The 45,205-nt window shown below is 68.5% G+C and carries 38 protein-coding genes and 1 pseudogene (1 of these 39 running past the window's edge); 22 read left to right on the top strand and 17 right to left on the bottom strand.

The window, feature by feature from the left end:
* The coding region (locus tag N800_RS16290) for a hypothetical protein (RefSeq protein ID WP_232227571.1) at nt 1–193 on the bottom strand (193 nt) is incomplete at its 3' end.
* Here N800_RS16290 and N800_RS07705 point away from each other — a divergent pair.
* Nucleotides 147–599, top strand: a complete 453-nt coding sequence (locus N800_RS07705; RefSeq protein WP_052108026.1) for a DUF192 domain-containing protein — start codon at nt 147–149, stop codon at nt 597–599. The two genes, N800_RS16290 and N800_RS07705, sit on opposite strands and share 47 nt — an antisense overlap.
* A 66-nt stretch (nt 600–665) precedes the next feature.
* Here the strand turns inward: N800_RS07705 and N800_RS07700 are convergent, their stop codons facing one another.
* On the bottom strand, nt 666–857 hold the full coding sequence (locus N800_RS07700; protein WP_036136672.1) for a rubredoxin: 192 nt from the start codon (nt 855–857) through the stop codon (nt 666–668).
* A 66-nt stretch (nt 858–923) separates the two neighbouring features.
* On the opposite strand from N800_RS07700, the gene thiE reads away from it, so the two are divergent.
* Complete coding sequence (thiE, locus tag N800_RS07695; RefSeq protein ID WP_036136671.1) at nt 924–1,571, top strand: thiamine phosphate synthase; 648 nt, start codon at nt 924–926, stop codon at nt 1,569–1,571.
* A 69-nt stretch (nt 1,572–1,640) separates the two neighbouring features.
* Nucleotides 1,641–2,933 (top strand): glutamate-1-semialdehyde 2,1-aminomutase, encoded by a 1,293-nt coding sequence (gene hemL / locus N800_RS07690; protein WP_036136669.1) that lies wholly within the window; start codon nt 1,641–1,643, stop codon nt 2,931–2,933.
* A gap of 25 nt (nt 2,934–2,958) precedes the next feature.
* Here the strand turns inward: hemL and N800_RS07685 are convergent, their stop codons facing one another.
* Complete coding sequence (locus tag N800_RS07685; RefSeq protein WP_036136667.1) at nt 2,959–3,447, bottom strand: P-loop NTPase family protein; 489 nt, start codon at nt 3,445–3,447, stop codon at nt 2,959–2,961.
* Between the two features lie 38 nt (nt 3,448–3,485).
* Nucleotides 3,486–4,712 (bottom strand): acetylornithine/succinyldiaminopimelate transaminase, encoded by a 1,227-nt coding sequence (locus N800_RS07680; RefSeq protein WP_036136714.1) that lies wholly within the window; start codon nt 4,710–4,712, stop codon nt 3,486–3,488.
* A gap of 118 nt (nt 4,713–4,830) precedes the next feature.
* On the opposite strand from N800_RS07680, the gene N800_RS07675 reads away from it, so the two are divergent.
* Entirely contained in the window at nt 4,831–5,703 is an 873-nt protein-coding gene (locus N800_RS07675) for an ion transporter (RefSeq protein WP_036136665.1), read from the top strand.
* 42 nt (nt 5,704–5,745) lie between these two features.
* Here N800_RS07675 and N800_RS07670 read toward each other — a convergent pair whose 3' ends face one another.
* The 3 genes from N800_RS07670 to N800_RS07660 form a co-directional block, all read right to left on the bottom strand.
* On the bottom strand, nt 5,746–6,165 hold the full coding sequence (locus N800_RS07670; RefSeq protein WP_036136663.1) for a VOC family protein: 420 nt from the start codon (nt 6,163–6,165) through the stop codon (nt 5,746–5,748).
* Nucleotides 6,166–6,279: 114 nt separating this feature from the next.
* A complete protein-coding gene (locus N800_RS07665; protein WP_036136661.1) occupies nt 6,280–7,095 on the bottom strand; it encodes an SDR family oxidoreductase in 816 nt (271 codons plus the stop codon).
* 30 nt (nt 7,096–7,125) lie between these two features.
* Nucleotides 7,126–7,785, bottom strand: a complete 660-nt coding sequence (locus N800_RS07660; protein ID WP_036136659.1) for a protein kinase family protein — start codon at nt 7,783–7,785, stop codon at nt 7,126–7,128.
* Between the two features lie 75 nt (nt 7,786–7,860).
* On the opposite strand from N800_RS07660, the gene N800_RS07655 reads away from it, so the two are divergent.
* Nucleotides 7,861–9,867, top strand: a complete 2,007-nt coding sequence (locus N800_RS07655; RefSeq protein ID WP_036136657.1) for a bifunctional DedA family/phosphatase PAP2 family protein — start codon at nt 7,861–7,863, stop codon at nt 9,865–9,867.
* Here N800_RS07655 and N800_RS07650 read toward each other — a convergent pair.
* Both N800_RS07650 and N800_RS07645 read right to left on the bottom strand, forming a co-directional pair.
* Entirely contained in the window at nt 9,857–11,251 is a 1,395-nt protein-coding gene (locus N800_RS07650; protein WP_052108037.1) for a Mur ligase family protein, read from the bottom strand. The genes N800_RS07655 and N800_RS07650 overlap by 11 nt on opposite strands.
* A 43-nt stretch (nt 11,252–11,294) precedes the next feature.
* Nucleotides 11,295–11,873, bottom strand: coding sequence for an adenylate kinase (locus N800_RS07645; RefSeq protein WP_036136654.1), 579 nt, complete (start codon nt 11,871–11,873; stop codon nt 11,295–11,297).
* 170 nt (nt 11,874–12,043) lie between these two features.
* Between N800_RS07645 and N800_RS07640 the strand changes: the two genes are divergently transcribed.
* Both N800_RS07640 and N800_RS07635 read left to right on the top strand, forming a co-directional pair.
* Complete coding sequence (locus tag N800_RS07640) at nt 12,044–13,300, top strand: 6-phosphofructokinase (protein ID WP_036136652.1); 1,257 nt, start codon at nt 12,044–12,046, stop codon at nt 13,298–13,300.
* A 64-nt stretch (nt 13,301–13,364) separates the two neighbouring features.
* Complete coding sequence (locus N800_RS07635) at nt 13,365–13,799, top strand: hypothetical protein (protein ID WP_156962906.1); 435 nt, start codon at nt 13,365–13,367, stop codon at nt 13,797–13,799.
* A gap of 27 nt (nt 13,800–13,826) precedes the next feature.
* Here N800_RS07635 and N800_RS07630 read toward each other — a convergent pair whose 3' ends face one another.
* Nucleotides 13,827–14,345 carry a hypothetical protein gene (locus N800_RS07630; protein ID WP_036136649.1) on the bottom strand — a complete coding sequence of 173 codons (519 nt, stop codon included), beginning with the start codon at nt 14,343–14,345 and terminating at the stop codon, nt 13,827–13,829.
* Nucleotides 14,346–14,534: 189 nt separating this feature from the next.
* Here N800_RS07630 and N800_RS07625 point away from each other — a divergent pair, with 189 nt between their 5' ends.
* On the top strand, nt 14,535–16,592 hold the full coding sequence (locus N800_RS07625; RefSeq protein WP_036136648.1) for a sodium-translocating pyrophosphatase: 2,058 nt from the start codon (nt 14,535–14,537) through the stop codon (nt 16,590–16,592).
* Between the two features lie 311 nt (nt 16,593–16,903).
* Nucleotides 16,904–17,452: an inorganic diphosphatase gene (ppa, locus tag N800_RS07620; protein WP_036136646.1), complete on the top strand. Its 549-nt coding sequence runs from the start codon at nt 16,904–16,906 to the stop codon at nt 17,450–17,452.
* 3 nt (nt 17,453–17,455) lie between these two features.
* Here ppa and N800_RS07615 read toward each other — a convergent pair whose 3' ends face one another.
* The 7 genes from N800_RS07615 to thiC form a co-directional block, all read right to left on the bottom strand.
* Nucleotides 17,456–18,325 (bottom strand): sulfotransferase family protein, encoded by an 870-nt coding sequence (locus tag N800_RS07615; protein WP_052108024.1) that lies wholly within the window; start codon nt 18,323–18,325, stop codon nt 17,456–17,458.
* Nucleotides 18,322–19,332, bottom strand: coding sequence for an aspartyl/asparaginyl beta-hydroxylase domain-containing protein (locus tag N800_RS15300; protein ID WP_052108018.1), 1,011 nt, complete (start codon nt 19,330–19,332; stop codon nt 18,322–18,324). Before N800_RS15300 ends, N800_RS07615 begins: the two co-directional genes overlap by 4 nt.
* Nucleotides 19,333–19,453: 121 nt before the next feature.
* Nucleotides 19,454–22,339, bottom strand: a complete 2,886-nt coding sequence (locus tag N800_RS07605; RefSeq protein WP_036136644.1) for a TonB-dependent receptor plug domain-containing protein — start codon at nt 22,337–22,339, stop codon at nt 19,454–19,456.
* 50 nt (nt 22,340–22,389) lie between these two features.
* Nucleotides 22,390–23,298 carry a helix-turn-helix domain-containing protein gene (locus N800_RS07600; RefSeq protein WP_036136642.1) on the bottom strand — a complete coding sequence of 303 codons (909 nt, stop codon included), beginning with the start codon at nt 23,296–23,298 and terminating at the stop codon, nt 22,390–22,392.
* Between the two features lie 146 nt (nt 23,299–23,444).
* Nucleotides 23,445–25,814 (bottom strand): winged helix-turn-helix domain-containing protein, encoded by a 2,370-nt coding sequence (locus tag N800_RS07595; protein WP_084087338.1) that lies wholly within the window; start codon nt 25,812–25,814, stop codon nt 23,445–23,447.
* A gap of 37 nt (nt 25,815–25,851) precedes the next feature.
* On the bottom strand, nt 25,852–26,082 hold the full coding sequence (locus N800_RS07590) for a hypothetical protein (protein WP_036136640.1): 231 nt from the start codon (nt 26,080–26,082) through the stop codon (nt 25,852–25,854).
* Between the two features lie 3 nt (nt 26,083–26,085).
* Nucleotides 26,086–27,963 carry a phosphomethylpyrimidine synthase ThiC gene (thiC, locus tag N800_RS07585; RefSeq protein ID WP_036136638.1) on the bottom strand — a complete coding sequence of 626 codons (1,878 nt, stop codon included), beginning with the start codon at nt 27,961–27,963 and terminating at the stop codon, nt 26,086–26,088.
* A 608-nt stretch (nt 27,964–28,571) separates the two neighbouring features.
* Between thiC and thrA the strand changes: the two genes are divergently transcribed.
* From thrA to leuB, 13 genes and pseudogenes are all read left to right on the top strand, one after another.
* Nucleotides 28,572–31,097, top strand: a complete 2,526-nt coding sequence (gene thrA, locus N800_RS07580) for a bifunctional aspartate kinase/homoserine dehydrogenase I (protein WP_036136636.1) — start codon at nt 28,572–28,574, stop codon at nt 31,095–31,097.
* A complete protein-coding gene (locus N800_RS07575; RefSeq protein WP_052108016.1) occupies nt 31,094–32,035 on the top strand; it encodes a homoserine kinase in 942 nt (313 codons plus the stop codon). The genes thrA and N800_RS07575 overlap by 4 nt, the downstream gene beginning before the upstream one ends.
* Nucleotides 32,032–33,369 carry a threonine synthase gene (thrC, locus tag N800_RS07570; protein WP_232227568.1) on the top strand — a complete coding sequence of 446 codons (1,338 nt, stop codon included), beginning with the start codon at nt 32,032–32,034 and terminating at the stop codon, nt 33,367–33,369. Before N800_RS07575 ends, thrC begins: the two co-directional genes overlap by 4 nt.
* Before the next feature lie 457 nt (nt 33,370–33,826).
* Nucleotides 33,827–35,563, top strand: coding sequence for a dihydroxy-acid dehydratase (ilvD, locus tag N800_RS07565; protein WP_036136631.1), 1,737 nt, complete (start codon nt 33,827–33,829; stop codon nt 35,561–35,563).
* Nucleotides 35,564–35,618: 55 nt separating this feature from the next.
* A complete protein-coding gene (ilvC, locus tag N800_RS07560; RefSeq protein ID WP_052108015.1) occupies nt 35,619–36,656 on the top strand; it encodes a ketol-acid reductoisomerase in 1,038 nt (345 codons plus the stop codon).
* Entirely contained in the window at nt 36,653–38,344 is a 1,692-nt protein-coding gene (gene ilvG / locus N800_RS07555; RefSeq protein WP_052108014.1) for an acetolactate synthase 2 catalytic subunit, read from the top strand. Before ilvC ends, ilvG begins: the two co-directional genes overlap by 4 nt.
* Nucleotides 38,325–38,564, top strand: coding sequence for an ACT domain-containing protein (locus N800_RS07550; protein ID WP_036136630.1), 240 nt, complete (start codon nt 38,325–38,327; stop codon nt 38,562–38,564). Before ilvG ends, N800_RS07550 begins: the two co-directional genes overlap by 20 nt.
* Complete coding sequence (locus N800_RS07545; RefSeq protein WP_052108013.1) at nt 38,555–39,481, top strand: aminotransferase class IV; 927 nt, start codon at nt 38,555–38,557, stop codon at nt 39,479–39,481. The genes N800_RS07550 and N800_RS07545 overlap by 10 nt, the downstream gene beginning before the upstream one ends.
* The gene (locus tag N800_RS07540) at nt 39,474–40,682 is read left to right on the top strand and encodes a threonine dehydratase (RefSeq protein ID WP_084087336.1); all 1,209 of its coding nucleotides are present in this window, start codon (nt 39,474–39,476) and stop codon (nt 40,680–40,682) included. Before N800_RS07545 ends, N800_RS07540 begins: the two co-directional genes overlap by 8 nt.
* 93 nt (nt 40,683–40,775) lie before the next feature.
* Nucleotides 40,776–42,347: a 2-isopropylmalate synthase gene (locus tag N800_RS07535; RefSeq protein WP_036136629.1), complete on the top strand. Its 1,572-nt coding sequence runs from the start codon at nt 40,776–40,778 to the stop codon at nt 42,345–42,347.
* 35 nt (nt 42,348–42,382) lie between these two features.
* Nucleotides 42,383–43,816: a 3-isopropylmalate dehydratase large subunit gene (leuC, locus tag N800_RS07530; protein WP_036136627.1), complete on the top strand. Its 1,434-nt coding sequence runs from the start codon at nt 42,383–42,385 to the stop codon at nt 43,814–43,816.
* 39 nt (nt 43,817–43,855) lie between these two features.
* Nucleotides 43,856–44,425 (top strand): annotated as a pseudogene (gene leuD / locus N800_RS07525) (3-isopropylmalate dehydratase small subunit); the annotation flags it as partial.
* A gap of 133 nt (nt 44,426–44,558) precedes the next feature.
* Nucleotides 44,559–45,205: the 5' portion of a 3-isopropylmalate dehydrogenase gene (gene leuB / locus N800_RS07520; protein WP_036136626.1), read on the top strand. Its footprint extends 442 nt past the window's final position; only the first 647 of its 1,089 coding nucleotides appear in the window; its start codon is at nt 44,559–44,561; its stop codon lies off the right edge, out of view.

Here is a 45,205-nt window from a genome sequence, read left to right as displayed (position 1 = left end):
ACATGCACATCGCGTTTGGGAAGGGGTAATCGCGGGATTGTTGCCGGCCGGCGACTCGCGCATCGAACCAGCAGTACGCGTTCCATGCTTGACGCATCACGCGGGCGGCTGCGAACAATGCAGTTCCTTCCGTCCCGAGGTCTGCCATGCGCTTCCACTTGCTTGCCGCCTGCGCCGCGCTTTCCGCTGCCATGAGTGGCTGCGCCACAGCGCCACGGGGCGCCTGGGTGGAACTGGGCGGCGCGCGATACGCGGTGGAGATTGCCGATGACGACGCCGAGCGCGCGCGCGGCCTGATGTTCCGGGACTCGCTGGGCGGCGAACAGGGGATGCTGTTCATCCACGAGCGCGAGGAGATGCAGGCGTACTGGATGAAAAACACCCGGATTCCGCTGGACATCCTGTATTTCGACGACGCGCGGCGGCTGGTGTCCCAGCAACGGGACGTGCCGCCGTGCACGCTCGGAAACGCTTGCCCGCCCTACCCCAGTTCGGCGCCCGCCCGGTTCGTACTGGAATTGAATGCCGGCGAGGCCAAGAAACTGGGACTCCAGGATGGCGCGGAGCTGACGTTCGGGCCGGGCATCCACGTGCCCTGAGGGCGACGGGGGGCTCGCCCGCGGGCGAGCAACTGCCGGTAACGCAGGGCAGAGTGCGGCACCCGCTCAGACCTCGGTCATCTCGAAATCGTCCTTGCCAACGCCGCAATCCGGACACGTCCACGTGTCGGGAACATCAACCCAGCGGGTGCCCGCGGGAATCCCCTCTTCCGGCAGACCGGCGGCCTCGTCGTAGATGAAACCGCAGACAACGCACATCCAGGTGCGGAAGGGGGCGGTCGCGGACGGGTTGGTCATGGGCGGATAATGGGCTGATTGCGGGCGGGCATTGTCCCATTGGCCCCGCGACCACGGAAGCTGCCCATGTCGCCCCGCTGGCCCCGCCACGGCCTGTATGCCATCACCCCCGACGAAACTGACACCTCACGCCTACTGGCGCGGGTGGATGCCGTGCTGACGGAGGGCGTGGCGATGCTGCAGTACCGGAACAAGTGCATCGACGGGACCGCACGCCGCTCGCAAGCAGAGGGCTTGCTGGCGCTATGCGCACGACATGGCGTGCCGCTGATCATCAATGATGATTGGCGGCTGGCTGGGGATGTCGGCGCAGCTGGCGCCCACCTGGGCGAGCACGATGGTGAACTGCGGGCTGCACGAGCGGCCTTGGGCCCGGCCGCAATCTTGGGCGCGTCCTGTTACGACTCACTGGACCTCGCGCGCGACGCCGTCGACGCGGGCGCCAGCTATGTCGCGTTCGGGGCGTTTTTTCCGTCGCCGACCAAACCCCAAGCGCGCCGCGCATCGCTTGGCCTGTTGCACGACAGCGACGCGTTGGGCGTGCCGCGGGTGGCCATCGGTGGCATCACGCCGGACAATGGGCGCGCGCTGGCAGAGGCCGGCTGCGAGCTGCTGGCGGTGATCTCTGGGGTGTTTGACGCGCCGGATCCTTCTGCAGCGGTGCGTGCCTACCAACGCTGCTTCGACCCCATACGCCGCCTGCCTGAGCCTTGACGCGTTGCGCAGGCGCCACTTTCTCGACGGACACCGGCCCAAGCCGGCCCTTCCCCACCAAGGCTGACCATGAACACCGAACGCTCCCACGCCCTTTTCACCCGCGCCCAGGAACTGCTGCCTGGTGGCGTCAATTCCCCGGTGCGCGCCTTCCGTTCGGTGGGCGGCGAGCCGTTCTTCGCGCAGCGCGCCGAGGCGGCGTACCTGTATGACGTGGATGGCAACCGCTATGTCGACTACGTCGGCTCTTGGGGACCGATGATTGCCGGCCACGCGCACCCGCAGGTGCTGGACGCGGTGGCGAAGACCATGCGCGATGGCCTGAGCTTCGGCGTGCCCAACGCACTGGAAGTGACGATGGCCGAGGCGATCACCCGCATCGTGCCGAGTTGCGAGATGGTCCGCATGGTCAACTCCGGCACCGAGGCCACGCTGTCGGCGATCCGACTGGCACGCGGCGCGACAGGGCGTTCGCGCATCGTCAAGTTCGAAGGCTGCTACCACGGCCACGGCGACAGTTTCCTGGTGAAGGCCGGCAGCGGGGTGATGACGCTGGGCCTGCCAAATTCGCCGGGCGTGCCGTCGGCGCTGGCCGACCTGACGCTGACCCTGCCGTACAACGATTTCGAGGCGGCGACCAAGCTGTTCGACGAGGTCGGCAGCGAGATCGCGTGCCTGATCATCGAACCGATCGTCGGCAACGCCAATTGCATCCTGCCCCGCGACGGCTACCTGCAGCACCTGCGCGCGCTGTGCACGCAGCACGGTGCACTGCTGATCTTCGACGAGGTGATGACCGGCTTCCGCGTGGCGCTGGGCGGCGCACAGCAGCGCTATGGCATCACCCCGGACTTGAGCACCTTCGGCAAGATCATCGGCGGCGGCATGCCGGTGGGCGCCTACGGCGGCCGTCGCGACCTCATGTCGCAGATCGCGCCGGCGGGCCCGATCTACCAGGCCGGCACGCTGAGCGGCAATCCCGTGGCGATGGCGGCGGGTCTGGCCACGCTGGAGCTGATCCAGGCGCCGGGCTTCCACGACGCGCTGGAGCGCAGCACGCACGCGTTGTGCGATGGCCTGGAAGCTGCTGCGCACGAAGCGGGCGTGGCGTTCACGACCACGCGCGCGCCGGGCATGTTCGGCCTGTACTTCCGCGAAGGGCCGGTGGAAACATTCGAGGATGCGAAGGCGTCTGACACCGCCCGTTTCAACCGCTTCTTCCACGCGATGCTGGAGCGCGGCGTGTACCTGGCGCCGTCGGCGTTCGAGGCTGGCTTCGTGTCCAGCGCGCACGGCGAGGCCGAGATTGCCCATACCGTGGCGGCGGCGCGCGAGGCGTTCGCGGTGGCCAAGGCCGGCTGAGCGCGGTCCAGCAGGGCTCGCGTCCCTAGGCCAGCGGCGGTAACCGGACGAGTTCGTCTTTATCGCCGCTGAAGCCATCGAACAGCTCGCGATGGCGCCGCAGCGAGAATTCATCGTCGCGCGTGGCGTAACCGCGCACCCACGCGATCAACATCGCCAGGTTGCGGTCTTGCGCTGCGGGGCTCGAATACTTGTGCGGCTCCCATGGCCGCGCGCGACAGTTGGCGACGCACGCCTCAATGCCAGGGTTGAGGAACACCAGCCGGGTGGCGCGCGCCAGTGCGAGTGCGGCCAGGTCGGCGTAACAGCCCTCCATGACCCAGCCCGGGTGCTGGGCCTGGAAATCCGCGATGGCCACGGCGCTTTCCGCCAACGCCCGCCGGGCAGGCGGGGTGGATGACGCCCAGGCGATGGAGTCCAGGTCGAGGTGCGCGAGGCCATGACGGGCGGCCAGCGCCTTCGCGTGCGTTGACTTGCCCGAGCCCGAGTTTCCGATGATGACGATCCGCTGCATGGCCGCATTCCTTCGCGATGTGGGGCGAGGCGTGGCGCTCAGCCGGCGACGACGTGGGCCAACGCTGCGCGCAGCCGCTTGAGTCCCTCCGCCACGTCCTCGTCGCCAATGTTCAGCGCCGGCACGAAGCGCAGCACGTCGGGGCCAGCCTGCAGGGTCAGCAGGCCGTGCTCGACGCAGCGGTCGAGGATCTCGCCCGCCTTGCCGGCATGCTCCGGGCGCAATTGCGCCCCCAGCATCAGGCCGCGGCCGCGGATCTCGCTGAAGAGGTGGAACTCGGCGTCGAGCGCGGCGAGGCCATCACGGAGCGCCTGCGACTGGCGCGCGACGTTGGCCAGCAACGCCGGCGACGACAGCTCGCGCAACGCGGCGCCGGCCACCGCGGTGGCCAGCGGATTGCCGCCAAAGGTTGTGCCGTGCGCGCCGAACTGCATGGTTTCTGCAGCCTTGGCACCTACCAGCATCGCGCCGATGGGGAAGCCGCTGCCCAAGGCCTTGGCCAGGGTGACGACATCCGGGGTGACGCCATAACCGTGGCAGGCGAACAGTTGGCCGGTGCGACCCATGCCGCACTGGATCTCGTCGAGCACCAGCAGTGCGCCATGGCGATCGCACAGGGCGCGCAGACCACTCAGGAAGGCGTCCGTCGCGGGGGTTACGCCGCCTTCGCCCTGTACCGGCTCGACCAGCACGGCGCAGACGTCGCCGGCGGCCATCGCCGCTTCGGCCGCAGCCAGATCATTGAAATCGCTATAGCGGAAACCCGGCGGCAGCGGTTCGTAACCTTCCTGGTACTTAGGCTGGGCGGTGGCAGTGACGGCGGCCAGGGTGCGGCCGTGGAAGCTGCCGCGGAAGCTGAGGATGACACGACGCTCGGGCGGGCGACCCTGCGCGCTGGCCCACTTGCGCGCCAGCTTGATCGCGGCCTCGTTGGCCTCTGCGCCGGAGTTGCAGAAGAACACACGCTCGGCGAAGCCCGAAGCGGCAACAAGGGCCTCGGCCAAGCGCAACGGCGGCTCGCTGACGAAGACGTTGCTGGTGTGCCAGAGCTTGCCGGCCTGCTCGGTCAGGGCCGCGAGCAGGGCCGGATGGGCGTGCCCCAGGGCGTTGACCGCGATGCCGGCGCCGAAATCGACGTACTCGCGGCCGTCGCGATCCCATACGCGGGAGCCCTGGCCGCGATCGAGCACGATGCGACGCGGGCGGTAGACCGGCAGGTAGTAGCGTTCGGCGAGGGCGTAAAGGTCGGAAGTCTGGGAGGTCATGGACATGGGGCCAAGGGGTGCCGCGGCATTTTCGCGCATTGTGGCCACCTCTGCCTGTCGGAGCCGGGCAGGTCGCGGCGGCCGCGGCGGTAGGCGAGAATGCGCGGAGGAGGACCCCATGCGCCTGTTGTTCGATCCCCAGCTCAATCCGGCCACCGAATCGGGGTGGCGTCGCACGTGGTTCGACATCATCTATCGCCACGATACGCCGCCATCGCGCAACTTCGACCTGGTGCTGATCGGTGCGATCGTGGCCAGCGTGCTGGTGGTGATCGCCGACAGCACGCCCACGTTCCATGCACGCCATGCCAACTGGCTGTATCCGTTGGAATGGGTGTTCACCCTGCTTTTCACCGTGGAATACGCGGTGCGGTTGATGGTGGTGCGCCGCCCGTTGCGCTATGCGCTGAGCTTGTGGGGCATCATCGACCTGCTGTCGATCCTGCCCAGCTACCTGTCGGTGCTGCTGCCCGGCAGCCAGAGCCTCCTGGTGGTGCGCGTACTGCGCATGCTGCGGCTGTTCCGCATCCTGAAGCTGACTCAGTACGTGGAGGAAGGCGGTGTGCTGGCCGGCGCGCTGTGGCGCAGCCGGCGCAAGATCTTCGTGTTCCTGAGCGCAATCATCACCGTGGTGGTGATCTTCGCGGCCCTGATGTACGTGGTGGAGGGTCCGGCGCATGGCTTCACCAGCATCCCAAGCAGCATGTACTGGGCGGTGGTGACGATGGCCACCGTCGGCTACGGCGACATCGCGCCGCAGACGGGGCTGGGACGGTTCATCGCCTCGGTGCTGATCCTGATCGGCTACAGCGTGATCGCCGTGCCGACGGGGATCTACACCGCCGAGTTGGCCAGCAGCCTGCGCGAGGCGTCGCACGAGACGGGCCACCTGGACCGGCGCGGCTGCCCCGAATGCGGGCTGGAGGGACATGACCCGACCGCGCATTACTGCCGCTGCTGCGGCCACCCGTTGCCCGCGCCGATGGGCTGACGCGGCGCCGGCGGCCGGAGCGGCCGCCAGCCCGGGGAAAAGTCACCAGACGCCGGTATTGGGCATCGACGCCCAAGGCTCCTGCGGCGGCAGGCGCCCACCCTTCTGCAGCAGTTCGACCGAAATCAGGTCGGGTGAGCGGACGAACGCCATGTGGCCGTCGCGCGGCGGGCGATTGATGGTGATGCCCATCGCCTGCAAGTGCGCGCAAGCGGCGTAGATGTCATCCACTTCAAAGGCAAGGTGGCCGAAGTTGCGGGCGCTGCCGTAGTCCTCGTCGTCGTAGTTGTAGGTGAGTTCAACCTCTGATTCGGGATTGGCCGGTGCACCGAGGTACACGAGGGTGAAGCGGCCTTCGGGGTAATCCTTGCGACGGGTTTCGTGCAGGCCGAGGCCTTCGCAGAAAAAACGCAGCGAGGCGTCGAGGTCGCGGACGCGGACCATGGCGTGGAGGTATTTCACGTGGAACTCCTGGGGGAGGAAACGGGAAAGCCTAGCGGGCGGGCGACGGAGTGCAACGCCGTGGACATGGTCCTTTGGTCGCGCCTGTCTGGCGTCGCCGCCTTGAAGAGGCGCTTACAGGAACAGGTCCGGCAGCAGCGGCCGCGACGGGTCGACGGCATAACCGGCGAAGTCCGTGACCCCGGCCTCGCGCAGTACCTCGTCATCGATGAGGAACTGACCATGGAAGCCGGCGGCCGGGCGCACCAGCACGGCATGCGCGGCGTCGGCCATGATCTCCGGCTTGCGGCAGCCCTGGAGGTCCATGCCGGGGATCATGTTGAGCGCGTCGGTGGCGATGACGGTGCGTGGCCACAGGGCATTGACCGCCACGCCTTGCGGGCCGAACTCCGCCGCCAGCCCGAGCGTCACGAAGCTCATCCCCATCTTGGCCAGGGTGTAACCGGTGTGCGGCCCCCACCACTTGGGATCGAGGTTGGGCGGCGGCGCCAGGGTGAGGATGTGCGGACTGGGCGACTGCAACAGGTACGGCAGGCAGGCCTGCGCGCACAGGAAGCTGCCGCGCGAATTGACCTGCTGCATCAGGTCGAAGCGCTTCATCGGCGTGTCGAGCGTGCCACGCAACCAGATCGCACTGGCGTTGTTGACCAGGATGTCGACGCCCCCGAAGGCGTCGACGGTGGCGGCAACCGCCGCGCGTACTTCGTCTTCCTCGCGGATGTCGCAGCGCAGGGCGATGGCCTGCCCGCCCGCGGCTTCGACTTCGGCAGCGACGCTGTGGATCGTGCCGGGCAGCTTGGGGTTGGGCACCGATGATTTGGCGGCGATGGCGATGTTGGCGCCGTCACGCGCGGCGCGCAGGGCGATGGCGCGACCGATGCCGCGCGAAGCGCCGGTAATGAACAGGGTCTTGCCGGACAGGGTGGTCATGGGGAGTTCTCGGTGCAGGAGCGGCCAGGCTCAGGGCTTGGGGCCCTGGCCTTCATTGTCCTCCCATTTCAGGAGGCGGCGGGTTACGAAGCGGTACAGCGGCTTGCCGGTGGCGAACCAGACTTCGCGCACCCACGAGTGGCGCTTGAGCACGCGGCGCTCCACCGGGGTGAGCGCCTCGGGGCAGTAGGTGCGCTTGTGCTTGAGCAGGTGGCGCAGGTCCTCGCGCGCCAGCAGGCGCATCCAGCGCGCGCGCGGGTGGCCGCGCGTGGCGAGCTGGAAATCGATGATGGCGGGCGCGCCGTCGGGCAGCACCAGCCAGTTGGCTTCCTTGGCCAGGTCGTTGTGCGCCAGCCCGCGACGGTGCAACTGCTGCAGCAGGCGCCGGGCACGGTGGAAATAGGCGACGTCGCCGCGCGGCGGGCGCTGGTACATCGCGTGGCCCTCCATGTAGCTGCGGTCGAGCCGGCGCCCGTCCCAGGCCAACAGGCGCGGCATGGCGGGAAGGCCCTCTACGCAACGCAGAGCCAGGGCTTCGCGCCGGGCCAGCCACCATGCCGGCAGGCGCAGCCAGAGGGGTACGAAACCGAGGTCGCGACGGACGAACAGGCCGTCCGCGCCCCGCATGAGGGCGATGCGACCAAAACTGTCGGCCTTGAGCGCGGCGACTTCGCTTGGAGTTACGGACATGGCATCAGTGTACGGAATCGGCCCGTCAAACCCGCTGACACGGGCATTGCGTGATCGGCTGCCTATAATCCGGCGATGGAACCTGCCTGGCTCGAAACCGCGACCGCATGGATCAGCGCACACCCGGTCGCCGCCGGGGCCATCGCGTTCCTGATTGCCTTCTGTGATGCGCTGGTGATCCTGGGGATCGTGGTGCCGGCGCTGCCGCTGCTGTTCGCGGTGGGGGCGCTGGTCGGACTTGGGCACATCAACGGGCCGTATGCGGTGACCTGTGCCGCACTGGGCGCGTTCGCCGGCGACCTGCTGAGCTACTGGGTGGGCCGCCGCTGGGGACCCGGGTTGCGTCAGGCGTGGCCATTCTCGCGCTATCCGCAATGGCTGACCCGGTCAGAGGCGATGTTCCGGCGCCACGGGATCAAGAGCATCTTCATCGCCCGCTTCGTGGGTGCGGTGCGGCCGTTCGTGCCGGCCATCGCGGGCATGCTGCACATGCCGGCGCGGCGCTACGTGCCGCCAAGCCTGGCCGCGTCGTTCCTGTGGGCCGCGCTGTTCCTGGCGCCGGGCTGGGTGCTGGGCGCTTCGTACGACGCAGTGGCGGCGGTGGCCGACCGGCTGGCGCTGGTGCTGGCCTCGCTCGTGGTGGCGGTGGCGCTGGTATGGGCCTGCGTGCTCTACACCTGGCGCTGGTTCGCCGAGCACGCCGACGCGCTGCTGGCGAAGGCCCTGGCCTGGACCCGCGCGCACCCACGGCTGGGGCGCTACGCGGCGGCGGTGATGGACCCCAACCGACCTGAATCGCCCTCTCTGGTGATCCTGGGCGTATGCCTGCTGGGCATCGGCTGGGCCTGGTTCACGCTCGCGGCGATGCTGCTCGCCAACGGCGGGCCGCTGGCGATCGACCACCAGCTCAACAGCTTCATGTGGACGCTGCGCAATCCGCTGGCAGACCGGCTGATGGCCGCACTGGCCAGCCTGGGCGACCCCGCGACGCTGGGCGCGGCAGCATCGTTGACCATGGGCTACCTGCTGTGGCGGCGGCGCTGGATGGCGGCCGCACACTGGCTGGCTGCAATCGTGTTCGGGCTGGTGCTGACCACGCTGATGGAAGCGGCGATCACCATGCCGCGGCCACCGACGGCACCGGCGGGGTTCGGCTTCCCGTCGGTGGCGGTGACGATGTCCACCATCGTGTTCGGCTTCTTCGCGGTGCTGATCGCGCGCGAGTTGCCGGGGCGCAAGCGGGTGTGGCCGTACCTGCTGGCGGGCGTGGTGACCACAGTGATCGGATTCGCGCGCCTGTACCTGGGCGCGCATTGGCTGTCGGACCTGGTGGGTGGCACGCTGCTGGGCATCCTGTGGCTGCTGGTGCTCGGCATCGCCTACCGCCGGCACGTGGCGCGCTCGTTCTGGATGCGGCCGTTGGCGTGGGTGTTCTACGGCAGCTTCGTGCTGGCGGCGGCATGGCACGCACCCCATGCGGCCGACCCGCTGTTGGCCAAATTCGCCGCGCCACTACCCACGCGCGTCGTGGCGCTTGACGACTGGTGGCAACGCGACTGGGGCAACCTGCCGGAGCGCCGCAGCGAAACGGACGTGCGCCGCCGCTGGCCGCTGGACGTGCAGGTGGCCGGGCCGTTGGCGCCGCTGCAGCAGGCGCTGGAAGCGCGAGGCTGGCGCGTGCAGGCGCAGGCGGACTGGGTGCGCACGATCGGGCTGTTGGACAGCGGGCGGCCGCCGTCAGGGTACCCGGTACTGCCTGCCACGCTGGACGCGCAGGCCGAAGCCCTGCTGATGGTGCGCGACGGAGCGGCCGCCGGCGACCTGCATGCGCTGCGGTTGTGGCATGCGCCGACAGCGCTGGCCGATGGCACACCCCTGTGGATCGGCACGGCGCAGACCCTGCAACTGGGGCGGCCGCTGAATGTGGTGTCGCTGTGGCGCCCCGCTTCCGACAGCCACGCCACCTATGCGTTGATACGCGAAGACCTGCGTGGCTTCGCGCCGTTGGAGCAATTGCACCCCATCGGCGGCATGCCGGTGCTGCGACTGCGCACCGACAACGGAGTCGCGCTCAGCCCTTGAGCGTGGCGAGGAAGCGGCGCGGCGCGCCGTCGAAGCCGCCGTTGGACATGAACACCACGTGGTCGCCGGTCCGCACGCGCTCACGCAACGCGGCGATCAATGCGTCGGAATCGGGCGCGGTCACGGCTTCGCCACGCACCGCGGCGACGACCTTGCCGGCGTCCCACGCCAGTTCGGGACGGTGCAGGAACACGACCACATCGGCACCATCCAGCGATGGCGCCAGTGCGTCGGCATGCGCGCCCAAGCGCATCGAATTGCTGCGCGGCTCCATGGCCACGACGATGCGCGCATCACCCACGCGTGCCCGCAGGCCGGCCAGCGTGGTGGCGATGGCCGTGGGGTGGTGGGCGAAGTCGTCGTAGACGGTGACGCCATCGGCCTCACCTATGACCTCGAGGCGACGCTTGACGCTGCGGAACTGGGCGAGCGCCGGCAGCACGCTGGCAACCTCGACGCCCACGGCATGCGCGGCGGCCAGGGAGGCCAGCGCGTTCATCACGTTGTGACGACCCACCAGCGGCCAATGCACTTCGCCCACGTCGACGCCATCGTGCACGACCACGAACGCACTGCCATCGGCACTGAGCAGGCGTGCGGTCCAGTTGAAGCTTCCGCGCGCGGCGCTGACGATGTCGGCGCGGTCGCCATGGGCTTCGTGGCCCGAGGCCTGCGGGATCAGGCTGGCGTCGAGGCCGAAGGTTTCCACCGGCGTCCAGCAGCCCATCGCCAGCACTTCGGCCAGATACTTGTCCTCGCCGTTGACGATGAGGCGGCCGCGGCGCGGCACGGTGCGCACCAGGTGGTGGAACTGGCGCTGGATCGCGGCCACGTCGGGGAAGATGTCGGCGTGGTCGTACTCAAGGTTGTTGAGGATCGCGACCAGCGGACGGTAGTGGACAAACTTGCTGCGCTTGTCGAAGAACGCGGTGTCGTATTCGTCGGCTTCGACCACGAACTCGCGGCCACCGCCCACGCGCGCGGACACGCCGAAGTCCTCGGCGACGCCGCCGATCAGGAAACCCGGGTTGCGGCCGGCCGCCTCCAGCAACCACGTCAGGATGGTGGTGGTGGTGGTCTTGCCGTGGGTACCGGCGACCGCCAGCGTGTCGCGGCCGGGCAGCACGTGCTCGCTGAGCCACTGCGCGCCGGAGGTGTACTTGCGGCCGTCGTCCAGCACCTGTTCGACAGCGGCGTTGCCGCGCGAGAGGGCGTTGCCGACCACCACCTCGGCGCAATCGGCCGAGATGTGTTCGGGCTGGTAGCCCTGGCTCAGGGTGATGCCCAGCTGCTCCAACTGGGTGGACATCGGCGGATACACCGCCTGGTCACTGCCTTCGACATCGTGCCCGAGTTCGCGCGCGAGGGCGGCGACGCCGCCCATGAAGGTGCCGGCGATGCCGAGGATGTGCAGTTTCAAGCGAGGATTACCCCACGTCGGCGGTTGGCGACAGCGCCTCGACCAGACGATGGAACACCTCGTCCAGCGCGCCCACGCCGTCGACCACGGTCAGCTGGCCGTGCTGGCGGTAGAACTCGATCACCGGCGCGGTCTGGCTGTCGTAGACCTCCAGGCGCTTGCGCACGGATTCGGGGTTGTCGTCGGCGCGACCCTCGGCGGCGGCGCGGCCAGCGATGCGCTCGACCAGCAGCTCGGTCGGCACTTCCAGCTGCACGGCGTATTCCATCGGCTGGCCAATGCGCTTGAGCAGCGCGTCCAGCGCGTCGGCCTGGGCCAGGTTGCGCGGGTAGCCATCGAGGATGAAGCCGTTGGCGGTGTCGGGACGCGAGAGGCGATCCTCGAGCATGCCCAGCAGGATGGCGTCGCTGACCAGCTCGCCGCGGGCCATGACCTCCTTGGCCTCCAGCCCGAGCTTGCTGCCAGCGGCTACTTCGGCGCGCAGCAGGTCACCGGTGGAAATGTGCGGCACCTGCAGGTGCTCCTTCAGGCGGGCGGCCTGGGTGCCCTTGCCGGAACCGGGCGCACCGAGAAGAACCAATCGCATCAACGTGACTCCTGAAACGGAAAATTCGGTATGGGCGCGGGGGGCCCCACCCCGGCCGGACCGGGGTCGCCATCGGCAAGTGCGGCGCTACACTCGGGGAGTGCGGCCCACCTGCCGGGCGTCAACGTTGGTCACTTTACCGCATCCCGGCCTGTACCACTGAAACCACAATGGCCTCCGGAACCCTACTTTATGCGCAGTCCGGCGGGGTCACCGCCGTCATCAACGCCACGGCCTCCGCCGTCATCCAGACCGCGCGGGGCCGCAAGATCAAGGTGCTGGCGGCTCGCAACGGCATCCTGGGCGCCCTGCGCGAGGACCTGATCGACACCTCGAAGGAGTCGCTGGCGGCCATTCGTGCCCTCGCCCACACGCCTGGCGGCGCGTTCGGCTCGTGCCGGGTCAAGCTGAAGTCGCTGGAGCAGGACCGGCCGAAATACGAGCGGTTGCTGGAGGTGTTCCGTGCGCACGACGTGCGGTACTTCCTCTACAACGGCGGCAACGATTCGGCTGACACGGCACTGAAGGTGTCGCAGCTGGCCAGGGAGTTCGGCTACCCGCTGACCTGTGTCGGCGTTCCCAAGACCGTGGACAACGACCTGGCGGTGACGGACTGCTGCCCCGGCTTCGGTTCGGCGGCCAAGTACACCGCCGTGTCGGTGCGCGAGTGTGCGCTGGACGTGGCAGCGATGGCCGACACTTCGACCAAGGTCTTCGTGTACGAGGCGATGGGCCGGCACGCCGGCTGGCTGGCCGCGGCCGCGGGATTGGCGGGCCAAGGCCCGGACGACGCCCCGCACCTGATCCTGTTCCCCGAGCGGCCGTATGACGAGGCGGACTTCTTCGCCAAGGTGAAGGCCACGGTGGAGCGCGTGGGCTACTGCGTGGTGGTGGCCAGCGAAGGCATCCAGACCCCGGATGGGCGCTTCGTGGCCGATGCGGGCGGTGGCAAGGACTCCTTCGGCCATACCCAACTGGGTGGCGTGGCCTCGCACCTGGCCGGGCGGGTGAAGGACGTGCTGGGCTACAAGGTGCACTGGACCCTGCCCGACTACCTGCAGCGCTCGGCACGGCACCTGGCGTCGAAGACCGACCTGGCGCAGGCCGAAGCGGTGGGCAAGGCCGCGGTGGAATTCGCACTCAAGGGCATGAACGCGGTGATGCCGGTGATCGTGCGCACCTCGGATGCGCCGTATCGCTGGAAGATCGAGGCAGCCCCGCTGACGAAGGTCGCCAACCACGAGAAGAAGATGCCGGCGGGCTTCATCCGCAAGGATGGCTATGGCATCACCGACGGCGCGCGACGCTACCTGGAGCCGTTGATCCGCGGCGAGGCACCACCGCCGTATGGGCGTGATGGCATTCCCAAGTATGTGACGCTGAAGAACCTGCCGGTGCGCAAGGCGCTCGATGCGTGGACGGACTGATCAGCACTAGGCAGTCATCCATTGAAACGGTAGTGTCCGTCGTCCCACGGAAGAATTGGCCGTCATGAAGACCCAGCACAGCCGCCTCGCCTCCCTCCCGCTCACTGCCGCGCTTACGATGGCGCTTGCATGGCCCTTGGCCACACTGGCTCGGCCGGCGCAAACCCTGCCCGCCGCAGCGTCGCATGAGGGCACCAAGGTAGCCAAGGACGTTTCCACGAACGAGGTCGCGCTGCCCGCACGGCGCTCGTGCCAACCCACCGACGACTCGGAATACGCGGAGGACGTTGCTGGCGGACCTGCGACGGAAGCGTCCAACGACGGGATCGAGGTGGGCATGGCGGAGCCCGGCGAGGCCAGGATCGAAATGCTCGAAATGTCGCCCGAGGAAGAGGCGGCCTTCGATGCGGCAATAGCCGCGTACGAGAAGTACAACCGCGAGTCCGGCAATTGTGAGGAAGCCGACGCGGACGCCGCCACCGCGGATCAACGCCCCTGACCTGATCGGGTCAACCGGTGGTCCCGATCACCGGCAAGCGGCCCCCTCGACCGTCATGGTGGCGGCAAACAAGGGCGTGGCACCTGCCTTGGCGGGGAGTTCTTTCTGCGCATCCTGCAGGTAGATCCTCGCGCGGCCCTGGGCGTCCAGCGCCGGCGGGCTGGCGCTGCCCGGCTTGCGCCATACCCGCACCACCGCCTGCTGCGACGGGCAGGCCGCGCTGGGCACGCGGACGAGGTCGTTGAGCAGCCAGCCCGATTGCGACCACGGCTGGGCTTTCGCTGCGTCCACGAACCGGGCCCGCGGGTGGCACGTCGCGCTGGTGCGTACCACCGCGAACCGGTAGGGCGCGGCCAACTGGCCGGTAAAGGCGCCCTCAAGGCGAGCACAGGCCTCGGGAATGGTCCTCACCGTGTGCTGTACACCGGTGGCCTGTGGCCGGGCGACGGCGCGGGCGATCTCGGGCCGCTGCTCGGCGGCCCGCGCGGGCGCGGCTATCGACGCCGCCACGGCAAGCGCGGCGAAAACGTGGTGGAACTTCGGCATGGAGGTTCCTGGCATTCGTGAACCAAGTCGCAGGCTGGCACGCCCGGGCTGAACCCGGAGTTCACAAGGTGCGCGCCCACGCACGCCTGTGCCATAGTCAAACCGTTGCCGGGCCCCCCACGCTGCCCGCGCGGCCACATCGCAGATGCAGTATCCGTAGTCCTGGTGTCCACTCTAGGGGAGGGGTTCATGCTGGAGCAGTACGGTTTGACCTTGGCGCTCACTTGCGCCGTCATTGCGATCCTGTACGGGATCATCTCGGCGCGATGGATCAGCGCACAACCCGCCGGCAACGAACGTATGCAACAGATCGCCGGCGCGATCCAGGAAGGCGCGCGCGCTTACCTCAACCGCCAATACACGACCATCGGCATCGCGGGTGCGGTGCTGTTCGTGGTGATCGGCTTCGCGTTGAACTGGGCCACCGCGATCGGATTCCTGATCGGTGCGGTCCTCTCCGGTGCGGCTGGCTACATCGGCATGAACGTGTCGGTGCGCGCCAACGTGCGCACCGCCGAGGCCGCACGCCGGGGCATGGGACCGGCAATGGACGTGGCGTTCCGCGGCGGCGCGATCACCGGCATGCTGGTGGTCGGCCTGGGCCTGCTGGGCGTGGTCGGCTATTTCGCCGTACTGCACCTGCACATGGGCTACGCCGAGGCAGACGCGCTGCACGCGCTGGTCGGCCTGGCGTTCGGTTCGTCGCTGATCTCGATCTTCGCGCGACTGGGCGGCGGCATCTTCACCAAGGGCGCTGACGTGGGCGCGGACCTGGTGGGCAAGGTCGAGGCCGGCATCCCCGAGGATGACCCGCGCAACCCGGCTGTGATCGCCGACAACGTGGGCGACAACGTCGGTGACTGCGCCGGCATGGCGGCGGACCTGTTCGAAACGTACGCGGTCACCATCATTGCGACGATGCTGCTGGGCGGGTTGATGGCCACGCAGATCGGGCCGCACGCGGTGCTTTACCCGCTGGTGCTGGGCGGCGTGTCGATCATCGCGTCGATCATCGGTGCGTACTTCGTCAAGGTGAAGGACGGCGGCTCGATCATGGGTGCGCTGTACAAGGGCGTGATCGTGTCGGCGGTACTGGCGGCGATCGCGTTCTACCCGATCACCACCGCGCTGATGGGCGGCTCGCCGCTGGGTGCGATGAACCTGTTCGGCTGCGCGTTGATCGGCCTGGCGCTGACCGGCGCGATCGTGTGGATCACCGAGTACTACACCGGCACGCAGTTCAAGCCGGTACAGCACGTGGCGGCCGCTTCGACCACGGGGCATGGCACCAACATCATCGCCGGGTTGGGCGTGTCGATGAAGTCGACCGCGCTGCCGGTGATCGCGGTGTGCCTGGCGATCTACTTCGCCCACGCGCTGGCAGGGCTGTACGGCATCGCCATCGCCGCCACGGCCATGCTGTCGATGGCCGGCATGATCGTCGCGCTGGACGCCTACGGGCCGATCACCGACAACGCCGGTGGCATCGCCGAGATGGCGGAGCTGCCGCCGGAGGTGCGCAGCATCACCGACCCGCTGGACGCGGTGGGCAACACCACCAAGGCGGTGACCAAGGGCTACGCGATCGGTTCGGCCGCTCTTGCTGCACTCGTCCTGTTTGCGGACTACACCCACAACCTGGAGACGGCCGCGGCGGCCAAGGCGGCCGCCACCGGCGTGGTGGCCGAGGCACTGCGCTTCGATCTGTCCGACCACATGGTGATCATCGGCCTGCTGATCGGCGGCCTGATCCCGTACCTGTTCGGCGCGATGGCGATGGAGGCAGTCGGTCGCGCGGCCGGCGCGGTGGTCGAGGAAGTGCGGCGCCAGTTCCGTACCATCCCGGGGATCATGGACGGCAGCGGCAAGCCGGAGTACGACAAGGCCGTCGACATGCTGACCAAGTCGGCGATCAAGGAAATGGTCGTGCCGTCGCTGCTGCCGGTGGTGGTGCCGGTGCTTGTGGGCCTGCTGTTGGGGCCGAAGGCGCTGGGCGGCTTGCTGATCGGCACGATCGTCACCGGCCTGTTCGTGGCGATCTCGATGACCACCGGCGGCGGTGCGTGGGACAACGCGAAGAAGTACATCGAGGACGGTCACCATGGCGGCAAGGGCAGTGAGGCGCACAAGGCGGCCGTAACGGGCGATACCGTCGGCGACCCGTACAAGGACACCGCCGGCCCGGCCATCAACCCGCTGATCAAGATCATCAACATCGTGGCGCTGCTGCTGGTGCCGCTGCTGTAATTGGATCTCTCCACCCCCGGCGCGGTAGGGCCGGGGGGCTTCAGACAGCCCGGGAACCTCCGGGCCTTCAACGGCGATCCCCCGATCGCCGTTTTTCTTTGGGTGGCGGTCCGCCGGGCCCGCGACTACCGCCCCTGCCCGCGCCGCGTGGGCCAGCCCCAGGCCCGAGGTCCAACGCGTGCGCCCTTGGCCTCGCGCCGACCATGCGGAAAAGCCCATTGCTGCGTCGCAGCAGCGACCCGCGTAAAATGGCGCCCTCTTTCCCCCTCGGGCCTCCTCCGTCAGGCGGCCCCCAGCAGCTGGAGCACGCAATGGGCCTGGACCTCGTCCCCACCGGCAAGAACCCGCCGGATGAGATCAACGTCATCATCGAAATCCCCAAGGACGCCGAGCCGGTCAAGTACGAGGTCGACAAGGCTTCGGGCGCGATCTTCGTTGATCGCATCCTGTCCACCCCGATGCGCTATCCGTGCAACTACGGCTACGTGCCGCACACCGTATGCGGTGACGGCGACCCGGCCGACGTGCTGGTGATCCTGCCGCTGCCGCTGGTGCCGGGTTCGGTGATCCGCTGCGTGCCGGTCGGCGTGCTGAAGATGTCCGACGAGGCCGGCAGCGACGAGAAGCTGATCGCCGTGCCGGTGCCGAAGATCTTCGGCGGCTACGCGCACATCACCGACATCGAACAGGTCTCCAAGCACTGGCTGGAGCGCATCGGCCACTTCTTCGAGCACTACAAGGATCTCGAGAAGGGCAAGTGGGTGAAGATCGAAGGCTGGGGCAACGCCGCCGAGGCCAAGGCCGTGCTGGTCGAGGCGATGAAGCGCTACGAGGATAGTGCGGACAAGCCGAACTTCTGAGTGTCAGGCGATGGCGGTCGCCAATGCGTCCGCCATCGTTTCCGCACGCTCCACGGTAGTGGCCACGCGCTGCAATGCAGGCTCGATTTCCGCGGCCTTCGCCCGCCACTTGTCCGGGTCGGGCTTGCTGACCGTGTGCCGGGCATACGGCAGCGGGCCACTCAGCGGACGGTCCCATTCAAGCCCCAGCCATTCGCACAAGCGCTGCATCTCGTGCTGCGGATCGGCCAGGAAGGCGTCATAGCGAATCGACGTGGCGGCACCCGCCGGCAGGGCCGCCAGGTCATCCAGCAACAGATCCGTGGCGACCTGCCATTGCCGGGCCACGATGTCGATCAGCGGTTTGCCCGCCAGTGACTGCCAACCCGGTGTCAGCAGCAACGCCCAGTAGGGCAGCGGCCAGCCCGGCAGGCCGACATAGGTCTTGAAGCGACCGGATCGCCAGGCCTCCATCATGCTGCCCAGGACCTGGCGCGGATCCCGGTAGAGGAACACCCAACGGGCCTCGGGGAACGCTTCGCGCAGGAACGGAATGCGCAACGAGTTCTTCGGCGTCTTCTCCAGCATGCGGAAACGCGTTGCCCCCGCAGGCAGGGGCTGGCCGTCACGGTCGCGCATGGCCGAATGGAAGCGCTGGCGCAATTCAGCCACGACGTCGGGCGTGGCGTCCTCGGCAAGCAATCGATTGGAGGAATAGCCGCGGTTGCGGATGTTCAGCGCGGGAATCGACTCGATCAGCTGGTGGCTTTCACCGCCGATGGTGTAGAGGCCCTTGGCACGCGACAGGGTCTCGAACAGCAGGGTGGATCCGGAACGCGGGGTGGAAACGATGAAGACCGGCCGATCGAACAAAGGGTCCAAGGAAGCACTCATCGCGGCATCGCCCCCATCGCCGCAGCACCCGAGCGGATCGGTTCGTCGCCGTATTCGGGCGGCGGGGCCTGGCCGGCCACGTTGATCGAGGCCTTGCCGACCATCGCCATCATTGCGCTGAACCAGCGGATCTCATTGCGCAGCCCCAAGGTCTGCGCCGGACCGCGCACGTCGGCGATATAGCGATCCATCGTCGCCTGGTAGTGCGAACGTCCCGCAGGGTCGGTGCCAAACCGGGCCCACAGACCTCGCCAGGCATCCAGCAAGCCCGAGGTCAGCTGCTGCACACGTCCCAACTGCGGATTCGGCAATGCCTCGCTGAACAGCAGCGCGAAATGCGACTGCATCTCCCACGGGCTCATGATGGCGGGAATGTTCATGGTTTCCAGCGCAAACGGCGATAGCAGGTCGCCAGCGGGAGCCACCATCCTGGGAGACCAGCCTTGCACTGGCGCGCTGTGCGGCCGCCCTTGGGCCACCATCCGCCAGAAATCGGCGCCACCCACGGTGTCGATCACCAGATGGATGCGCGAACGCTCCGCGTCGTTGATCACCCGGTGCTGGCGCCAGGTATCGAAGATCCAGCATTCGCCTTCGGCCATGTTGATCGCGGCACCGCCGCACTCGAAGCGGACGGTGGGCTGGGTGACGATCGGGACGTGTACCCGAACCCGCTCGATCCAGTAGTAGCCCTGGTCCACGTGGCGGGTGACCTCCGCGTGGCCTGAGAGGCGCATCAGCCGGCTCCGGCCAACCGTGGCGCCAATGGACGCGAACACCTGCCACAGGTAGGGGCAGCGCTCCAATTCGGGGGTCGGGCGCATCGGACCGCTGAAGGCCTCGTTCGCCGCGTCGCCGCCAGCGGCCACCAACGGCAGCATTGAATTACCGGGAAAACCCTGCGGGTGCGGGCGCCAGACACCTTCGCCGAGTGCGTCGACCTCCGCGGCGAGGCGCGCCGCGTCAAAGCGCAGCGGGAGTTGGATGAATGGCACCTGCAACTTCATGGTCGATCCCCGTGGTCCGGTTCCTATCCTACACACCGCCGGCCGACCGCCCCAAGGCCCCATGAAAAACCGCGGCCCCTTTCGGGGCCGCGGCGGGGTGTCGCACAGAACCTCTGAGGGATCAGAAGCGCTGCTGGTACTTCAGGTAGTAGAAGCGACCGATGTCGAAGCCGCCGTAGTACGGGAACTGGTTGTTCGGAGCCGAGAACATGATCGGACCCTGGTGGTCGGTCACGTTGTTGGCGCCGATGGCAACCGTGGCGTTCCACGGAGCCTTCCAGCTGACCTGCAGGTCGTGGAACGCGTTGCCGCCCACTTCGCGCAGCGGGTACACCTTGCCCGGGGCATTGGTGTCCGGCGAGGAGTACAGCGGATCGGTGCATTCCGCGGCGCGGGTGCAAGCTTCGCTCATGCCCGAGTAGTAGCGCGTCGTCCACTTGGCGGCAAACGCACCCATTTCCCAGTTGACGCCCAGGTTGGACCGCAGGCGGAAGTTCGGGCCACGGCTGGTGTAGTTGGTCCAGTCGGTGTCCGGCGCGTCATCAGCCTTGATGCGGTAGTAGCTGACGTAGCTGTTCTGCCAGTCGAAGCTGAACTTGCCGAACGCGGTTTCCGGCAGGCGGTACTTGACGCCGAAGTCGTAGCCTTCGGTTTCCACCGCACCCTTGTTGGTGAGGCCGTACTGCATGAACTTGATGACACCGCTCGCCGGGTCGCGGACGATGCCTTCGCAACGTGCCGAGATGCCCAGACGGTAGCAATCGCCCAGGATGTCATCAACGCTGTCGGAGCTGATCACGTTCTCGATGGTGACCTTGTACCAGTCGAGGCTGAAGTCCAGGCCCTGCACCCAACGCGGGCTCCACACGATGCCCATGGTCTGGCTCTCGGCGGTTTCCGGGGTCAGGTTCGGGTTGGAGCCCGACAGGAACTGGTAGCCGGTCTGGCACGGGAACGTGGTGCACACCGCGCCACCCTGGCCCAGCTGGACGTAGGTCGGGGACACACCGGCGCTGGTGCAAGCCGCGTTGCCGGCGACGTTGCCCGAGGAGGTGCTGCCGCACGGATCGGTGTAGGACTCGAAGCTGCCGCCCACGCCACCGTACAGGTTGTCGATGGTCGGAGCGCGGAAGCCCTCAGCGTATGTGCCGCGGACCAGCAGCTCATCCAGCGGACGCCAGGTGAAGCCGAACTTGCTGTTGGTGGTGTCGCCGAAGTTGCTGTAGTCCGAGTAGCGGCTGGCGACGTTGAAGGTCAGTTCCTTCGCGAACGGCAGGTCGGACAGGACCGGGATGTTCAGCTCCAGGTACACCTCGTCGAGCGAGTAGGCGCCCTGGGTGGTGGTCGCCGGCAGCCCGGTGCTCATGCCCGACTGGTTGAAGGCGTCCGGCACGAAACGACCGTCTTCCTCGCGGTGCTCCACGCCAACGGCGAAGCCGAGTTCACCGGCCGGCAGTTCAAACAGCGAACCGGCCAGGTTCGCGGTGTAGCTGGTGGTGGTGGTACGGCCGGTGTCGGCGTAGTACGGGAACAGGAACGCCTGCAGCGCCGGGTCGGACAGCGAGCCCGCGCCGTCCACGCCATACGGCAGGAGCGGGTTCCACGGCAAGCATTCCCCGCTACCCAGGTTGGTGCCCAGCGGGATCGGGTTGGCTGCCGTGCCGCACTGCGCTACGCCGTCGGCATTGATGAACGACGGACCCAGGGCCAGCGGGCTGGCCAGCAGGCTCATGTCGCCGTGACCGAACTTGGTCAGGTTGTTGCGATTCATCATCGCGCCCACGTCCCAGTCGAACGTGCGGCCGGCCATCTCGAAGTAGCCGTTGAAGCCACCAGCGAAGCGGTAGGTTTCCAACTCGCTGTTGGTGGTGCGCGGCACTTCCCACAGGCGGCGGCGGAACTCGATGTCGTGGCCGAACGGGTTGAAGGCACTCTCACCGGACAGCGGGGTACCAAACGCCTGCGACTGGTACGGGTAGCCCGCCACCTGCTGCAGCGTGGAGCGATGGTTGTACAGCATGTCAGCGTTGAACGTGACATTGTCGACGATGTCGTAGTTGGCGTTGACGAACACCGAACGACGCTCGATGGCGGTCTGCGCCATCATCTGCTCGTTGCTGTTCGCGCGGTCGCCGGCAGCGTGCGGACGATAGTTGGCCGGATCGGTCGGGTCACCGCTGCCGTCGTAAGTCATCCACACGGCAGAGGACTTCGTGCAGTCATAAACTGCCGGGTTGCAGAACGAACCATTCTGGCTGACCACGCTCCAACCCGAACCCGGGTACTTCGGACCGGCGTTGCCCGAGGCGCTGTACCAGCGGTCCTTGGCCCACACCGGATCTTCCTTCGAGTACTCGACCGAGGCGGTCACGCCACCACGGTCACCCACGGCGCCGATGGTGAAGTCGTAGGTCTGCTTGTCGCCGTCGCCTTCGCCGTACTGGCCGAAGTAGGCATTGGCTTCTGCGCCTTCGAAGCGCTTGCGGGTGATCACGTTGACCACGCCGGCGATGGCGTCGGAGCCGTAGATGGCCGAGGCGCCGTCCTTCAGCACTTCGATGCGGTCGATGGCCGACATCGGGATCTGGCTCAGGTCCTGCAGGCCGCCGGTGGTGGCGCCCAGGCGCTTGCCGTTGACCAGCACCAGGGTGCGCTGGGCGCCCAGGTTACGCAGGTCGACGTAGTAGCCGCCCACGTTCTCGCCCGAGGCCAGCACTTCGCCGCGCGCAATGGCCGGCGAACCCGCCGAGGTCAGGTTCTGCAGCACGTCGGCCACGGAAACGAAGCCCTGCTGCTGCAGCTGCTCGCGGCCGATGGTGATGATCGGCTGCTGGGTTTCCATGTCGGCGCCGCGGATGCGCGAACCGGTGACCTCGATACGGTCAAGGGTGGTTGCACTCTGGTCGGCCTGCTCCTGCGCGCCAGCAAACGCCGGGGCGAGCGCGATCGCGATGCCGGCGGGCAACATGCCCAGCCGCACGGCGGAACGCGGATTGCGATAATTCATGTATCTCTCTCCAAATGATCGTTACGGGCGCGTTAAGGCGCTCTGCAAAATTACGTGCCGGTGCGCAATGCCGCTTTGCCCGCAGCGCCGGGAGACTTTGCCGATCCTGTCGAGGAGGCCGCAGTGCGATACCCGCTGGCGGACATTCCATAGCGGGCGCGGAACGCGCGGGCGAAGCTGCAGCAGTTGTCAAAGCCACTCGCGGCAGCGATCTCGCCGATCATCATCGTGGTGGTTTCCAGCAGGTCCGCGGCGCGCTCCAGGCGCATGCGCGCGGCGGCGGCCTGCGGGCTTTCGCCGTAGACCGCCTGGAACGTCTTGGAGAAGTACCAGCTGGAAAAACTGGTCAGCTCGGCCAGCTCGCCGATGCGGACCACCCGGTCCGCGTTGCCTTCCATGAAGAGGCGCGCCCGCTGCAGGCGGCTGAACACCTGGCGCTTGCGGCTGCGCGAACGCCCCGGGCAGTGCGCGACGCGCGCCGTGATGTCCCGCTGCAGGGCAGCAAGGTGCAGCAGGACGGGGCGCAGCACCTGGATCGCCACGCCCTCCCCGGCTTCGGCCCGGCGGGTGGCCTGGTGCCACAGGTGCAGCAGGACGCGGGACTCGCGCAGATCGAGCTGGCCGCGGCCGGCATACAGACCAAGGTCGGCGAACTGGCCCAGGGCCTTCAATACGTCCGCACCGAGGGTCAGGCCCACGCAGAGGCCATCCCGATCCGTCTGCACCGTGGGCCGGGACTCCCGGTCCAGCGCCACCCAGTCACCGCGACGGAGGCGGAACTTGCCTTCCTTCGCCTCGACCCAGGCGCTGCCGCGGATCTGTACCCAGATCGAGAAGCTGGGGCTTGTCAGCTGCGCGCAGCCCAACCGCGACGCTCCGGCAAAGAGCGCGGGCGCCTCGCTGTCCGAACGCCCGAGCTGGACCTGCTGTCCCCGGTCCGCCCACTGCACGTGCTCCATTCCACCACCCCACCATTTGCCAAGACTGGTCGATGGATTTGCCTGATCCCGGAAGCGGATGCAGGAAATCAGGCGTAGGAATGTGCGAAATTTGGCCGAAGGCCTTCACGAAGAACTTACGAAACTATAAACATCTTCAAAATCAATCAATTGCCTTCTACGCGCTGATTGGGCACTGGTGAACTATCCAATCGCTGCAGCGCGATGTCCGTGCCGTCGTATGCCGCCAAAGCGACGTAGACCACGTTCCTGCGCGGGTCGGCGCTGAAGCCGGCCACCGATGACGGGAGGCTTGAGTGCAGGCAATACTCCGACAAGGCCGTGGCGCTTTCCCCCAGCCGCCGCAGGCGGCTCCGGCAGTCAACCGCCTGATCGAGGTATTCGATGGCGCCGTCCGCGGCGACACTCCAGTTGCGGTACAGCCAGCGACGCGGCACCCCCTCCACCACCTTGCGGACGGAGCCCGGCGCCAGCGCCAGGTCCGCCGACCACAAGCCGTCACCGGAGAACCGGGTAAACAGCACCCGTCCCCGCGCGGAATCGACCTTGGCCTGCGCCACGTCGGGCAAGTAGGCAAGCTGACGCCAAGGCGTGCGGGTCCGGTCGAACAGATACAACCCGATCCGGCCGTCTTCGCCGCTGGCACCCACCAGAAGTCGCCCTGGATCGGGCAGATAGAGCCCCTGGTTAGGGTCCGGCAACGCCACAGGCAGCAGGCTTACCTGCCCACTGGCGGCCGCTACTTCAAACAGCCCGCGCCTCCCGGCATGGTCAGTCCCCACCGCAAGCAGGTGCTGGCTGTCCGGTGACCATTCGGGCATCCGCTGTGCTTCGGGATGGAACCCATCGATCAACCGCAGGCTGTCGGGGTGCTCGACATCGCCCCACCACAGGTGGAAATGACCCGAGCGGTCGGAGGCGAAAACCAGCTGATGCCCGTCAGGCGCGATCGCGGGATGGGTGTCGCGGCCCGTGGAGGCAAAAAGGGCCTTGCCGGCCAAACCCTCCGGGCCTTCGGCCTTGGTGGGGTCGACGCGATAGATCTCGAAACCCGGGCGCCTGCGGACAAAGGCCATGACCGGGGTGCTGGCGGCCACGTCCGGTGATTGGGCGTCCTCAAGGCCGAGGTCTCGAAGCTGCCCAGACGCGATGTCCAGCCGATAGGTGCGCGTCTCGGCGTTGATGCGCCGCCCAAAGACCAGTCCGCTGCCATCGGGCAGCCAATCCCAGCCGCGCATTTCCCCACTCTGGAACGTCAGGCGCTCGGCGCGCCCCCCACCGGCGGGCACCCGCCAGACGTCTCCGAACTGTGGGTTGCGCACGAAGGCAATCCATTCGCCATCGGGGGAATAGCGCGGTTCGGTGTCGAGGTCGCGGCCGTCGAATCCGTACTCGAGCGCGCGCCAATGCCCTGTCGCGAGGTCAAGGATGCGGATTCCGGTGGTGCGGCCTTTTTCCGTCATGCTGCCGAACACCAGCCCCCGGCCGTCCGGCGTCCAGTCGAACCCCAGGTCGTCCAGTCCGTTGCAGGCCCCGACGCGGCGCTCGCTGCCGCCGTTCGCGGCGGCAATCAGGATCTGGCAATTATTGCCGCCGTCGCGCCGCGAGAACGCAATGGAACGGCCATCGGGCGACCAGGCCGGCAACCGGTCCGAAACACCGGAGGGCGGCAGGCTCAGGGGCTTGGGCACGGCCTGTGCGGTGGTCTGCACCATCACCACCGTGCCGAGCCGGTTGGGCAGGGTCGCGGTGTAGGCCACCATCGCGCCATCCGGCGACAGCGAGGGGGACAACTCGTATCCCGGCGATGAGGTGATCAACAGCAACGACCGTTCCGGCGTCGCAGGAAGCGCACCGTAGCTCGCAGCCGCTTCATGGCGGTCAACGGGATCACTGCGCAGCCACCAGATGCCCGTCAGCCCCCCAATCAGCAGCAGGATGATCGCGGCCAGCCAGGGCAGCGGTGAGCGCCACGGTACATGCCAGCGCAAGCGTGGTGACCGGGCAGGAGGGGTTTGCGCGGTTGCGGTGGCGATGGCCACCGGGCGGTCCATCGAGATCACGTCGGACGATGGAGTCGATTCGTGCCCGTCGTCCTCGTCCAGCTTCAATCCCGCCGATGCCTCACCACCAGACGCTTCAGCAATTGGCGTCGCGCCGGACCAAGCCCCGTCGACCTTCGCCAACAACCGATAACCGGACTTGGCAATGGTCTCGATGTAACGCGTGCTGCCGCGCTTTTCGCCAAACCCCTTGCGTAACTGCGTGATGGCCTGGGTCAGCACGTCGTCGGTGGGCAGGGTGTCCGGCCATACCCGGGCGATAAGCGCCTCGCGAGGCACCACGCGGCCGGCGTTCTCGACCAGCACCAGCAGCACGGCCATCGCCTTGGGCGTGACGCGCACGGATCGTCGCGCACCTGGTGCGTTGATCTCGCGCAGCGGCACGTCTACGGTGCATTCGCCGATGCGAATACCGTCAGAGAGGCTCAAGGGGTGGCCGGGAGGTTGGGACATATAAACGTTCCAATTCTCCGGATGAAGCTGAACTGCGTCATGTGCCAAACGACGCTGCGCGTTGCCTCGCGTTCAGGTTACGGCTCAACGTCGCGCCGTGACCACCGGGCATCAGCACCGCCACCACCGTCAGCGGTGCAGCGGGCACGGCGATCAGCCATGCCATCCATTTCGTCGCCGGGCTGCGCATCACCACCCATACCGCCGGCGCGGCAATCACCCCGCCAAACGCATCACCGGCCGCGCACGGGGCACGGCCGGCGGACAAGACTCAGGCCTTGTGGTACACCTCGGCACCCTGCGCGCGGAACTCCTCGGACATCGCTTCCATGCCCGCCTCCAGCGCCTTGGCGTCGTCCAGCCCATGTTCCGCGGCGAAGTCGCGCACGTCCTGGGTGATCTTCATGCTGCAGAAGTGCGGGCCACACATCGAGCAGAAGTGCGCGGACTTGTGCGCGTCCTTGGGCAGGGTCTCGTCGTGGTACTCGCGGGCGCGCTCGGGGTCGAGGCCGAGGTTGAACTGGTCCTCCCAGCGGAACTCGAAGCGCGCCTTGCTCATCGCGTTGTCGCGCGCCTGCGCGCCGGGATGGCCCTTGGCCAGATCGGCCGCGTGGGCGGCGATCTTGTACGCCATCAGGCCTTCGCGGACGTCGTGCTTGTTGGGCAGGCCGAGGTGCTCCTTGGGCGTGACGTAGCAGAGCATCGCGGTGCCGAACCAGCCGATCATCGCCGCGCCAATCGCGCTGGTGATGTGGTCGTAGCCCGGCGCGATGTCGGTGGTCAGCGGGCCGAGCGTGTAGAACGGCGCCTCGCCGCACTCGCGCAGCTGCTTGTCCATGTTCTCCTTGATCAGCTGCATCGGCACGTGGCCGGGGCCTTCGATCATGGTCTGGACGTCGTGCTTCCACGCGATCTGGGTCAGCTCGCCCAGCGTCTCCAGCTCGCCGAACTGCGCGGCGTCGTTGGCGTCGGCGATGCTGCCCGGGCGCAGGCCGTCGCCCAGCGAGAAGGCCACGTCGTAGGCCTTCATGATCTCGCAGATCTCTTCGAAATGCGTGTAGAGGAAGTTTTCCTTGTGGTGCGCCAGGCACCACTTGGCCATGATCGAACCGCCGCGGCTGACGATGCCGGTGACGCGCCTGGCGGTCAGCGGCACGTAACGCAGCAACACGCCGGCATGGATGGTGAAGTAGTCCACGCCCTGCTCGGCCTGCTCGATCAGGGTGTCGCGGAAGATCTCCCAGTTGAGCTCTTCGGCGCGGCCATCGACCTTCTCCAGTGCCTGGTAGATCGGCACCGTGCCGATCGGCACCGGCGAGTTGCGGATGATCCACTCGCGGGTTTCATGGATGTGCTTGCCGGTGGACAGGTCCATCACGGTGTCCGCGCCCCAGCGGATCGACCACACCAGTTTCTCCACTTCCTCGGCGATGCCCGAGGACACGGCGCTGTTGCCGATGTTGGCATTGACCTTGGTCAGGAAGTTGCGGCCGATGATCATCGGCTCGCTTTCCGGGTGGTTGATGTTGTTGGGGATGATGGCGCGGCCGCGCGCCACTTCATCGCGCACGAACTCGGGGGTGATCAGCTTCTGGATGGCGGCGCCGAAGGGCTCGCCGGCGTGCTGGCGGAGCAGGTGCGCCTCGCGGATGGCCTCGATGCGCTGGTTCTCGCGGATGGCGATGTACTCCATCTCCGGCGTGATGATCCCGCGGCGCGCGTAGTGCATCTGGGTGACGTTGGCGCCGGCCACGGCGCGGCGCGGCGCTGGACGGTGGCGGAAGCGCACGGCATCCAGCTTGGGGTCGGCCTCGCGGCGGCGGCCGAATTCGGAGCTCAGGCCATCGAGCTGCACGGTGTCACCGCGCTCTGCGATCCATGCGGCGCGCAGCGGGGCCAGGCCACGGGCCAGGTCGATGTCGGCGTTGGCGTCGGTGTAGGGGCCGGAGCAGTCGTACACCGCCAGCGGCGCGTTGTCCTCGCCGCCGAACAGGGTCGGCGTCTTCGCCAGCGCAATCTCGCGCATCGGCACGCGGATGTCGGGGCGCGAGCCTTCGACGTGGATCTTGCGCGAGCCCGGGATCGGGCGGGTGACGTCGGCCGAAAGCTGTTCGGCCTGCTGCTGCAGCTGGGAGGGCACCGCGTTCATCGTATGGTTCCGCTTCTGGTGGAGGCCGCACTGGATGCGGCGTTGGCGACGGGGTCGCGTCAAAGCGGCGGCGCGGGACGGCGGGCGTCCGGCGAAGCTTCCCTACGGCGGTCTCAACCGCATCAGGTTCGAAGGGTGTGTCTCAACCGGCGCGCCCCAGGCGGCCGGTACCCCCGCTTCGGGGTGCATTTGACCATGGGTGGGCGGCGGGGGCCAGTCCGGGGCCCAAGGCGGTCGGCAGGGGGCCCTCCGGAACGCCGGCAGGAACTGCTCATGCCCGCCCGGGGCCGCAACCCGCCGCTCGGCGGGATCTGGCCCTCGGAGAGCGCTGGCGCCGTTGCTCAAGTAACTGTTGACACTGCCAGAAGCGGCATGGTCCCCTGCCCTCATGACGCATCGCAGCAACATCGCCACGCTACTCCTCCGCGGCCTCCAGGGCCCCGCGGACCTGGGCGTGTCGGCGTCGACGACCACCATTACCACCACCGGTACCACCATTCCCATGGTGCGGACGGGCGTGTCCAGCTGAATCAGAACCACGCCGCTCCGCACCGAACCAGGTGCGGAGTACGCACCTGACCGGGGCGGGGCTCAACAGGAGCCTTCGCATGTCCCTCAACGAATCGTCCCCCCACGCCGAGGATGCCGCCGCGGCCGTCCAGGCGGCAGCCGTGTGCCACGCGCACAAGTTTGGCGGCAGCAGCCTGGCCAGCGCCGCGCATTACCGCCATGTCGCCCGCCTGCTGGCTGAGGACGGCGTCCCCGCGCAAATAGCGGTCGTATCGGCGATGCGCGGCACCACGGACAGCCTGATCGGGCAGGCGCACGCGGCTGCGGGTGGCCACGACTGGCGGGATGCGTGGGCCGCGCTGGCCGATCGCCACCTCGCCGCAGCGCGTGAACTGGATCCGGCCGACACGTCCGGCACGGCGACCTGGCTTGAGGATGCGTTCGGCGCGCTGCGCCGCCAACTCGACGCAGCGGCCGACGCCCGGCGCCTGCTACCGGAAGAGGCCGCGACCATTGCCGGTCTCGGCGAGGTCTGGTCGTCTCACTTGCTGCACACCGCGCTCGGTGGCGAGGCGCAAGGCTGGGCCTGCCTGGACGCGCGCGAGGTTCTCGTCGTGCACCCCGGTGAACTCGGGGCCGGCGTCGACTGGGCGGAGTCGCGAGAACGCCTGGCGGTCTGGCGGCAGGCACATCCGCAGCCACGCGTGGTGGTCACTGGCTACGTCGCGCGCGATGCCGAGGGCCGTGTCACCACACTCGGACGCAACGGCAGCGACTACTCCGGCGCGATCTTCGCGGCGCTGTTCGATGCCCGCGAACTGACCATCTGGACCGACGTGGATGGCGTGCTGTCCGCCGATCCGCGGATGGTGCCGGATGCGGTGTGCCTGTCCTCGATGTCGTACGCCGAAGCCTGCGAGTTGGCGTATTTCGGCGCCAAGGTGCTACACCCGCAGACCATGGCCCCGGCGATGCAGCGCGGCCTGCCGCTGCGCATCCGCAACACGCTCAACCCCGCCGCGCCGGGCACGCTGATCACCGCCGAATCGCAGGCGGCCGCATCGCCGGTCAAGGGCCTGACCCTGGTCGACGACCTGGCCGTGCTGGAACTGAGCGGCGCGGGCCTGATCGGCGTGCCGGGCACCGCGGAGCGCATGTTCTCCGCGCTGCACCGCGCAGGTGTGTCCGTGACGATGATCTCGCAGGGTTCGTCCGAGCATTCGATCTGCTGCGTGGTGCGCGCGGCGCAGGCCGGCGCGGGGCGTGCCGCGGTCGAAGCCGCTTTCGCCGACGCCAGGGCCGATGGGCTGGTGGAGGGCGTTCGCGTCACGCCCGAAATCGCGGTGCTGGCCGCGGTGGGCGACGGCATGGTGGGCACACCTGGCGTGGCGGCACGGCTGCTGGCGGGGCTGGCGCAGGCACGCGTCAACATCCGCGCGATTGCGCAGGGGGCGAGCGAGCGCAACATCTCGGTGGCCATCGCGCGGGCGGATGCGCAACGCGGGCTACGGGCGGTGCACGCCGCGTTCTGGTTGTCGCCGGCCACGCTGTCGGTGGGGCTGATCGGGCCGGGCAACGTCGGCCGCGCACTGCTGGAGCAGTTCGCCGATGCGTTGCCGCGGTTTGCCTGCGAGCAGCGCCCCGAGCGCCAGCTCGACCTGCGCCTGCGTGCGGTGGCCGACAGCAAGCGCATGCTGCTGGCCGCGCGGCAACTCGACCCCGCCACCGCCGCCGACGCGCTGGCCGATGGCGAGGCACTGGACCTCGATCGCTTCGTCGCGCATGTGCGCGCCGACCACCTGCCGCACGCGATGATCGTGGACTGCAGCGGCAGCAACGCCATCGCCGAACGCTATCCCGAATGGCTGGCCGCCGGCATCCACGTGGTCACGCCCAACAAGCAGGCTGGCAGCGGGCCGCTGGCGCGCTACCAGGCCATCCGTGCGGCCGCCCGCAGCGGTGGCCAGTTCCGCTACGAGGCGACGGTGGGCGCGGGCCTGCCGGTGATCCAGACGCTGCGTTCCCTGATCGACACCGGCGACGAGCTGACCGAGGTGGAGGGCGTGCTGTCGGGTACGCTGGCGTGGCTGTTCAACCGCTTCGACGGGTCGCAGCCCTTCTCCGAGTTGGTGCGCGAGGCGCATCGGTTGGGCTACACCGAGCCCGATCCGCGCGACGACCTGTCGGGCACCGACGTGGCGCGCAAACTGGTGATCCTCGCGCGCGAGGCCGGCCGCACGTTGTCGCTGCAGGACGTGGAGGTCGAGAGCCTGGTGCCGGAGGCGCTGCGTAGCGTGTCGCGCGACGAGTTCTTTGCCCGGCTGGGCGAGATGGACGCGCCGATGCAGGCGCGTTTCGCCCACGCACAACAGCAAGGCCTTGGCCTGCGGTACCTTGCGCAACTGGACCGCGATGGCAAGGCGCGTGTCCGTCTGGTCACGCCGGAGGCCTCGCACGCGAGCCTGCACAGCCAGCTGACCGACAACCTGATCCAGTTCCGCACCCGCCGCTATGCCGCCAACCCGTTGGTGGTGCAGGGGCCGGGCGCGGGACGCGACGTTACCGCCGCCGGCGTATTCGGCGACATCCTGTCCATAGCGCAGACGCTGGGAGCACGCGCATGAGTTCTGGCATCACCCAAGCCCGCGCGTTCGCGCCGGCAAGCGTGGGCAACATCGGGGTCGGCTTCGATCTGCTGGGCCATTCCATCGAAGGGCCGCGCGATGTCGCCACCGTGCGCCGCATCGATGCGCCGGACGTGCGCATCCGCGCGATCCGCGGCGAGGTGGAAGGCGTGGACGGCATTCCACTGGAGGCGGCGCGCAATACCGCGGGGCAGGCGCTGATCGCGTTGCGCGACGCGTTGGCCCTGCCTTTCGGCCTTGAGCTGGAACTGGACAAGGGCATCCCGCTCGGCTCCGGCCTTGGCGGCTCCGCGGCCTCTTGCGTGGCCGCGCTGGTCGCCGCCAACGCGCTGTTGGATGCGCCGTTGTCGCGCGAGGTGCTGTATGGGTACTCGCTGGACGGCGAGGCGGTCGCCAGCGGCAGTCGGCATGGCGACAACGTCGCGCCGATGCTGCTCGGCGGCGTGGTGCTGGCCACGGCGACGCGCATGGTGGCGCTGGAGGCACCGGACTGGTTGCACGCGGTGGTGGTGCATCCGGACCAGGTGCTGGAGACGCGCCGGGCGCGCGCGGTGCTGGCCGATCCCTACCCGCTGTCGCAGGTGGTCGCGCATGGTGCGTGCCTGGCACTGTTCCTCACCGGCTTGCAGCGCGGCGATGCCACGATGATCGGCGAGGGACTGAAGGACCTGCTGGTGGAGCCGCGCCGCGCGCCGTTGATTCCCGGCTTCGCACGGGTGAAGCAGGCCGCGCTGGACCACGGTGCATTGGGTTCCAGCATTTCCGGCGCTGGGCCCAGTACGTTCGCGTGGTTCGCGTCGAAGGCGGCCGCGGAGGCTGCGGCCCCGGCGATGCGCGCCGGTTTTGCCGAGGCTGGCTTCGCCGCGCGCAGCTACGTCTCGCCGGTGCGCGGCCCGCGTGCGGAAGTACTGACATGAGCGCGGTGATGTCGCCCGAGGGCGCGCCGGCATTCGCCAGCACGCGCGGCCAGGCACCGGAGGTATCGATCGATACCGCATTGGTCGCCGGACTCGCACCCGATGGCGGCCTGTACGTGCCCGCCATGCTGCCCGCCCCACGCTGGGACATCGAGGCGCTCGCGGGTGCGCCTCTGGCGGACGTGGGCGAGCAGGTGTTGGCGCCATTCTTCGGCGGGTCGCGCCTGCGCGACGCGCTTGGTGCGATCTGCGCGCATGCATACGCGCCGCCCGCCCCGTTGCGCGCATTGCGCAGCGACGGTGATCACCTGCTGGAGCTGTTCCATGGCCCGACGGCGGCCTTCAAGGACTTCGCCGCACGCTTCCTCGCCGAGGCGCTGTCGCGCCTGCGCGCGCCAGATGCGCCGCCCACGACAATAGTCGTCGCCACCTCCGGCGACACCGGCGCGGCCGTGGCCTCCGCTTTCCACCGCCGGCCGGGGTTCTCGGTGGCGATCCTGTATCCGGAAGGGCGCGTGTCGCCGCGACAGGCGCATGGCCTGCAATGCTGGGGCGACAACGTGCAGGCCTTTCGCGTGGCCGGCACCTTCGACGACTGCCAACGCCTGGCCAAGCAGGCATTGGCCGACGAGGCGTTCCGCCGCGAGCTGCCGCTGGGCTCGGCCAACAGCATCAGCCTCGGTCGCTTGCTGCCGCAGGTGGCGTATTACGCGCAGTCCGCATGCCGATTCTCTGCCGCGAACGGCCGGCCGCTCAACTTCATCATCCCCAGCGGTAATCTCGGCAATGCCGCGGCCGCGCACGTGGCACGGCTGATCGGCCTGCCGGTGGGTGCCATCCACCTGGCGACCAATGCCAACGACGTGTTGGCACGCTACTTCCACGGCGAGGCCTACGCCCCGCAGCCAACGCGGGCCACGCTGGCGAACGCGATGGACGTGGGCGCACCGAGCAACTTCGAGCGCCTGCGCCATTGGCATCCGGACGATGCCGACCTGCGCTCGCGCTTCGCGGCCACGGCGATGGACGACGCGACCATCCGCGAGACGGTCCGTACGGCCCCCGCGCGGCACGGCGTGGTGCCGTGTCCGCACACTGCCACGGGCCTGCATGTGCTGGAGCAGTTGCGTGCGGCCGGCGATACGCGCCCGTGGGCAGTGGTGGCCACTGCGCACCCGGCCAAGTTCGAGGCCATCGTCGAGCCGCTGGTGGGACACCCGGTCGAGCCACCTCCGGCGCTGGCGGAAACCCTCGGCTGGCCTGCGTCAGGTCAGCCGCTGCCTAACGACTATGCCGCGTTGTGCAGCGCGCTGCGCCGCATGCGCACAGATTGAGGGCGCCCGACGAATACGCGCCACCATCCGGCCGCGACGGTTGCCGCGGAAACTGTATTTTCCGCTGCATTTCATGGGCTCCAGCGGCCACACACCTGGCCGCGGAGCGTTGTCGGATAAGACGATGGTCTCAAATGCGCCCAGTTTCCAAAGCAACTGTTGACACCATTTCGGACGGCATGGTTTTCTCGGTCCCATGACGCAGCGCAGCAACCACCCGCAGACCCTATCGATCGCGCCGACCGGCGCGACGGGCGCGGATGGCCTGATGCTCGCCGCCCTCGTACTCGTACTTATTACCCTCATTACCGTCCTAAAAGGCGCGGGGTTCGGGCACGTGTAGGCAAAGCAAGCCGACAAACAGCCCAGGAAGCAGAACCTGAACCCCGCGCCCCAAAAAGGCGCGGGGTTTTTCGTTTCTGCGGCCTGGAACCTTTCCAACAAGGAAATCCAGTTCGTGAGAAGTGACGCCATCAAAGCCGGTCCCGCCCACGCCCCCGCACGCGCCATGCTGCGCGCCACCGGGCTGGACGACGCCGCGATCGCCAAGCCGCTGGTCGCGGTGGTCAGCACCTGGACCGACGTCTCGCCGTGCAACATCACCCTGCGCGACTTGGCCCGCGACGTGCGCGAAGGCATCCAGGCCGGCGGCGGCACCGCGGTGGAGTTCAACACCATCGCCGTCACCGACGGCATCGCGATGGGCAGCGAAGGCATGCGCAATTCGCTGGCCTCGCGCGAGGTGATCGCCGACTCCATCGAGATCGCGGTCAATGGCCACTGCCTGGACGCGATGGTGCTGCTGGTCGGCTGCGACAAGACCATCCCCGCCGCGGCGATGGCGGCGGCGCGCCTGGACATCCCCACCGTCGTCCTCTACGGCGGCACGATCATGCCGGGGCAGTGCCACGCGAAGGACGGCACTGCGCAGAACCTGACCGTGCAGAACGTGTTCGAGGCCGTGGGCGCGCATGCCGCCGGGCGCATCGATGACGCCGGCCTGCGCCAGGTCGAGACCCATGCCTGCCCCGGCGCGGGCGCATGCGGCGGCCAGTTCACCGCCAACACCATGGCGATGGTGCTGACGTTCCTGGGCCTGTCGCCGCTGCAGGCCAACGACATCCCGGCGGTGCACGCCGACAAGCCCGCCGCCGCGCGTCGCTGCGGCGAGCTGGTGATGCAGCGCCTGCGCGACGGCGCTGCCACCCCGCGCCAACTGGTCACCCCTGCCTCGCTGCGCAACGCGGCGCGCGCGGTGTCGGCCACCGCCGGCTCCACCAACTGCGCCATGCACCTGCTGGCCATCGCCCACGAGGCGGGCGTCGAGTTCGGGCTGGAGGAGTTCCAGTCCGCATCCGCCACGCCGGTGATCGCCGACCTCAAGCCGGGTGGCCGCTACACCGCGGCGGAGATGTTCACGTTTGGCGGCAACGCACTGGTCGCACATGAACTGCGCGCCGCCGACATGTTGGAGGACGTGCCCACCGTCACCGGGCGCTCGTTCTTCGCCGAACTGGACGCGCTGCCCGCCTTCGGCGCGCAGGACGTGGTGCGCCCGGTCGCGCAGCCGCTCAAGCCCAGCGGTGGCTTCGCGATCCTCTACGGCGACCTGGCCCCGGAAGGCTGCATCGTCAAGCTGGCCGGCCATGGGCGTTCGCATTTCGAAGGGCCGGCGCGCGTGTTCGATTCCGAGGACGCCTGTTTCGCTGCGGTGCAGGCGCGCCAGATCCAGGCCGGTGACGTGATCGTCATCCGCTTCGAAGGCCCCGCGGGCGGCCCGGGCATGCGCGAGATGCTGGCGGTCACCGCCGCGCTGGTCGGCCAGGGCCTCGGCAATGACGTCGCGCTGATCACCGATGGACGTTTCAGCGGCGCCACCTACGGTTTCATGGTGGGCCACGTCGCGCCGGAAGCCGCGCACGGCGGCCCGATCGCGCGCCTGCGCGAAGGCGACACGGTGCGGATCGATGTGGCCACGCGTCGCATCGACGTGGACGCCGACCTGACCGCACGTGAACCCAAGCGGATCCCCCCGCGCGTCACCACCGGCGCACTGGCCAAGTACGCGCGGCTGGTCAGTTCGGCCTCGCAGGGTGCGGTTACCGCGCCCGGCCCGCTGCAGGGCCGCGCCATCGCCGCAACGCTGGTCGATGCGGCGCCCGCAACACCGATCCGTGAGGCGGTATCCGCCTGACGCACCGCCCTACTCCCTCCACCGCTCCACTTCCCCTTTTCACCAGGACACTCCGATGACCACTCCCTCCTCCCGCCCCCGCATCGCCATCGTCGGCTACGGCAGCCAGGGCCGCGCGCACGCGCTCAACCTGCGCGACTCCGGCTTCGACGTCACGATCGGCCTGCGCCCCGGCGGCCCGACCGAGATCAAGGCCAAGGCCGATGGCTTCACCGTCAAGACGCCGGCCGAAGCCGTCGCTGGCGCGGAGCTGGTCGCGGTGTTGACGCCGGACATGGTGCAGGCACAGCTCTACACCGACGTCATCGAGCCGAACATCGCGCAAGGCGCCTGCCTGCTGTTCGCGCATGGCTTCAACGTGCACTACGGCCAGATCACCCCGCGCGCCGACCTCGACGTGGTGCTCGTCGCGCCGAAGGGTCCGGGCGCGCTGGTCCGCCGCGAGTACGAGATCGGCCGCGGCGTGCCGTCGGTGTACGCGGTGTACCAGGACAAGAGCGGCAAGGCCGAGCAGTTCGCGCTGACCTACTGCGGCGGCATCGGCGGCGCACGCCAGAACGCGATCAAGACCACCTTCAAGGAGGAAACCGAGACCGACCTGTTCGGCGAGCAGGCCGTGCTGTGCGGTGGCGCGACCAAGCTGGTGCAGGCCGGCTGGGAGACGCTGGTCGAGGCCGGCTACCAGCCCGAAGTCGCCTACTACGAGTGCCTGCACGAGCTGAAGTTGATCGTCGACCTGTTCTACGAAGGCGGCATCACCCGCATGCACGAGTTCATCAGCGAGACCGCGCAGTACGGCGCACTCACCCGCGGCCCGTACATCGTCGACGAACACACCAAGGCGCAGATGAAGAAGGTGCTCACCGAGATCCAGGACGGCACCTTCGCGCGGCAGTGGATCGCCGAATACAAGGCCGGCAACGCGAACTACAAGGCGATGAAGCAGGCCGACCTCGACCATCCGATCGAGGCCACCGGCAAGAAGCTGCGCGCGGCGATGGCGTGGCTGTCGACTGCCCCGCAACCGAGCGCACAGCCGGCGTCATCCACCGCGGCCAACGCCGCCGCAAAAACCGAGCAGGCCGCTGCATGAACGGGTCGCAGTGGCTGGTGCGCGCACTGGCCGCGGAGGGCGTTGACACGCTGTTCGGGTACCCCGGCGGCGCGATCATGCCGTTCTATGACGCGCTGTACGGCTCCGGCCTGAAGCACGTCCTGGTGCGCCACGAGCAGGGCGCCGCCTTCGCCGCCAACGGTTACGCCCGCGCCAGCGGACGGGTCGGGGTGTGCGTGGCGACGTCCGGCCCGGGCGCCACCAACCTGATCACCGGCATCGCCGACGCGATGCTGGATTCGGTGCCGATGGTGGTGATCACGGGCCAGGTGCCGACCGCGCTGATGGGCACCGATGCGTTCCAGGAAGTGGACGTGTTCGGCATGACCCTGCCGATCGTCAAGCACAGCTTCCTGCCGCGCAGCGTCGATGAGCTGCCGGAGATGGTCCGCGAGGCGTTCCGCCTGGCGCGTTCCGGCCGCCCCGGCCCGGTGCTGATCGACCTGCCGAAGAACGTGCAGGTGGCGGATGCCGCGCATCTGGCTGCGCACGTGCCGGCCGCGGTGGACCCGGTGCCGCATGCCGACAGCGCGACGTTGGTCGCTGCGCTGGATCTGCTGTCGAAGGCGCGCAAGCCGGTGGTCTACGGTGGCGGCGGCATCGCGCTGGGCGATGCGGTGGCCGAGTTCCGCACCTTTGTCGAGGCCGCGCAGGTGCCGACCGTGCTGACCCTGCGCGGTATCGGTGCGCTGCCGGCCAACCATGCGCTCAACCTGGGCATGCTGGGCATGCACGGCACACGCGAGGCCAATCTGGCCGTGCAGGAGGCCGACTTGCTGGTGGTGGTCGGCGCGCGCTTCGACGACCGCGCCACCGGCAAGTTGAGCGAGTTCGCGCCCAACGCCAGGGTCATCCATCTGGATGTGGATGCGGCGGAGATCGGCAAGCTACGCCACGCCCACGTCGGCGTGCGCGGCGACCTGCGCACCAGCCTGAACCAGCTGGCCACCGCGATGCCCGAGTGCTCGGCATGGCGCGCGCAGTGCCTGGAGCGCAAGCACCAGTACGCCGTGCGTTATGACGCACCCGGTGATGACGTGTACGCACCGGCGCTGCTGAAGCGTTTGTCGGAGCTGGCGCCGTCGGCCGTGGTCGCCTGTGACGTTGGCCAGCACCAGATGTGGGTGGCCCAGCACTGGCGCTTCAACGACCCGCGCAAACACCTGACCAGCGGCGCACTGGGTGCGATGGGCTTTGGCCTTCCGGCCGCGTTCGGCGCGCAAATGGCGTGCCGCGACGCGCAGGTGGTGTGCGTCAGCGGCGACGGCTCGTTCCTGATGAACGTGCAGGAGCTGGCCACGCTGGGCCGTTATCAGCTGCCGGTGAAGATCGTGCTGCTCGACAACCAGCGCCTGGGCATGGTCCGCCAGTGGCAGGAGATCTTCTTCGAAGAGCGCTACTCGGAGACCGACCTGTCGGACAACCCCGACTTCGTCGCGCTGGCCGAGGCCTTCGGCATCAAGAGCTTCCACCTGGACCAGGCCGCGTCGATGGAAGACGCGCTGCGCCAGTTGCTCGCCACCCCCGGACCGGCCCTGCTGCACGTCGCCATCGACGCCGCGGCCAACGTGTGGCCACTGGTCCCGCCCAACCGCAACAACGCCCAGATGATGTTCGACCCCCGTCCCCATGCCAGCGAGGTGCGCCATGCAACGCTACCAACTTGACCTGACCCTGCGTCGCGCCGAAGGCGCCCTGACCCGCGTGCTGGGCACCGCCGAGCGCCGCGGCTTCCGCCCCGTCAGCGTGGACGGCGAAACCCAATCCGACGGCGACCGCTGGCACCTGCGCCTGGCGGTGGAGGGCGACCGCTCGGCCGACTCGCTGCAGTCGCAGCTGGAAAAGCTGTATGACTGCCTGGCCGTCGAGGTCTCGCCATGTCGCTGAACGAGACCGCTGCAACCGCTGCGCTGGAGCAGGCCGCCCACGACACCGCGCCACGCGCGCTACAGGCATGGTTGGATGGTGCTTTCGTCGACGCCGATTCACCGCAGTCACCGGTGACCACGCATGCCATGCATTACGGCAGCTCGGTATTCGAGGGCATCCGCAGCTATGCACTGGACGACGGCGGCGCGGCCGTGTTCCGCCTGCCCGAGCACCTGGAGCGCATGCGCAAGGGTGCCGAGTTGCTGGGCATCCGCTTCGACGTCGAACAGGCCAGCGAGGCCACGCTGGCGACGCTGCGCCGCAATGGCCATCGCGACGCCTACATCCGTCCGCTGGCGTGGTGCGGCACCGGCTCGATCGGTCTGGATGTGGGCCCGCAGTCGCAGCACCTGATGGTCGCCACCTTCCCCACGCTGGTGCACATCGGCGGCGAAGGCGCGCGCCTGGCCGTGTCGAGTTGGCGGCGCAACCCGGCGACCTCGCTGCCACCACTGAAGCTGGGCGGCGCCTACATCAACTCCATCCTGGCCAAGCACGAGGCCAAGCGCCGGGGCTTCGACGAAGCGCTGTTCACCGACACCGACGGCTACGTGGTCGAGTGCACCGGCGCCAACGTGTTCATGGTGCGAGATGGACGGATCACCGCCGTCGAGCACCGCGATGCGCTGCCGGGCGTCACCCGCGACACGCTGCTGAAGCTGACCGGCGCCGAATCGCGCGCGGTGACGCTGGACGAGCTGAAGCAGGCCGACGAGGTGTTCATCGTCGGTACCGCGGCCGAGGTGGCGCGCATTGCCGGCATCGAGGAGCGGCGTTTCGAAGCCGACCGGGTCGGTCGCGACGTCGCCGCGCTGTACCAGCGCGTGGTCCATGGCGAGGAAGCCAGGCGCGCGGAGTGGTTGACCCATGTCTGACGACACAGCCACTGTCGGCGATGTACGCGCGGATCATGCCGGCGCTGCTGGCGGCAGCACCGTCACGCGTGAGTTGGGTGATGCCACGAACGCCGCTCGCGTCGCCGCCGCCCGGGGCTCGGCCGCGGGTGTTACCGCCTCCGACGTGCTGGCCGCGCAGGCACGGCTGCGCCCGCATCTGGCCGCCACGCCGCTGCACTTCGCCGAACGCTTCGGCTGTTGGCTGAAGTTGGAGAACCTGCAGCGCACCGGCTCCTACAAGGTGCGTGGCGCGATGAACGCACTGCTGGCCGCACGCGAGCGCGGCGACCACCGCCCCATCGTTGCCGCCTCCGCCGGCAACCACGCGCAGGGCCTTGCCTGGGCCGGCTACCGCCTGCGTCATCCGGTGATCGCGGTGATGCCGCGGACCGCGCCGCAGACCAAGATCGCCGGTGTCGCCCATTGGGGCGCCACCGTCCGCCTGCACGGCGACAACTACGACGAGGCCAAGGCCTTCGCGCTGGCACTGGCGCAGCAGAACGACTACCGCCTGCTGTCCGCCTTCGATGATCCGGACGTGATTGCCGGCCAGGGCACCGTTGGCCTGGAGATGGCCGCGCTCGCACCCGACACCGTGCTGGTCCCGATCGGCGGTGGCGGACTGGCTGCCGGCGTTGCACTGGCGCTGAAATCGCAGGGCATACGCATCATCGGCGCGCAGGTTGAAGGCGTGGACTCGATGGCGCGTGCGCTGCGCGGCGACCACAGCGTGCGCGAATCGGCGGCAACGCTGGCGGACGGCGTCAAGGTCAAGGAACCCGGCCAGCTGACCCAGCGCGTGCTGCACGACCTGCTCGACGACATCGTGGTGGTGCGCGAAGCCGAACTGCGCGAGACGCTGGTGCGGCTGGCGCTGGAAGAACACGTCATCGCCGAAGGCGCAGGTGCGCTGGCGTTGGCCGCAGGCCGTCGGGTGGCCAGCAGGCGCAAGTGCGCCGTGGTATCCGGCGGCAATATCGACGCCGCCGTGCTGGCGCAGTTGCTGTCCGAGGTGCGTCCGCGCGCGCCGCGCAAGCCGCGCCAGCGCGTGCGCAGCGCCGACATCCTGGAGCCCGCCATCGCGGCGCTCTCCGCCCGTCGCGCCCAATCCGTTCCCGATCCCACCGCCTGCCTCCGTGCCGCTTCGCCATCCCCTTTCACAGCACAGGCCTGCGCCTGAGGAAACCACCATGCACGCGCTTCGACTCCAACTCCGTCCGCTTCCGCTGTCCGCACCCCACGACCGCCGTTCCCCACCGCCCGGACACCCTGTATGCACGCCGACGACCGCGTAACCATATTCGACACCAGCCTGCGTGACGGCGAGCAGTCGCCGGGCTGCAGCATGACCGCGCCACAGAAGCTGCGCTTCGCCCGCGCGCTGGACGAGCTGGGCGTGGACGTGATCGAGGCAGGCTTCCCGGCCAGTTCCAGTGCCGACCTGGAAGGCGTGCAGGCCATCGCCCGCGATGTCCGCAACGCCTCCATCGCCACTCTCGCCCGCTGCCACGACGGCGACATCGATGCCTGCGCCCGCGCGCTGGAGCACGCACACAAGCCGCGCATCCACGTATTCATCTCCACCAGCCCGCTGCACCGCGAACACAAGCTGGGCCTGAGCCGCGAGCAGGTGCTGGAGCGCGCGATCCTCGGCGTGGAGCGCGCCCGCCGTTACGCGGATGACGTGGAGTTCTCGGCCGAGGACGCGCTGCGCACCGAGCACGACTTCCTGGTGGAGATCAGCAGCGCGGCGATCGCCGCCGGCGCTCGCACCATCAACATCCCCGACACCGTCGGCTACACCACTCCGGCCGAGATCCGCGCCCTCTTCGAGCACCTGCGCGCCAACGTGCGCGGTGCCGAGCGCGCGGTGTTCAGCACGCACTGTCACAACGACCTTGGCCTGGCCGTGGCCAACAGCCTGGCCGCGATCGAAGGCGGCGCGCGACAGGTGGAATGCACGATCAACGGCATCGGCGAGCGCGCCGGCAACTGTGCGCTGGAAGAGCTGGTGATGGCGCTGAACGTGCGTCGTGGCTACTACAACGCCCACACCGGCATCGACACCCGCCGGCTGGTGCCCACCTCGCGCCTGCTGTCGCACATCACCGGCATGGCAGTGCAGCGCAACAAGGCCATCGTCGGCCAGAACGCGTTCGCCCACGAATCGGGCATCCACCAGCACGGCATGCTCAAGCACCGTGGCACCTACGAGATCATGCACCCCGAGACCGTGGGCTGGTCGCAGTCGCAGATGGTGCTGGGCCGACACAGCGGCCGCGCAGCGCTGAAAGACCGGCTGCAGACGCTGGGTTTCGAGTTGGACGAAACGCGCTTGAATGCAGTGTTCGGCGCGTTCAAGGCGCTGGCGGAGAAGAAGCGCGAAGTATTCGATGCCGACCTGGAAGCACTGGCGCTGGGCAGCGATGGCGCCCCCGTTCGCGGCTACCGGCTGGCACGCCTGCACGTCAGCACCGGCGCGACCGGCGACTCATTGCCCACCGCCAGCGTGCAGGTGGTCGAGCCCGATGGCCAGGTGCTGAGCGAGGCGGCCGTCGGGGATGGTCCGGTGCATGCACTGTTCGCCGCGCTGTCGCGCGCGACAGGGCTGCAGTTGCAGGTCGACCACTACCAGGTCTCCAGCGTCACCACCGGCGACGACGCGCAAGGCCAGGCCCGCGTCACCGCGCACCATGGCGACCGCGAATACATCGGCTCGGGCACCAGCACCGACATCGTCGAGGCCAGTGCGCTGGCGTGGCTGGACGTTGCCAACCGTGTGCATCGAAGCCAGCGCCATGGCGATCGGGCCAAGCACCCGTTGCCCGAGGTGGCCCTCGCATGACATCGCCCAACTCCCCCCTACCGACGCCCGCCCCCATGACCGACACCACCCCCAAGACCCTGTTCGAGAAGCTGTGGGACGCCCATCTGGTCGAGTCCGAAAGCGACGCCGCGCCTGCGGTGCTGTACATCGACCTGCACTTGATCCACGAAGTCACTTCGCCGCAAGCCTTCACCGAGCTCGAGTCCCGCGGCCTGCCGGTGCGGCGACCGGACCTCACCAAGGCCACGATGGACCACTCCACCCCGACGCTGCCGCGCCGCGCGGACGGCACGCTGCCGTACTACAGCGTGCAGGCCGAGGCACAGGTCGAAACCCTGGCGCGCAATTGTGCCCGCCATGGCATTGAACTGTTCGACCTGGACAGCGAATACCGTGGCATCGTCCATGTCATCGGTCCCGAGCTGGGCCTGACCCAACCGGGCATGACCATTGTCTGCGGTGACAGCCACACTGCCACGCATGGCGCGTTTGGTGCATTGGCATTCGGCATCGGCACCAGCGAGGTCGGCCACGTGCTGGCCACCCAGTGCCTGCTGCAGCGCAAGCCGAGAACCCTCTCCATCACCGTCGAAGGCGAGCTGGCACCCGGCGTCACGGCCAAGGACATGATCCTGCACGTGATCGGCGTCATCGGCGTCAACGGTGGCACCGGCTCCGTCATCGAGTACCGTGGCTCGGCCATCCGTGCCTTGTCGATGGACGAGCGGATGACGGTGTGCAACATGTCGATCGAGGCCGGCGCCCGCGCGGGGTTGGTCGCACCGGACGACATCACCTTCGACTACCTGCGTCGCACCCCGCGCGCGCCGCACGGCGAAGCATTTGACGCTGCCGTTGCGCAGTGGAGGACGTTGCACAGCGATCCCGGCGCACGCTTCGACCGCGAGGTGTTCATCCACGCGCGCGACATCGCGCCGACGGTCACCTGGGGCACCCATCCGGGCCAGGTCACGACCATCGAAGCGCCACTGCCTGCGGCCAACGGTGGCGACGAAGCCAAGGCGCTGGCGTACATGGGCTTCACCGCGGATGCGCCGGTCGCCGGGCAACCGGTCGACGTGGTCTTCATTGGCAGTTGCACCAACTCGCGACTGAGCGACCTGCGCGTGGCGGCCTCGGTGCTGCGCGGACACAAGGTGCATCCACGCGTGCGCTTGCTGGTAGTGCCGGGCTCCGAGCAGGTCAAGCGCGACGCGGAAGCCGAAGGCATCGACGCCGTCGTCCGCGCCGCCGGTGCCGAGTGGCGCGAACCGGGCTGCTCGATGTGCATCGCCATGAACGGCGACCTGGTCGGACCCGGCCAACTGGCCGTGTCCACCAGCAATCGCAATTTCGAGGGCCGCCAGGGCAAGGGCGCACGCACCGTATTGGCCTCGCCACTGACCGCGGCCGTGTGCGCCGTCACTGGCGAGATCACCGATCCGCGCACCTTCACCCGCCACGAGGCCGAACGCCATGTCGCCTGAGCGCTCGCCTGCCCCCATGAATTCCGAGGACCGCCGCCCATGAGCGCCTTCACCCAACTGCACTCGCGCACCGTGGTACTGCGCGAGCGCAACATCGATACCGACCAGATCATCCCCGCGCGCTTCCTCACCACCACCGAGCGCCAAGGCTTGGGCCAGCACGCCTTCAGCGACTGGCGCACGTTGCCCGATGGCACGCCCAACCCCGAGTTCCCGTTCAACGATCCGGCCAACGCCGGTGCGGCGATCCTGGTGGCTGGCCGCAACTTCGGCTGCGGGTCTTCGCGCGAACACGCGCCGTGGGCGCTGAGCGACCTGGGGTTGCGCGCGGTGATCAGCGCCGAGATCGCCGACATCTTCCGTAGCAACGCACTGAAGAACGGCCTGCTGCCCGTGGTGCTCGAAGAGAAGATCGTCGACGAACTGCTGGCCAATCCCGGGCTGGAACTGCACATCGACGTCGCACGGCGCGAAGTGATGCTGCCGGACTTCCGCACTTTCCGCTTCCCGCTGGACGCCTTCGCCCAGACCTGCCTGATCGAAGGTGTGGACCAGCTGGGTTACCTGCTCAAGCAGGCGCCGGCGATCAGCCGCTTTGAAGCTGCGCGGCACGACACCGCGCGTAACGGCGACACCGCATTGGCGGATCACGTCGATGCCACCTGGCGCGGCCTGGCCGACTCCAGCGTCGCTTCCCGCGCGAGCGCCTCCAGCGCTTCCCAAACCGCCGCCGAGGTACAACATGCAAGCTGAAATCGTCGTCCTGCCCGGTGATGGCATCGGCCCCGAGGTGACCCAAGCGGCGGTGCGCGTGCTGCGCGAAGTCGGCGAACGCTACGGCCACCGCTTCATCACCCGCCAACACCTGATCGGCGGCGCGGCCATCGACGCCACCGGCGAACCCCTGCCCGCCGCGACGCTGGACGCCTGCCGCAAGGCGGACGCCGTACTGCTCGGCGCCGTCGGTGGCCCCAAGTGGTCCGATCCGCAAGCCAAGGTGCGGCCCGAACAGGGCCTGCTCGCCATCCGCAAGGCACTGGGCCTGTACGCCAACCTGCGCCCGGTGAAACCGCACCCGGCCGCGCTGGGCGCCTCGCCGATCAAGCCACACCTGCTCAACGGCGTCGACCTGCTGGTCGTGCGCGAGCTCACCGGAGGCATCTACTTCGGCGACAAGACCCGCAGCGGTGACACCGCCAGCGACCTGTGCACCTACACCGTCGCGGAGATCGAACGCGTGGTGCGCCGCGCCTGCGAGCTGGCACGCCAACGCCGCAGCCACGTCACCTCGGTGGACAAGGCCAACGTGCTGGAGACCTCGCGGTTGTGGCGCGAAACCGCCACCCGCATCGTCCGCGACGAGTTCCCCGACATCACCCTCGAGCACCA

The organism is Lysobacter daejeonensis GH1-9, from assembly GCF_000768355.1.
Lineage (GTDB): Bacteria > Pseudomonadota > Gammaproteobacteria > Xanthomonadales > Xanthomonadaceae > Aerolutibacter > Aerolutibacter daejeonensis.
This window is presented reverse-complemented; position numbering and strand designations above follow the sequence as displayed.

Coding starts and splice junctions, on each gene's coding strand:
- N800_RS07705 (WP_052108026.1), top strand. CDS start 147: ATGCGCTTCCACTTGCTTGCCGCCTGCGCCGCGCTTTCCGCTGCCATG.
- N800_RS07700 (WP_036136672.1), bottom strand. CDS start 857: ATGACCAACCCGTCCGCGACCGCCCCCTTCCGCACCTGGATGTGCGTT.
- thiE (WP_036136671.1), top strand. CDS start 924: ATGTCGCCCCGCTGGCCCCGCCACGGCCTGTATGCCATCACCCCCGAC.
- hemL (WP_036136669.1), top strand. CDS start 1,641: ATGAACACCGAACGCTCCCACGCCCTTTTCACCCGCGCCCAGGAACTG.
- N800_RS07685 (WP_036136667.1), bottom strand. CDS start 3,447: ATGCAGCGGATCGTCATCATCGGAAACTCGGGCTCGGGCAAGTCAACG.
- N800_RS07680 (WP_036136714.1), bottom strand. CDS start 4,712: ATGACCTCCCAGACTTCCGACCTTTACGCCCTCGCCGAACGCTACTAC.
- N800_RS07675 (WP_036136665.1), top strand. CDS start 4,831: ATGCGCCTGTTGTTCGATCCCCAGCTCAATCCGGCCACCGAATCGGGG.
- N800_RS07665 (WP_036136661.1), bottom strand. CDS start 7,095: ATGACCACCCTGTCCGGCAAGACCCTGTTCATTACCGGCGCTTCGCGC.
- N800_RS07660 (WP_036136659.1), bottom strand. CDS start 7,785: ATGTCCGTAACTCCAAGCGAAGTCGCCGCGCTCAAGGCCGACAGTTTT.
- N800_RS07655 (WP_036136657.1), top strand. CDS start 7,861: ATGGAACCTGCCTGGCTCGAAACCGCGACCGCATGGATCAGCGCACAC.
- N800_RS07650 (WP_052108037.1), bottom strand. CDS start 11,251: ATGGGCGGCGTCGCCGCCCTCGCGCGCGAACTCGGGCACGATGTCGAA.
- N800_RS07645 (WP_036136654.1), bottom strand. CDS start 11,873: ATGCGATTGGTTCTTCTCGGTGCGCCCGGTTCCGGCAAGGGCACCCAG.
- N800_RS07640 (WP_036136652.1), top strand. CDS start 12,044: ATGGCCTCCGGAACCCTACTTTATGCGCAGTCCGGCGGGGTCACCGCC.
- N800_RS07635 (WP_156962906.1), top strand. CDS start 13,365: ATGAAGACCCAGCACAGCCGCCTCGCCTCCCTCCCGCTCACTGCCGCG.
- N800_RS07630 (WP_036136649.1), bottom strand. CDS start 14,345: ATGCCGAAGTTCCACCACGTTTTCGCCGCGCTTGCCGTGGCGGCGTCG.
- N800_RS07625 (WP_036136648.1), top strand. CDS start 14,535: ATGCTGGAGCAGTACGGTTTGACCTTGGCGCTCACTTGCGCCGTCATT.
- ppa (WP_036136646.1), top strand. CDS start 16,904: ATGGGCCTGGACCTCGTCCCCACCGGCAAGAACCCGCCGGATGAGATC.
- N800_RS07615 (WP_052108024.1), bottom strand. CDS start 18,325: ATGAGTGCTTCCTTGGACCCTTTGTTCGATCGGCCGGTCTTCATCGTT.
- N800_RS15300 (WP_052108018.1), bottom strand. CDS start 19,332: ATGAAGTTGCAGGTGCCATTCATCCAACTCCCGCTGCGCTTTGACGCG.
- N800_RS07605 (WP_036136644.1), bottom strand. CDS start 22,339: ATGAATTATCGCAATCCGCGTTCCGCCGTGCGGCTGGGCATGTTGCCC.
- N800_RS07600 (WP_036136642.1), bottom strand. CDS start 23,298: ATGGAGCACGTGCAGTGGGCGGACCGGGGACAGCAGGTCCAGCTCGGG.
- N800_RS07595 (WP_084087338.1), bottom strand. CDS start 25,814: ATGTCCCAACCTCCCGGCCACCCCTTGAGCCTCTCTGACGGTATTCGC.
- thiC (WP_036136638.1), bottom strand. CDS start 27,963: ATGAACGCGGTGCCCTCCCAGCTGCAGCAGCAGGCCGAACAGCTTTCG.
- thrA (WP_036136636.1), top strand. CDS start 28,572: ATGTCCCTCAACGAATCGTCCCCCCACGCCGAGGATGCCGCCGCGGCC.
- N800_RS07575 (WP_052108016.1), top strand. CDS start 31,094: ATGAGTTCTGGCATCACCCAAGCCCGCGCGTTCGCGCCGGCAAGCGTG.
- thrC (WP_232227568.1), top strand. CDS start 32,032: ATGAGCGCGGTGATGTCGCCCGAGGGCGCGCCGGCATTCGCCAGCACG.
- ilvC (WP_052108015.1), top strand. CDS start 35,619: ATGACCACTCCCTCCTCCCGCCCCCGCATCGCCATCGTCGGCTACGGC.
- ilvG (WP_052108014.1), top strand. CDS start 36,653: ATGAACGGGTCGCAGTGGCTGGTGCGCGCACTGGCCGCGGAGGGCGTT.
- N800_RS07550 (WP_036136630.1), top strand. CDS start 38,325: ATGCAACGCTACCAACTTGACCTGACCCTGCGTCGCGCCGAAGGCGCC.
- N800_RS07545 (WP_052108013.1), top strand. CDS start 38,555: ATGTCGCTGAACGAGACCGCTGCAACCGCTGCGCTGGAGCAGGCCGCC.
- N800_RS07540 (WP_084087336.1), top strand. CDS start 39,474: ATGTCTGACGACACAGCCACTGTCGGCGATGTACGCGCGGATCATGCC.
- N800_RS07535 (WP_036136629.1), top strand. CDS start 40,776: ATGCACGCCGACGACCGCGTAACCATATTCGACACCAGCCTGCGTGAC.
- leuC (WP_036136627.1), top strand. CDS start 42,383: ATGACCGACACCACCCCCAAGACCCTGTTCGAGAAGCTGTGGGACGCC.